Below are 55767 nucleotides of genomic sequence, written 5' to 3' on the forward strand. Positions count from 1 at the left end.
GTGACCGAGCACACCGGGCCCGATGTCGTTAGCCCCCGTTAACCTGCCCTCATGACTGTGCATCTCGAAGTCGCCGAAGGTGTCGGCACGATCCGCCTCGACCGCCCGCCCATGAACGCGCTGGACGTGGCCACGCAGGACCGTCTCAAGGAGCTCGCCGAGGAGGCGACGCGCCGCGAGGACGTGCGCGCGGTGATCCTCTATGGCGGCGAGAAGGTGTTCGCGGCGGGCGCGGACATCAAGGAGATGCAGGCCATGGACCATACGGCGATGGTCGTACGCTCCCGGGCCCTGCAGGACTCCTTCACCGCCGTGACCCGCATCCCCAAGCCCGTCGTCGCCGCGATCACCGGCTACGCGCTGGGCGGGGGCTGCGAGTTGGCGCTGTGCGCCGACTTCCGGATCGCCGCGGACAACGCCAAGCTCGGGCAGCCGGAGATCCTGCTCGGGCTGATCCCGGGCGCGGGCGGCACTCAGCGCCTGTCCCGCCTCATCGGCCCCTCCAAGGCGAAGGACCTGATCTTCACCGGCCGGATGGTCAAGGCCGACGAGGCGCTGTCGCTCGGACTGGTGGACCGGGTCGTACCGGCCGACGAGGTGTACGCCGCCGCGCACACGTGGGCCGCGAAGCTCGCGCAGGGCCCGGCGCTCGCGCTGCGCGCGGCCAAGGAGTCGGTCGACGCGGGTCTTGAGACGGACATCGAGACCGGGCTCGCGATTGAACGCAACTGGTTCGCGGGGCTGTTCGCGACGGAGGACCGGGAGCGGGGGATGCGGAGCTTCGTGGAGGAGGGCCCCGGTAAGGCGAAGTTCCTCTGACGGTGCGCAAAAAATGCACCCTTCAACTTCCGCTGATCCACTTGCAGTTGACGCGATGTCTTACCCGCGTCCCCCGAAGGAGCGGTTTATCCGGACCTTAAGAAAACCTTAAGGCTACCTTGCTGGAGGGCGCGGGCTATTGCCCCCGCGAGACCTGTTCTCGCAGGTCAGGCGGGTTGTAGTAGGTCTTGAACTGCCTGTGGCATATGCCAGCCGAATCGCGCGGAATGGGAGGTTCCGGGGGGCGTATTCCTTCGGAACGCCCCCAGAGGGGCCCCTGGGCGGCCATGATGGGGGCATGGCGGGGCTGGAGGGTATCGAACAGCCGCGGCGGCACGGGAGTGCGACCGCGGCGCGCTGGTCGCCTGCGGTCGAGGACGAACACGCGCTCAAGGCGCTGGAGTTGTTCGGCAACCCGACGGAGGCGGAGGTGCCGCTTCCCTCTCGTCCCGAGTCGGCGGCCACCGCGCGTCGGCTCGCTCAGGTCGTGATCCTGCGCCACTGGGGGCTCTCGCCGAAGATGACCGAGGATGCCGTGTTACTGGTCTCGGAGCTCGTCGGCAACGCCGTGCGGCACACCGGGGCCCGTGTCTTCGGGCTCCGTATGCGCCGCCGTCGGGGCTGGATCCGGGTCGAGGTCCGCGACCCGTCGCGGGGGCTGCCCTGTCTGATGCCGGTTCAGGAGACGGATGTCAGTGGACGGGGGCTGTTCCTTGTGGACAAACTCTCCGACCGCTGGGGTGTCGACCTTCTGCCTCGCGGCAAGACCACGTGGTTCGAGATCCGGGTCGCGGATCGCTAGCGAAACGCTCCCGCCGGGAGTGCGGAAGGTGCGGGCCGGTCGTGGCTGGTCGCGCGGTTCCCCGCGCCCCTTGAAGGGGCGCTGTGGTCGCCCGGTGACCTGAAGGGGCGCTGCAACTGCCTGCCCGGTGACCTGAAGGGGCGTGCCCAACAACAGCAGGCCAGCCGCCCCCCAACCACCCCCCGACCACCCCCCAACCGACAGCCGGCGCAGCGACCCGCACCGACCGCCAATCGGCCCAATCGCCGCTTTTCCCCGCAAGCGCCCCTTAAATGGTGCGGGTGACCATGACCGACCGCCGCGCGGTCCTCCGGACGGCCACCGGCCTGGCCGCCGCGGGCGCGCTCGCCGGATGCTCAGCGATCGGCGCCGTCACGGGCCCGGCCGCCCGGCCCTCCAGCTCGCAGCAGGCGGACGCGCCCGCGTCCGCCCCCACTCCTCGCACCTTCCCGCATCACCCCACCCAGCTCACCCACGGCCCCCGCACCCACCCGCGCGTCGCACTCACCTTTCACGGCGGCGGCGACCCCGCCACCGCCCGCGCCATCCTCGGCGAGGTCGAGAAACACGGCTCCCACATCACCGTGCTCGCCGTGGGCAGCTGGCTCGACGCCCACCCGGACCTGCCTCGTCGCATCCTCGACGGTGGCCACGACCTCGGCAACCACACCCAGCGTCACCTGGACATCAACACGATGTCCCAGGCCGACGCCCGTGCGGAGATCGTCGGTTGCGCCGAGCGCCTGAGACGGCTCACCGGCTCGATCGGCACCTGGTTCAGACCCTCGCGCACCGCCCGCGCCTCCCCCCTCGTCGAACGCCTGGCCCACCGCGCGGGCTACCCCCACGTCCTCTCGTACGACATCGACTCCCTCGACTTCACCTCCCCCGGCGCCCCGGCCGTCACCCGCGAGGTCACCTCCGAGATCCGTAACGGGTCTGTGGTGAGCCTGCACTTCGGGTACGCGGACACGGTCGCCGCACTCCCCGCCCTCCTGCACGAACTCGACCGCCGCGGCCTGCGCGCGGTGACCACCACGGAGCTGCTGAGCTGATGCACGACACGACACACCGGGACAACATCCACGGGAACGACACCCCCCGGAACGACACCCCCCGGAACAACGCCCGCCGAACCCTCACCAAGCGCGCCCTGAGCGTGGGTGCCGTACTCGTCGCCGTGGCCCTCGCCGGCTGCGGCACCGAGTCGAAGGACCAGCCGGACAAGACGCTCGGCGCGGTCAAACCAGCGAAACCGGCCAGACCCGCCCAGCCCGCCGAGCCCGAGAAACCCCTGGTTCGGGGCCTTCCCGGCATGCCTCCCGTCCTCGACAAGACCGACGTCTACGCCGCCGACCGCCCGGGCAGGCTCTCCCCGGTGGTCAAGGACTTCCCGTCCCGCGTCTACGTCCCCAACACCGAGTCCGACACGGTCACGGTCATCGACCCGAAGACGTACCAGGTCATCGAGACGATCCCGGTCGGCGTACAGCCCCAACACGTCGTCCCCTCCTGGGACCTGAAGACGCTCTGGGTCAACAACAACCGCGGCCACACCCTCACCCCCATCGACCCGAAGACGAGCAAGGCGGGCAAGCCGGTGGAGGTCCACGACCCGTACAACCTCTACTTCACCCCGAACGGCAAGCACGCCGTCGTCATGGCGTCTCTCGACCGTGAGCTGGTCTTCCGCGACCCGCACACCATGAAGCGCCTCAAGACCGAGCCCGTCAGCTGCTATGGCGTCAACCACGCCGACTTCTCGCTCGACGGCCGGTACTTCATCGTCTCCTGCGAGTTCAGTGGCGAACTGCTGAAGGTCGACACGGAGAAGATGAAGGTCGTCGGCCAGCAGAAGCTGCCCTTCGACGGCGCGATGCCGCAGGACGTGAAGATCTCTCCGGACGGCAAGAAGTTCTACATCGCCGACATGATGGCCCACGGCATGTGGGTCCTGGACGGCGACAAGTTCGACAAGCCCAAGCTCCTGCCCACCGGCAAGGGCTGCCACGGCCTCTACGTGAGCCGCGACTCCCGCGAGATGTACGTCTCCAACCGCGGCGAGGGCACCGTCTCCGTCTTCGACTTCACCCAGGACAGGCTGACCAAGAAGTGGCGCCTGCCGGACGGCGGCAGCCCCGACATGGGCGGTGTCTCGGCCGACGGCAAGGTCCTCTGGCTGTCCGGCCGTTACGACTCCGAGGTGTACGCCATCGACACCCGCACCGGCGTCCAGCTCGCCCGTATCCCGGTCGGCAACGGACCGCACGGTCTCGCGGTCTACCCCCAGCCGGGCCGCTACTCGCTCGGCCACACGGGCATCTTCCGCTGAGACAACGGCTGTTGACACGCTGACGTGTTGACGCCCGTCCGGTGACACGCCGCCGTACGAGTGAAGATCCCCGGCCCGCCGCCGCAGAACCGAGATGGTGCTCTCATGATCACAACTCGCCTGCGGCGGCGGGCCGCTGCCGTCGTCCTGTCCCTCGCGGCCGTCTTCGCGACGTCCGCCGCGACGGTCCCTGCCGCGACACCGGTGAAGGCGTCCGCGCCATTCGTCTCGAAGGCCGCCGCACCCGCCTGTCCCCGGTTCGCCGACCCCGTCCACGCCGCCGCCGACCGCCGCGTGGACGTCGACCGCATCACGCCCGAGCCGGTCTGGCGCAAGACCTGCGGCACGCTCTACCGCAGCGACGGCCGCGGCCCGTCGGTCGTCTTCGAGCAGGGCTTCCTCCCGAAGGACGTCCTCACCGGCCAGTACGACATCGAGCAGTACGTCCTCGTCAACCAGCCCTCGCCGTACGTCTCCACGTCCTACGACCACGACCTCTACAAGACGTGGTGGAAGAGCGGCTACAACTACTACATCGACGCCCCCGGCGGCGTGGACGTCAACAAGACCATCGGCGACACCCACCGGTGGGCCGACCAGGTCGAGGTCGCCTTCCCCGGCGGTATCGCGCGGCAGTACATCATCGGCGTCTGCCCGGTCGACAAGAAGACCAGGACCGAGATCATGAGCGACTGCGAGAGCAACCCGCACTACAAGCCCTGGCACTGATGCCGACCGCCCGCCTCGGCGGGCGATGACTTCAGTGGGCTCACCGTGGGCCCACCGTGGGCTCACTGGGCGATGAGCAGCGACTCCGCCCCGACCGGACGGAACCCGGCCGCCTGGAACACCCGTACGCTGCGGGCGTTCCCGGCGGCCTGTTGCGCCCAGACCGGTTCGCCCGCACTGAGATGCCGCGCCGCCGAGGCCAGCACTCGCCCCAGCCCCCGTTGCCGTACTCCTTCGTCCACCTCGATCGCTGTCTCCAGCCGCCCGGCGACCCCGCGCCCCATGACGAGTACGCCCCCGTCCGCGGCCCACACCCGCACGTCGTCCCGCCGCTTGCGGGCCCGGGCGACGCGGGGGTGGTCGGGATCGTCGAGTTCCGCCAGGTCGACCGGAGGCGGACCGGCCAGAGGACCGGCCACCGTCAGCAGATCGATCGTGTCCGTCGTACGCCCCGTACGCTCCATGAACGCCGCCAGGAACCGCGGGTTCATGGTCGCCGCGAGAGGATCGCAGTCGATCCGGCCCAGCGTCTCGCGCACCCACCCCTCGTCCTCGTCCGTGAACACGACGGAGTGCGCGGTGAAGGCGATGACCCCCGCGTCACGATGCCCGTGCTGCGGTACGACGGTGGTGCCACCATCCGGCGGCGGGAAGACCCCGCGAGCCGCCGCATCGAGAATGTCCCCCAGAGCCCTATGCGTCCTCGGCATGCACGTGTCCCCTCCCGCCTCGCCCCGACCGCTTGAGTCTCCACCCACTGGAAGGCCCACACTCACAAACATGATCGATGACGGCACCGGGCTGCTCACCATCGGGCAGCTCTCCCGGAGCACCGGCCTGCCGGTGCGCACCATCCGCTACTGGTCGGACGCGGGCGCCCTGCCGCCCGTGACCCGCTCCGAGGGCGGCTACCGGCTGTACGACGCCGCGTCCGTGGCCCGCCTCGAACTCATCCGTACGCTGCGGGAGTTGGGCCTCGGCTTGGAACACGTACGCAGGGTGGTGGCGGGCGAGACGACGGTCGCGGAGGTGGCGGCCACGCACGTGGCGGCGCTGGACGCGCAGATCCGGGCCCTGAAGGTGACCCGGGCGGTGCTGTCGACCGTGGCGCGACGCGGTTCGACCGCGGAGGAGATGACGCTGATGAACAAACTGGCGCGGCTGTCGGCCGCCGAGCGGAGACGGATCATCGAGGACTTCGTGGACGAGGTGTTCGCCGGCCTCGACGCCGCGGACCCCGCGTTCCGCAACCGGATGTGGCACAACGCCGTCGACCTGCCCGACGACCCGACCTCCGAGCAGGTCGACGCGTGGGTCGAGCTGGCCGAGCTGATGCGGGACCCGGAGTTCCGGGCACGGATGCGGAAGGCGATCGAGTTCAACGTCCGCGGCCGGGGACCGGACACCCCGGAGGGCGACTCGCGCTGGTTCGCCAAGCGCCTGGTCGAGCTGGTGGGCCGGGCCCGCGAACAGGGCATCGACCCCGACGCCCCCGAGGCCGCCGCCGTCCTGGACGAGCTCCTCGGCGACCAGGACAGGACCGAGGTCCTGGAACGCCTGGAGGTGGCCTCCTGGACGGAGGCCGTCCGCTACCGGGAGCTGGCCGCGATCATCAGGGGCCAGGGACCGAGGCCGGCGCACACCGAGGAGTTCGGCTGGGTGGTCGCCGCACTCCGCGCCCAACCGGGCGGTTAACCTGACCCCAGTCAGTACTGCACTTCAGAAGGGGCGGACCCGGTGGCGGACATCGAGGAAGCACGCAAGGCGTTCGAGCGGATCGACGTGGACGGCGACGGGTTCATCACCCCCGCCGAGTTCAAGACCGCTCTCGCCCAGGGCGGGGACTGGAACGTCACCGAGGCGGTGGCCGAGGCCGTCATCGCCGCCCAGGACACCGACAACGACAAGCTCCTCTCGTTCGACGAGTTCTGGGCGCACCTGAACAAGTGAGCCGGGCGGAAGGGGTGTCCGGGTGTGCCGGACACCCCTTCGGCATGTTCAGGACGCCTGCCTCCGGTACTGCCCCGGCGCCACCCCGTACTCCCTCTTGAAGGCCTTGGCGAAGGCGAACTCCGAGGTGTAGCCCGCGTGCTGGGCGATCAGGCGCGCGACGGCGGGTTCCGGCCGGTGACAGGCGAGGTCTTCGAGGGCCTGGACCGCATCCGGGACGCCCACTACCTGATGGAGAGCAACGGCCACGGCGGTGACTGCGTGCGAGGTCTCGTCTGCAACAACTGCAATCCGCATGGCCTTGCGTGGTACGAAGCCCTCCCGCCCGAGCTTCGTACCTTGGAGCTGTTGAACAACTACCTCACCGATCCGCCTGCGATGCGGCTCCGGGCAGAACTCGTCTCGCCGGTGCAGTAGGACGCGTCAGGCCCCCTCGGCCCAATCGCGCAGCGCTTCCTTGCTGGAGAAATCGGCTACGTTCTTGTCCAGCGGGTCGTCGGTGTATTGATGGAAGCGCCATTTCGCCTGGATTCGAGGCTTGCCGGCCGTGACGTAGTCGGCGATCCAGAGGCCGTCGCCCGCGTATGAGGTGTCGTCGACGTTCAGCCAGTAGTTCCTGTTCGCATACAAGATCACCCGATGGTTCGGCCGCAGTTCCTTCACCTTGCGGATGAAGCGGTCCTTCTCGGCGTTACTGGCGTGAGTGCCCTCGCTGGTCGTCTCCCAGTCGACGGCCAGGATGTCGCCCGCCTTCTCCGGGGCCTTGCTGACGAAGTACTCGGCCTGGGCCGTGAGATTGCCGGGCCAGAGGAAGTGGTAGAAGCCGACCACGCAGCCGGCGTCACGGGCACGCTTCGTCTGCGCGCTCAGCTTCGGGTTGACGTAACTGCGGCCTTCCGTGGCCTTGACGAAGACGAAGGACAGTCCGTCGGTGTTGTACGAGGACGACTGGTAGCCGCTTACGTCGATGCCGCGCAGCATGGGAGGTTCCTCCGTGCGGTGAGAGTGGGGGGACGGTGCATCGGTGCCGCACCGGTGTGCAGGTGGGCATCAACTACCTTTGATCTTCCCCCACTTCACCCGTCCCACCCTCGCGCGAGAGCCCAGAGGGCTCAGCACTCGATGATGTTCACCGCCAGCCCGCCGCGAGCCGTCTCCTTGTACTTCACACTCATGTCCGCCCCCGTCTCCTTCATCGTCTTGATGACCTTGTCGAGGGACACCTTGTGGGAGCCGTCGCCGCGCATCGCCATCCGGGCCGCCGTGACGGCCTTGACCGCGGCCATGCCGTTGCGTTCGATGCAGGGGATCTGGACGAGGCCGCCGACCGGGTCGCAGGTGAGGCCGAGGTTGTGTTCCATGCCGATCTCGGCGGCGTTCTCGACCTGTTCGGGGCTGCCGCCGAGGACCTCGGCCAGGGCGCCGGCGGCCATGGAGCAGGCCGAGCCGACCTCGCCCTGGCAGCCGACCTCCGCGCCGGAGATGGAGGCGTTCTCCTTGAAGAGCATGCCGATGGCTCCGGCGGCCAGCATGAAGCGGACCACGCCGTCCTCGTCCGCGCCCGGCACGAAGTTGATGTAGTAGTGCAGGACCGCCGGGATGATGCCCGCCGCGCCGTTCGTCGGGGCGGTCACGACGCGGCCGCCCGCCGCGTTCTCCTCGTTCACCGCCATCGCGTACAGCGTGATCCACTCCATGGCGTGGGCCAACGGGTCGCCCTCGGCGCGCAGTTGGCGGGCCGAGACGGCGGCGCGGCGGCGGACCTTGAGGCCGCCCGGCAGGATGCCCTCGCGGGCCATGCCGCGCGACACGCACGCCTGCATGACGCGCCAGATGGCGAGGAGCCCCTCGCGGATCTCCTCCTCGGTGCGCCAGGCCCGCTCGTTCTCCAGCATCAGGGCGGAGATGGACAGGCCCGTCTCGCGGGTCAGCCGCAGCAGCTCGTCGCCCGTGCGGAAGGGGTACTTGAGGACCGCGTCGTCCAGTTTGATGCGGTCCGCGCCCACCGCGTCCTCGTCGACCACGAAGCCGCCGCCGACCGAGTAGTAGGTCTTCGACAGCAGTTCGGCCCCTGAGGCGTCGTACGCCCACAGCGTCATGCCGTTCGCGTGGTAGGGCAGCGTCTTGCGGCGGTGCAGGATCAGGTCGTCGGAGAAGGAGAAGTCGATCTCGTGCTCGCCCAGCAGGCCTATGCGGCCCGACGACTTGATCCGCTCGACCCGGTCGTCGGCCCCCTCCACATCCACCGTCCGCGGCGAGGCGCCCTCCAGACCCAGCAGCACCGCCTTGGGTGTCCCGTGCCCGTGCCCGGTCGCGCCCAGTGAGCCGTACAGCTCGGCACGTATCGAGGTCACCGAGGCCAGTACGTCCTCGTTGCGCAGTCGGCGTGCGAACAGCCGCGCCGCACGCATGGGGCCGACCGTGTGGGAGCTTGACGGGCCGATGCCGATCGAGAACAGGTCGAAGACCGAGATGGCCACGGGGACTCCTCAATACGGGGTGGAGCAAGGTGAAGCATGGGGCAGGGCCGCGCACACCTTCAGTGTGCGCGGCGCCTCGAGGATCCGTACATTCCGTACGAACTACTTCAGGATGTACGAACCACTTCAGGATGTACGAACCACTTCAGGCCGTGCGAACTACTGCAGGTCGGGGTAGAGCGGGTGTTTGTCGGCCAGAGCGGACACGCGGGCCTTCAGGGACTCCGTGTCGTAGGACGGCTTCAGGGCCTCGGCGATGATGTCCGCGACCTCGGTGAAGTCCTCCGTCCGGAAGCCGCGGGTGGCGAGGGCGGGCGTGCCGATGCGCAGGCCGGAGGTCACCATCGGGGGGCGCGGGTCGTTCGGGATGGCGTTGCGGTTGACCGTGATGCCGACCTCGTGGAGGCGGTCCTCGGCCTCCTGGCCGTTCAGCTCGGAGTTGCGCAGGTCGACCAGGACCAGGTGCACGTCCGTGCCGCCGGACAGGACGTCCACGCCGACGGCCTTCACGTCGTCCTGGACCAGGCGCTCGGCCAGGATCCTGGCGCCGTCCAGCGTGCGCTGCTGGCGCTCGCGGAAGTCCTCGGACGCGGCGACCTTGAAGGAGACCGCCTTGGCCGCGATCACGTGCTCCAGCGGACCGCCCTGCTGACCGGGGAAGACCGCCGAGTTGATCTTCTTCGCCAGTTCGGCCGTGGAAAGGATCACGCCACCCCGCGGGCCGCCCAGCGTCTTGTGTGTCGTGGTCGTGACCACGTGCGCGTGCGGGACCGGGTTCGGGTGCAGGCCCGCCGCCACCAGGCCGGCGAAGTGCGCCATGTCGACCATCAGATACGCGCCGACCTCGTCCGCGATCCGACGGAAGGCCGCGAAGTCCAGCTGACGCGGGTACGCCGACCAGCCGGCGACGATCAGCTTCGGCTGCGCCTCCTTGGCGAGCTTCTCGACCTCGGCCATGTCGACCTGGCCGGTCTCGTCGTCCACGTGGTAGGGGACGACGTTGTAGAGCTTGCCGGAGAAGTTGATCTTCATGCCGTGGGTCAGGTGCCCGCCGTGCGCGAGGTTCAGGCCCATGATCGTGTCGCCGGGCTTGAGCAGCGCGAACATCGCGGCCGCGTTGGCCTGGGCGCCCGAGTGGGGCTGCACGTTCGCGTGCTCGGCGCCGAAGAGGGCCTTCACGCGGTCGATGGCGATCTGCTCGACCACGTCGACGTGCTCGCAGCCGCCGTAGTAGCGGCGGCCCGGGTAGCCCTCGGCGTACTTGTTGGTGAGGACCGAGCCCTGGGCCTCCATGACCGCGACCGGAGCGAAGTTCTCCGAGGCGATCATCTCGAGGGTGGACTGCTGACGGTCGAGCTCGGCGTCGACGGCGGCGGCGACGTCCGGGTCGAGCTCGTGCAGGGACTGGTTCAGAAGCGACATCGGTCAGGAGTCCTTAGCTGCCGGAGAATTCGGTGTACTCGTCCGCGGAGAGCAGGTCCTTCGGCTCCTCCGAGACCCGCACCTTGAACAGCCAGCCGCCCTCGAACGGGGCGGTGTTCACCAGTGCCGGGTCGTCCACGACGTCCTGGTTGATCTCGGTGATCTCGCCCGTGACGGGCGCGTACAGGTCGCTCACCGACTTGGTCGACTCCAGCTCGCCGCAGGTCTCGCCCGCGGTCACCGTGTCACCGACCTCGGGGAGCTGGACGTACACGACGTCGCCGAGGGCGTTGGCCGCGTGCTCGGTGATGCCGACCGTCGAGACGCCGTCCTCGGCGGCCGACAGCCACTCGTGCTCCTTGCTGTAGCGCAGCTGCTGGGGGTTGCTCATGGCCTGAATTCTCCTGTACGCGGGGGAGTGCTGATGACAGTGCTTATGACGCGGGCGTGGTGGTGAGCTGGGCGGATGTGCCCTGTGTCACTTCTGACGCTTGTAGAACGGCAGCGCCACGACCTCGTACGGCTCGTGGCTGCCCCGGATGTCCACACCGACGCCGGCCGTGCCGGGCGCGGAGTGCGCGGCGTCGACGTACGCCATCGCGATCGGCTTGCCGAGGGTGGGGGAGGGGGCGCCGGAGGTGACCTCGCCGATGACCTTGCCCTCGGCGACGACCGGGTATCCGGCACGCGGGACGCGGCGGCCCTCGGCGATCAGGCCGACGAGGACGCGCGGGGGCTCGGCCTCGGCACGGGCGGCGGCCTCGGTGAGGGCCTCCCGCCCCACGAAGTCGCCCTCCTTCTCGAACTTGACGACCCGGCCGAGACCGGCGTCGAAGGGCGTGAGCGAGGTGCTCAGCTCATGCCCGTACAACGGCATGCCCGCCTCCAGGCGCAGGGTGTCCCGGCAGGACAGCCCGCAGGGCACGAGCCCGACCGGGGCTCCCGCCTCGGTCAGCGCCTGCCACAGCTTCTCGGCGTCGGCCGGGGCCACGAACAGCTCGAAGCCGTCCTCGCCGGTGTAGCCGGTGCGCGCGATCAGGGCCGGGACGCCGGCGACCGTGCCGGGCAGGCCCGCGTAGTACTTGAGGCCGTCGAGGTCGGCGTCGGTGAGCGACTTCAGGATGCCGGGGGACTCGGGGCCCTGGACGGCGATGAGGGCGTACGCGTCGCGGTCGTCGCGGACCTCGGCGTCGAAGCCCTCGGCACGCTCCACGAGCGCGTCGAGAACCACCTGGGCGTTGGAGGCGTTGGCCACCACCATGTACTCGGTCTCCGTGAGCCGGTACACGATCAGGTCGTCGAGGATGCCGCCGTCCTCGCGGCAGATCATCGTGTAGCGGGCGCGGCCGGCCTTCACGCTCCCGATGTTGCCGACCAGCGCGAAGTCGAGCAGCGCGGCCGCCTGCGGCCCGGTCACCGTGATCTCGCCCATGTGGGAAAGGTCGAAGAGGCCGGCCCGGGTGCGTACCGCGAGGTGTTCGTCGCGCTCGGAGCCGTATCGCAGGGGCATGTCCCAGCCGGCGAAGTCGGTCATCGTCGCGCCGAGCGAGCGATGCAGGGCATCGAGGGCGGTGCGGCGCGGTTCAACGGGCGTGTTGCTGCTCATCGGTGGGGCTCCCAAGGCATGACGGCGAGGTCGTTCCTCCCCATCTGTCATCGGAACCTGAGAGGTTCACCATGACCGGAAGGGTCGATGGTTTGCACCTTGGGTGGAGCCACAGGTCAGCGGCTCGCTTTTCAGATGTGCCTCGCCCGCGCGGTAATGGGGCCTGAGAGATTCAAGGGAGGGACTTGCTCCTTCGGCGCCCGGGCACTCGTACACGTGCGTGTACAGGTACCCGGAACTCTCCCGCGCGGATTCAAGCGGCCGGTATGCAGTTGGCGCGCACATCATTGCACGCATCCGGGCCGCGCGGCAGGGGAGTCCTCCGCACAGCTTCCGCACAGGGGCCACGGGCATCCACAGTGATCTGTAACGGGCCTGTGGCAGGACAAGAACAGAAACGAGGGGTGCCGCGCATTACCTTCTCTTTACACTCGACGGGGATGGGTCTTCCGACCCCATGGGGAGGACGAACAGGGTGAACAGGACCACGGCGTACGCGACCGGCGCGACCAGTGCGGCCCTCGCGCTGCCCAAGCAACCCGCTGCCCCGACCAAGGAGGCGTGCGGCCCGCTTCCGGCGCCCGTCGTCCGCGATCTGCGGGAGCGCGCGGGACACAGCCCGCACGGCCTCCTCTTCGGCGCGGCCGACCTGGTCGTGGTCACGGGCCTGCCGGGCAGCGGCAAGTCGACCCTGATGCGCCGCGCCGTGACGGGAAGGCGCATCGACTCCCAGGACACCCGCGACCGCTGGGACGGCCGCCTGTCCCGCTTTCTGCCGTACGCGGTCTACCGCCCCCTCGTCCGCGTAGCGCACTACGCGGGCCTGCGCCGTGCCCTGCGCTCCGGCGAGGGCGTCGTCGTGCACGACTGCGGTACACAGGCCTGGGTGCGCAGCTGGCTGGCGCGGGACGCCCGGCGCCGCGGCGGCACCCTGCACCTGCTGCTGCTCGACGTCGACCCCGGCACGGCCCTGGACGGCCAGCGTGAGCGCGGCCGCGGCGTCTCGCGGTACGCGTTCGCGCGGCACCGCGGCGCGGTCGCCCGGCTGCTGCGTTCCGTGGAGAAGGGGGACCTCCCGGACGGCTGCGGTTCGGCGGTCCTCATCGACCGGGCCGCGGCGGACGTGCTGCGGCGGATCGACTTCGGCGACTGAGGCCATCCGGGCCGGCTACCTATGCCGTCCATCGACGCCGACCACCGAGGCCGGCCGCGGAGGCTGAGGGTCCACTTCGGCGACCGGGGATCGACTTCTGCGGCCGAGGGCGCGTACGCGTAATCTCGTCAGCCGCAGAAGGCGGTTCGAGCAGGCGGTAGGCAGATGGACATCCCGGCACAGGGCATCCCGGAACAGGGCTTCACGGCACAGGCGCACCCTCACCCCCATGCGGGCTGGCCCGGCAACGAGCTGGAGGCGGTGCTCGCCGCTTCCCTGGGCGTCGCCTCGGCGGGCGCCCGGATCGTCGAGGTCCTCGCCCGCAGCTTCCTCTGGGTGCCGCTGCCCAACGGCGGCGGACCCCACAGCGGCCCGCTCGACCTGCCGACGATGGAGCTCGACGGGCAGGCGTACGTGCCGGTCTTCAGCTCGGAGCAGCAGTTCCGCCAGGTCGTCGGCGACCACATGGCGTACACGGTCGCGCCCGCCGTCGAGTTCGCGCGCGGGCTGCCGCCCCAGGCGGGCATCGCGATCAACCCGGACGGCACGGTCGGCGTGCCGCTGCCGCCGCTCGCCGTCGCCGAGCTCTGCCGAGCCGGGAAAACCGAACTGGACGGTCCCGCGAGCGGCGGCCGGGTGCGGCTGTTCCAGCCCGACTGGCAGCACGACCCGGTGGACTTCCTGGCCGCGGCCTCGGCGGAGTTCGCGGCGACCGGGGTGGTACTCGCCGCCCGCCGTTGCCTGGCGAGCATCGAGGGCGGAGACCCCGTGATGTTCATCGGCGTCGAGCTGGTCCGCTGGGACGAGGGCGCTCGGGCGCTTCCACTGGAGGCCCTGGGCAGGGCGCTCGGCCGGATCCCCGTGCAACACGCCGTGAACCTCGTATTCCTGGACGTCGCCCAGGACCCAGTAGGCGACTGGCTGCGCGAGAGGGTGCGCCCCTTCTATGTGCAGGCTCACTAGAGCGCCCCGTAAGGGGCGCGGGGCTGTGACATCGTGCGGCTCCGCCTCGGGGCGCGATCAACCCCCAACCACCCGCAGTCCGCGACTACAGAAAGCCCCGAGCTCTCCCCGGCTTTCCCGGCGGAGCGCAACGGTGCTGTCAGGATCGACGCTTAAGCTGGTTTCATGGCCCGGCAGGGCGGCGCCGCGTTCAAGTGCGCGCTGCTTCCCGGGATATTGGACCCGTTTGTCAGGGATGTCGCGAAGGGGCGGTAAAAGGTGAGCGCGAGCGGCACCGCCGCGGCCGGGCAGGTCGAGCACATGCTGCGCCAAGTGACGCCCGGGCGTTACGACGCCTACGAGGCGCTCCTGCGCGCCCTCGCGACCCCGTCGTCCGGCCAGGTCTGGATGCTGCTCTGGCACGGCCAGGCCGGCTCGCCCGACGCCCAGTACGGGAACATGGAGGTGGACGGCTTCGGCTACGCGCCCTGCGTGACCTCCGCCCAGGAGCTCTCGGCCAGCGGCTGGAACCGTTCGTACGAGGTGGTCGACGGCCTCGATGTCGCCCGCACCCTGTACCCCGACCACTTCGGCCTCTGGCTGAATCCGCACGCGCCGGGCGGCGGCGTCGGCATCCCGTGGCTGGATCTGCGCCGTATCGCCACCGGCCTCGAGCGGCAGCCGGCGGGACCGCTCCGATTGTCCGAACCGGGCATCGAGATCCCGCAGTTCTACGCCCTCCTCACGCAGAACGCGCACCGGACCGCCGCCGTGCGCTCCCTGCGCCGCGCTTGGGTGCAGCCCGCGCTCGGTGCGCCCTATCTGGCCATCGGGCTCGATGTGTACGACACCAGCCCGCCCGCCGTGGACTCGGTGCGGGCGATGATGCAGCAGTCCATCGGCGCGGTGCCGGACGGCCTGCCGGTGTCGACCGTCGCGATGTCCGACGAGTACGACCCGGTGGCTCTGTGGATGCGGGCCAACGCGCGGCCGTTCTACGACCGCGAGGCGCACGCCGCACCCGCCGCGGCTCCGGTCGCCGGCGGGTACGGCTATCCGGGTACGTACTGAAGTCCACTGCCCCGGCCATCCGTTCATGCTCTGCTGCCCTCGGGCTGAAATGTCCATATCTACGCGGGTAAATGGGATGCGGAACCCCTTCACCCCCAACTGTCCCGCGTCCGACACCCGTTACCCGGCGTTCGGATAACGGAACCCCCCAGACAGCATCACGTTTACGCATCCATTCACCGTCAAGTCTGGCAACAGATCGGCGAAGCGTTGAAGACTCCCGCATCAGGGGGTTTCCGCCCCTGTGTACGACGGACGATCAGGCCGCTACAGCGGCAAGTGCGGGCCGGTCACCGCCGGTTTGAGAGGGGTCCCTGCCAGATGACGGCGCCATTGCACGACACGACCGCGGAAGCGGCCCCGACCGCACCACCCGATCCGGCGACTACGGGATCGAAGGTCGAGGGCCGGTCCCTGAAGCGGATCGCCTGGAATCGTCTCAAGCAGGACAAGGTCGCGCTCGCCGGCGGCATCACCGTGGTCGTCCTGGTCCTGGTCGCCCTCTTCGCCCCACTGATCGTCAGCCTGCTCGGCCACCCGCCGAACGAGTTCCACCAGGACAAGCTGGACCCGCTGACCAACCTGCCGCAGGGCGCGTGGGGCGGAGTGAGCGGTGACTACCTGTTCGGAGTCGAACCCAACAAGGGCCGTGACGTCTTCAGTCGGATCGTCTACGGCGCCCGGATCTCGCTCCTCGTGGCGTTCCTCGCCGCCGTGGTCGCGGTGGCCCTCGGCACGCTCTTCGGCATCATCGCCGGTTACTTCGGAGGCTGGATCGACGCGCTGATCAGCCGCGTGATGGACGTGCTGCTCTCCTTCCCGCAGCTGCTCTTCATCATCTCCCTGGTCTCGGTGCTGCCGGACGACCTGCTGGGTCTCACCGGTTCTTCCGTACGGGTAGCGGTACTTGTGCTCGTCATCGGCTTCTTCGGCTGGCCGTACGTCGGCCGTATCGTCCGCGGCCAGACCCTGAGCCTGCGGGAGCGCGAGTACATCGAGGCCGCGCGCAGCCTCGGCGGCGGCAGGCGGCACATCCTCTTCAAGGAGCTGCTGCCCAACCTGGTGGCGCCGATCCTCGTCTACGCGACCCTGATGATCCCCACCAACATCCTCACGGAGGCGGCACTCAGCTTCCTCGGTGCGGGTGTCCGGCCGCCGACGGCCTCCTGGGGCGGCATGCTGCGCGACGCGCTGGAGACCTACGAGCACGATCCGATGTTCATGGTCTTCCCCGGCGCGACGATCTTCATCACCGTCCTCGCCTTCAACCTCTTCGGGGACGGACTGCGCGACGCACTCGACCCCAAGGGGACCCGCTAGTACCAGTCCCCCCACGAACCGCCCCTGCCGCACCGTCAGGTGGCACTTCACATGGTTCTCCGGCACAGGACCGGGACCGCGAATCTCGGAGGTTACGAGAAAATGCCCACAGGTTTCCCGAAGCGGCGGCTCGCTGCTGGCGCAGCCCTCGTTGTCGCGGCGCTGGTGACCACCACGGCGTGCGGCGGCGGTGACAGTGACAGCGACAGCGATTCGAAGGGCGCCGGTTACAACGCGGCGCTGGACAAGGTTGTCAACGCGTCCACCAAGACGGGTGGGACGCTGAAGTTCGTCGGCAAGCAGGACTTCGACTCCCTGGACCCGCAGCGCACGTACTACGGCATGACGTGGGACTTCATGCGGTTCTTCACCCGCACCCTGGTCACGTACGACACCAAGCCGGGCGAGGCGTCCAACAAGCTCGTCGGCGACCTGGCCACCGGCCCCGGCGAGGTCTCGCCCGACGGCAAGACCTACACGTACAAGCTGCGTGACGGTCTCACCTGGGAGGACGGCTCCGCACTGACCTCCAAGGACATCAAGTACGGCATCGAGCGCATCTGGGCGACCGACGTCATCACCGGCGGTCCGGCGTACATCAAGCAGACGCTCGACCCCAAGGGCGAGTACAAGGGCCCGTACAAGGACAAGTCCGCTGACAAGCTGGGCCTGAAGGCGATCGAGACGCCCGACGACAAGACCATCGTCTTCAAACTGCCCAAGCCCAACGGTGACTTCGAGCAGTTCCTGGCGATGCCCACCGGTGCTCCGGTGAAGCAGAGCGCGGACACGGGCGCCAAGTACACGCAGAAGCCGTTCTCCTCCGGTCCGTACAAGGTCCAGTCGTACAAGGCGAACAAGGGCCTGACCCTGGTCCGCAACGACAAGTGGAAGAAGTCGTCGGACCCGCTCCGCCCGGCCCTTCCGGACAAGATCACCGTGACGATCTCCGCCAACCTGGAGGAGAACGACAAGCGGCTGATGGAAGGCGACTACGACCTCGACGTCAACGGCACGGGCATGACCCAGTCCGGCCGCGTCACCGCCGTCCAGGACCACCGGGGCGACGTCGACAACATCCAGACGTCGTTCGTTCGCTACGTGGCCCTCGTCCACACGGCCAAGCCGCTGGACGACGTCAACTGCCGCAAGGCCGTCTTCTACGCCACGGACTTCGCGGGCCTGCAGCAGACCCGAGGCGGTGAGCTCGCCGGTGGTGAGATCGCCAACTCGACCTTCCCGAAGGCGATCCCGGGCTACAGCGACTACGACCCGTACGGCGTCCTCGCCCGCAAGGGCAAGCCGGACGTGGCCAAGGCCAAGGCGGCGCTGAAGGAGTGCGGCCAGCCCAACGGCTTCTCCACCAAGATCAGCGCCCGTAACAACAACCCGGGCGAGGTCGACACCGCCGAGGCGCTGCAGGAGCAGCTCGCCAAGGTCGGCATCAAGCTCCAGGTCGACCCGATCGACGGCGCCGAGTCCTCCAGCATCACCGGCTCGCCGAAGGTCGTGAAGGAGCGCGGCTACGGTATGACGATGAGCGGCTGGGGCCCGGACTTCCCGACCGGCCAGGGCTACGCGCAGCCGCTGTTCGACAGCCGCTTCCTCTTCGAGAGCGGTAACTACAACGAGTCGCAGATCAAGGACCCGGCGATCGACAAGATCTTCGACGATGCGATCGCCTCGACCGACCCGGCCAAGGCCGAGGAGCTGTACAAGCAGCTCGACAAGCGACTCCTCGACCAGGCCGACTGGATGCCCTTCATCTACGAGAAGAACATCTCGTGGCGCAGCCCGAAGCTGACGAACGTCTACTCGTCCGCCGCGTACAACGGCCGGTACGACTACGTCTCGCTCGGTGTCGTGAAGTAGCAGCCGCACAACCGTAGTTGACCGTTCTCACGCCGCCGAATCCCGCCAGTCCGAAGGGCAGGTGATGGCCCCGGGCGGTGGCCGGGACCTCTCACAAGGGGGTCCCGGCCACGGCCGGGCCGCACACAGTGCTTGCTTATCTCATCCGGCGCCTGGTCGCCGTAGTCATCATGGTGCTGGTCGTACTGCTCGCGACCTTCACCGTCTTCTACATGCTGCCCAAGTGGGCGGGACAGGACATCGCCGTCCTCTTCGCCGGCAAGAGTTCGGGGGCCGAGCAGGTCGAGGGCATTCGTACGAAGCTCGGACTCTCGGACCCGTTGCTCGTCCAGTTCTGGGACTTCGTCAAGGGCATCCCGATGGGGCGTGACTACGCCAACGGCACTGACGTCACGCACTGCCCGGCACCCTGCTTCGGCTACTCCTTCCGTACGGAGGAGCCGGTGTGGACCACGCTCAAGGACGCGCTGCCGGTCACCGGTGCCCTCGCCGCCGGCGCCTGCGTCCTGTGGCTCGGCGCGGGTGTCGCGACCGGTGTGCTCTCCGCCCTCAAGCGGGGCTCCGTCTGGGACCGTGTCGCCATGATCGGCGCGCTCGGCGGCGTCTCCCTGCCGATCTTCTTCACCGGCATGGTCGCGATGGGCATCTTCGTGCACAGCCTCGGACTCGTGAACATGGCGGACAGCCTGGGTACGGACGACCCCATCGGGGTCTGGTTCGAGACACTGATCCTGCCGTGGATCGTGCTGGCCCTCCTCAATGCCGCGATGTACGCGCGCCTCACCCGCGCCACCATGCTGGAGGTGCTCGGCGAGGACTACATCCGCACCGCCCGCGCCAAGGGCCTCGGTGAACGCGCGGTCATCACCCGACACGCTCTTCGCTCGGCGATGACGCCGATCCTGACCGTCTTCGGCCTCGACCTGGGTGTGCTGCTCGGCGGCGCGGTCCTGACCGAGTCGACCTTCAACCTGCCCGGGCTCGGCCTCGCCGCCGTCCAGGCCATCAGCAGCAAGGACCTACCGGTGATCCTCGGTGTGACGCTGGTCGCGGCCCTCGCGATCGCCGTCGCCAACCTCGTCGTGGACCTTCTGTACGTTGTCATCGACCCCCGGGTGAGGATGGGATGACCGAACTCAGCAAGAGCGGAGCCGCAGTGGGGGAGCCCGTCAAGGACTCGTCCGCGCCCTCCGCCTTCCTCGAAGTCCGCGACCTGAAGGTGCACTTCCCGACCGACGACGGTCTGGTCAAGTCCGTCGACGGGCTCAGCTTCTCGCTGGAGAAGGGCAAGACCCTCGGCATCGTGGGCGAGTCCGGCTCCGGCAAGTCGGTGACCTCGCTCGGCATCATGGGCCTGCACACCGCCGGCCAGTACGGCAGGCGCAAGGCGCAGATCTCCGGCGAGATCTGGCTCGACGGCACGGAACTGCTCTCCGCCGACCCCGACTACGTACGCAAGCTGCGCGGCCGCGAGATGGCGATGATCTTCCAGGATCCGCTGTCCTCGCTGCACCCGTACTACTCGATCGGCCAGCAGATCGTGGAGGCGTACCGGATCCACCACAAGGTCGACAAGAAGGTGGCCCGAAAACGCGCCATCGAGATGCTCGACCGGGTGGGCATCCCCCAGCCGGACAAGCGGATCGACAGCTATCCGCACGAGTTCTCCGGCGGTATGCGCCAGCGCGCGATGATCGCGATGTCGCTGGTCAACAACCCCGAACTGCTGATCGCGGACGAGCCGACGACCGCCCTCGACGTGACCGTCCAGGCGCAGATCCTCGACCTCATCCGGGACCTGCAGAAGGAGTTCGGCTCCGCGGTCATCATCATCACCCACGACCTGGGCGTCGTCGCCGAGCTCTCCGACGACATCCTGGTGATGTACGGCGGCCGTTGCATCGAGCGGGGCCCGGCCGAGAAGGTCTTCTACGAGCCCCGGCACCCCTACACCTGGGGCCTGCTCGGCTCCATGCCGCGCCTGGACCGCGACCAGACCGACCGGCTGATCCCGGTCAAGGGCTCCCCGCCGTCGCTGATCAACATCCCGTCGGGCTGCGCCTTCAACCCGCGCTGCCCGTACGCGGACGTCCCCAAGGACAACGTCACCCGCACGGTCCGCCCCGAGCTGTCCGAGGTCGGCAGCCGGCACTGGGCCGCCTGCCACATGACGGAGGCGCAGCGGGAGCGGATCTGGACCGAAGAGATTGCGCCCAAGCTGTGAGTGAGAACGCAGAGGACAAGGCAGTGAGCATCCCTGCACAGAGCGACGGCGCGGTCCAGGGCGCGACCCTCACCAAGGACCCCGCCCCCGGCGAGGCCCTGCTGAAGGTGACCGGGCTGCAGAAACACTTCCCGATCCGCAAGGGCCTGTTCCAGCGGCAGGTCGGCGCGGTGCGGGCGGTCGACGGACTCGACTTCGAGGTGCGCTCGGGCGAGACCCTGGGCGTCGTGGGCGAGTCGGGCTGCGGCAAGTCGACGATGGGCCGGCTGATCACCCGGCTGCTCGAACCGACCGCGGGCACCGTGGAGTTCGAGGGCAGGGACATCACGCACCTCGGGGTCAGCGACATGCGCCCGATGCGCCGTGACGTCCAGATGATCTTCCAGGACCCGTACTCGTCGCTGAACCCGCGCCACACCATCGGCACCATCGTCGGCGCCCCCTTCAAGCTCCAGCGCGTCACGCCCGAGGGCGGCGTCAGGAAAGAGGTCCAGCGGCTGCTGTCGGTGGTCGGTCTCAACCCCGAGCACTACAACCGCTATCCGCACGAGTTCTCCGGCGGTCAGCGCCAGCGCATCGGTATCGCCCGCGCGCTCGCGCTCAACCCGAAGCTGGTCGTGGCGGACGAGCCGGTGTCGGCCCTGGACGTGTCCATCCAGGCGCAGGTGGTGAACCTGCTGGACGACCTCCAGCAGGAGCTGGGCCTGACGTACGTGATCATCGCGCACGACCTGTCCGTCGTACGGCACGTCTCGGACCGTATCGCCGTGATGTACCTCGGCAAGATCGTCGAGCTCGCCGACCGCGACTCGCTGTACAAGGCGCCGATGCACCCGTACACCAAGGCGCTGATGTCGGCCGTGCCGATCCCGGACCCCAGGCGTCGGTCGGCCAAGAGCGAGCGCATCCTGCTCAAGGGCGACGTGCCCTCGCCGATCTCGCCGCCGAGCGGATGCCGCTTCCACACGCGGTGCTGGAAGGCCACGGAGGTCTGCAAGACCGTCGAGCCGCCGCTCGTGGAGCTGAAGCCCGGTCAGCAGGTGGCCTGCCACCACCCGGAGAACTTCGAGGACCAGCAGCCGCAGGACACGGTTCTGCTGACGGCCGCGCGCGACGCGGTCGATCTGGTGGCGGTGGGTTCCGCGGCGGAGCTGATAGAGGCGGAGGAGTCGGCCGCCGCTTCTGATTCGGCTTCAGCCCCGACTTCTTCTTCGACTTCTTCTTCGGCTTCTGATTCAGCTTCGGTTTCGGCGGACGAGGCCGCGCCGGTTGCCAAGTCCGCGGAGGAGCCGGTGGGCAAGGTCTCCGACGAGGCTCCCCCGACTTCCGAGGAGCCGTCCGTCGAGCCGTCCGAGGCGGGCACGGACCGGCCGGAGTCGACCGACAAGTAGGCCCGAACCGGGGCAGTACGCGAGCGGTACCCCAGCAAGCCGCACCCGAGCGGGAGAGCGCAGGTCATGCGCTCTCCCGCTCGGCGCGTGTCCGGCGGGCGGGGGTGAGAATGTGCCGGTGCTCGAACAACTCTTCAGCCCGTCCGTCCAGCATGTGCTCGACCTGATCGGGATCTTCGTCTTCGCGATCTCCGGAGCCCTGCTGGCCGTCCGCAAGAACTTCGACGTCTTCGGCATCGCCGTCCTCGCCGAGGTGACCGCGCTGGGCGGCGGACTGCTGCGCGACCTGGTCATCGGGGCCGTACCACCGGCCGCGTTCACGGATCTCGGATACTTCCTCACCCCGCTGTTGGCCGCGCTCCTGGTCTTCTTCCTCCACCCGGAGATGGAGCGCATCCAGACCGGCGTGAACGTCTTCGACGCCGCCGGGCTCGGCCTGTTCTGCGTCGCGGGCACGACGAAGGCGTACGAGTACGGTCTCGGCCTCACCTCGTCGGCGGCCCTGGGCCTGGCGACGGCCGTCGGCGGCGGCGTGCTGCGCGACGTGCTCGCCAACGAGGTCCCGTCGCTGCTGCGCTGGGACCGTGACCTGTACGCGGTACCCGCGATCGTCGGCTCCACCATGGTCGCCCTGTGCATCCGCTACGACATGCTCTCCACCCTCACGACCGCGTTCGCCGTCGTGACGGCCTTCACACTGCGGCTGCTCGCGATGCGGTACCACTGGCGCGCGCCACGGGCGTGGAACCGGCGCTCGACGGCGGTCGAGGTGCGGGAGTGAGGCCGCCACGGCGTCGTTTCACGTGATCGAAACACCAAAAGCTACTGCTTAGTAATTTCCTGTTGTACCGTTCAGGCATGTCTGAAGCAGCTTCTCTGCAGGCGGTGCAGGCCAGGATCGGCGACAGCGAGTTCGACCGCGACACCGCGGTCACCCGCCGCGAGCCCGGTGTCTACGACATCGACCTCTCCGCCGGCTGGGCCATCATCAGCGCGGTCAACGGCGGCTATCTCCTGGCCATCCTCGGCCGCGCGCTCGCGGATGCCCTGCCGCACCCCGACCCGTTCTCGATCTCCGCGCACTATCTGACCGCGTCCCAGCCGGGCCCGGCGGTCGTCCGCACGGACGTCGTACGCACCGGTCGCTCCCTCTCCACCGGCCAGGCCTCCCTGTTCCAGTACGACGACGAGGGCCGCGAGGTCGAGCGGATCCGCGTGCTCGCCTCGTACGGAGACCTCGCCGCCCTGCCCGACGACGTCCGTACGAGCGCCGAGCCGCCCGCGATCCCGCCGCTGGACCAGTGCTTCGGACCCGAGGACGGACCCGCTCCCGTCTCCGGCAGTTCCGCTCTCACCGAGCGGCTGATGCTCAAGCTCGACCCCTCCACTCTGGGCTGGGCCCTCGGATCGCCGTCCGGCAAGGGCGAGATGCGGTCCTGGTTCGGTCTCGCGGACGGCCGGGACCATGACCCCTTCTCGCTGCTCCTCGCGGTGGACGCGCTGCCGCCGACCGCGTTCGAACTGGGCCTGTCCGGCTGGGTACCGACCGTCGAGCTGACCGTGCATGTGCGCTGCCGTCCGGCGCCGGGGCCCCTCCGGGTCTCCATCACCACCCGCAACCTCGCCGGCGGCTTCCTGGAGGAGGACGCCGAGGTGTGGGACAGCGCGGACCGGCTGGTCGCGCAGTCACGCCAGCTGGCACGCGTGCGGCTCGGCTGATCCGTACGGCTTCGCGCGTCTTCGTACGCTGAGGTTGTGAAGTCCGACCGACTGCTCTCCATCCTCCTGCTGCTCCAGACCCGCGGCCGCGTGCCCGCGCACGAGCTCGCCGAGCGGCTCGAGGTGTCGGTGCGCACCATCTACCGGGACGTCGAGGCACTGTCGGCCTCCGGCGTCCCGGTATACGCCGAACGCGGGCGGCACGGCGGGATCGAGCTGCTCGCCGGGTTCCGCACGGACGTCACGGGGCTGACCGCCGACGAGTCGCGGGCGCTGTTCATCCTGGCCGCCCAGGGAGCGCACGCCGCCCTCGGTCTGGACGCGGCGCTCGGCTCGGCGCTGCGCAAGGTGATGGCCGCGCTGCCGGAGCCGTACCGGCCCGCCGCCGAAGTGACCAGCCGACGCGTCCTCGTCGACGCCACGCGCTGGAAGGGCGGCCCCCGGGCCGCGGTCGACCTCGCCACCCTCCAGGACGCCGTGTTCGCCGACCGACGGCTGCGGCTGAGCTACCGGCACAGCGGCGACACGGAGCCGCGTACCTACACCGTGGATCCGTACGGGCTCGTCGCAAAGGCGGGCGTCTGGTACCTCGTCGCCGACCGGCGTGGCAGGCCGCGGCTCTTCCGGGCGGACCGGGTGAGGTCGGCCCACCTGGTGGACGCACCGGTGAGGCGCCGTCCCGGGGTCGAACTCGCCGACGCCTGGGAGGTGTTGCGGCGCCAGGTCGAGGAGCGGCCGGGCGGGATCGCCGTGACGGTGCGGGTGCGGCGCGACCGCTTCGACCTGTTCCTGCGCCTGCACGGCGGCGCCCTCAGCGAGTTGCCCGAGGACGACGGGGCGAGCCCGTGGGTCACCGCACGGCTCGCCTACGAATTCGTGGGAGAGGCACGGCTGTTACTCGCCTTCGGGGACCGTCTCGAGGTGCTCTCGCCACCCGAGGTGCGAGAGGAACTGGCACGGGCGGCGGTATCCATTACGGAGCTGTATAAGCGGGGGAGTTGAGCCACGGCCGGGGCTGTACCGGCATGGCGGTACAGCCCCGAAGGGGCGCGGGGCTGTGACATTTGCGGCTCCGCCGCGGGGCGCGCCCAGCCACAGCCGACCCGCAGAATCAATACCGCACTTCCCGCGCGGCGCTGCGTGTCAGCCCAGCCAGTGGCGGCGCCCGATGCTGATCAGCCGCATCCGGCGCGTCGCCACGCGGGCCACCTGATCCCGCTCCTCGGGGGCGGCCTCCAGGAAGTTGCTGGCCGTCACCAGCATCTGGTCGACGTACAGGCCCGCCAGCATCAGCAGGTCGTCGTCGCTCCAGCCGGCCGACTCCGGGTCCTCGGCCAACGCGGCCTTCACCTCGTCGGTGAACCGGGCCAGTTGCTCGGCGATCGCGGCCCGGACCTTCTGGACTCCGCCATTCCGCTCACGGGCGATGAAACGGATGTGCGCGGGGTACTCGTGCACATGACGCGCGATCAGGGAGACGGCGCGCTCTATGCGTTCATCGCTGTCGCCGTCCGCGGCCACCGCGCCGGCGATCATCGGGTGCAGGCTGCCCAGCGCCTCCTCGACCAGGGCCACACCGAGATCCGCGGTCGAGTGGAAATGCCGATAGAAGGCGGTCGGGGCGACGCCGACCGCCCGGGTGACCTCGCGCAGGCCCAGACTGCTGAGGCTCTGCTCCTCCAGCAGGCCCAGCGCGGCGTCCAGGAACGCTTGTCGGGTCTTCCGTTTCTGGGCCTGCCGGATGCCGAGGGTGTGACTCATGCCATGCAGTTAACAACTGTTCTCTGGAATTGGAAAGCAGTCGGACGCGCTAGACTCAAGAGTCAGTGAACAACTGTAACCACAAGCGTTCACCGAGTCGTCGACTCCCTGAAACATTCGGCGCCGAGTGTCTTTCGGGAACGGTGACTCGCTGGATCACCAGGAGAGACATCTCATGCTGTTCCTCGTCGCAGCGCTCCTGCTGCTGGGCGTCACGCTGGGCACCGTCGCCCACGCGCCGCTTTCCTTCACCCTCGTCGCCGCCGCAGTCATCGGCGTCTGGCTGGCCGTCTTCACGGTCCGCGAGCGCCACGGCCGCCGACGCGGGACCAGCGGCTGACCGCGCCCCGAACCGAAACATCGAACCGAAACACCGACCGACCGAACCGACCGACCGAACCGACCGAACCGACCGAACCGACCGAACCGACCGAACCGACCGACCGAACCGACCGACCGAACCGACCGACCACGTACGACTGCCTGTTGGGAGCAGAATCATGGAACTCACGACCGTCGCCCCGCGGCGCCGGAGCACCGCCCGTGACGCCGACGGCATGGCCGTCGCGTCCTTCATCCTCGGCCTCGTCGGCCTCCTGGCCTTCAACATCTTCCTCGGCCCCGTCGCCATCGCACTGGCCGCAGTGGCCCTCCACCGCGGCACCACCCGCCGCGGCCGCGCCTTCCTCGGCCTCGGCCTCGGCGTCGCCGACCTGCTGGTTCTCATGGCCTTCGTGTCGGCCGACAACACGCTGTCGTGGAACTTCTGAGGCCGATGCCGAGCCCCGATCCGGGGGAGGCGCGAACCGCACCGAACTCCGGCTCCGGCGCGGTACGCACCGCGCCGCACGCTGCGGCTCCGTACCGCCGGGCCCACCGGCCGAGGTCGAGGACGGTGGGCCCGTAGAATCGGGCGCACCATGGCTTACCTCGACCACGCCGCGACCACCCCCATGCTGCCGGAGGCGGTCGAGGCAATGACCGCCCAGTTCGCCGTCACCGGCAACGCCTCCTCTCTGCACGCCGCCGGCCGCCGCGCCCGCCGGACGGTCGAGGAAGCCCGCGAGACCCTGGCGGACTCCCTCGGCGCCCGCCCCAGCGAGGTGGTCTTCACCTCCGGCGGTACCGAGGCCGACAACCTCGCCGTGAAGGGCCTGTACTGGTCCCGCCGCGACGCCGACCCGGCCCGCACCCGGGTCCTCGCCAGCCCGGTGGAACACCACGCCGTTCTGGACGCGGTCCACTGGCTCGGCGAGCACGAGGGCGCCACGGTCGAGTACCTCCCGGTCGACCCCTACGGTCGCGTGCACCCGGATGTTCTGCGTGAGGCCATCGCCCGCAACCCCGACGACGTCGCCCTCGCCACGGTCATGTGGGCGAACAACGAGATCGGCACGGTCATGCCGGTCCGTGAACTGGCCGATGTGGCAGGGGAGTTCGGCATCCCGCTGCACGCCGACGCCGTCCAGGCCTTCGGGCAGGTCCCCGTGGACTTCGGGACCTCCGGTCTCGCCGCGATGACGGTGTCCGGCCACAAGATCGGCGGCCCGTACGGCATCGGCGCACTGCTGCTGGGCCGTGAGTACAGCCCCGTGCCCGTCCTGCACGGTGGCGGTCAGGAGCGCCACGTGCGTTCCGGCACGCTCGACGTGCCCGCCGTCGCCGCGTTCGCCGTGGCCGGCCGGATCGCCGCCGATCAGCGCGAGTGGTTCGCCCGCGAGGTCGGCGGACTGCGCGACGATCTGGTCGACGCCGTACGCAAGGCGGTGCCGGACGCGATCCTCGGCGGCGACCCGTCGAGCGAGGGACGCCTCCCGGCCAACGCCCACTTCACGTTCCCCGGCTGCGAGGGCGACTCGCTGCTCCTGCTCCTCGACGCCCAGGACATCGAGTGCTCCACGGGCTCCGCGTGCACGGCGGGCGTGGCACAGCCCAGCCACGTCCTCCTCGCCACCGGCACCGACCCTGACCTGGCTCGCGGTACCCTCCGCTTCTCCCTCGGCCACAACTCGACGGAGACGGACATCGAGGCGGTGGCCCAGGCGATCGGCCCGGCGGTGGAACGGGCCCGGACGGCGGGGCTCAGCTAGCCGAGCCTGGGAGTGTCTCCGGCCGGCTGAGCCCGGGATTCCCTTCGGTCGGCTGAGCCGGGGGAATCTCTCCGACCGAGGTGCCGGAGAGCGGTGACCGGGAGCGGTGATCAGGAGCGGTGATCAGGAGCGCTGACCGGGAGTGGTGATCGGGAGTGGCGCGAGGGCGGGACCGCCCGGCTATGCGCTGCCCGTGGACGAGTCGGCCGCCGGTTCGGCCGCCGCCTTCCGCACCAGCGGTATGTAGCGGTCCCAGTCCCAGTGCGGCCCCGGGTCCGTGTGGTCCGTGCCCGGCACTTCCACGTGGCCGATGATGTGCTCGCGGTCGACGGGGATGTCGTACCGGGCACAGATCCGTGCCGTCAGACGGGCCGACGCCTCATACATCGCGTCCGTGAAGTCCTGCGGCCGGTCCACGAAGCCCTCGTGCTCGATGCCGACACTGCGTTCGTTGAAGTCGCGGTTGCCCGCGTGGAAGGCCACGTCCAGCTCGCGGATCATCTGGGTGATGTGACCGTCCTTGCGGACGATGTAGTGGGCGGCGGCGCCGTGGCCGGGGTCCTGGAAGACCTTCACGGCGCTTTTGAAGCTGCCCTGTGTGACGTGAATGATCACGCGGTCTATCCCGTAGTCCTCGGGCCGGTCCGCCATCCGCCAGTTCGCCGAGGACGCCGCGATCCAGCGCGCGCCCCGGAAGTCGACCGCGCCCTCCTCGCGCGGCTTGTTCACACTGGGCAGCCGCCACCACATGCGCCCCAGCTCGTCGCGGGCCAGCACGGCCGTGCCCACGGCGGCCGCCACCCCGCCGATGAGCAGCGCCCGGCGCCCGACGCGCCGGTCCGAGTCGCTGCGACGGTCCGAGTCGCGGCTGCGCCGGCCCGAGTCGCCATTGCGGCGCACGGAGTCGCCGGTGTGCCGGTCCGGGTCGTTCGTCGTCTCCCCCGCCTGATCGTGCATGTAGTCCTGAACGGATACTCGAAGGCTCCGGTTCCCGAGGACCCGTACCCTGGAGGGGCTATGACTGAGACCACGCAGCGCCCCCGCCCCCTTCGTGTACTCGCCGCCATGTCCGGCGGCGTGGATTCCGCCGTTGCCGCGGCCCGAGCCGCGGAAGCCGGGCACGACGTGACCGGTGTCCACCTCGCCCTCTCGGCGAACCCTCAATCGTTCCGCACGGGCGCGCGTGGCTGTTGCACCATCGAGGACTCGCGCGACGCCCGCCGCGCCGCGGACGTCATCGGCATCCCCTTCTACGTGTGGGACCTCGCCGAGCGCTTCCGCGAGGACGTCGTCGAGGACTTCGTCGCCGAGTACGAGGCCGGGCGCACCCCGAACCCCTGCCTGCGCTGCAACGAGAAGATCAAGTTCGCCGCCCTGCTCGACAAGGCCCTCGCCCTCGGCTTCGACGCGGTCTGCACCGGCCACTACGCCAAGGTGATCGTGAACGAGGACGGCTCCCGCGAGCTGCACCGCGCCTCCGACATGGCCAAGGACCAGTCGTACGTCCTCGGAGTGCTGAACGACCGCCAGCTCGCGCACGCCCTCTTCCCCCTCGGAGACACGGTCACCACCAAGGACGAGATCCGCGCGGAGGCCGAGCGCCGGGGCCTGGCCGTAGCCAAGAAGCCGGACTCGCACGACATCTGCTTCATCGCGGACGGCGACACCCAGGGCTTCCTGGCGAACAGGCTGGGCAAGGCGGAGGGCGACATCGTCGACGAGTCCGGGGCGGTCCTCGGCTCCCACGAGGGGGCGTACGGCTTCACGATCGGCCAGCGCAAGGGGCTGCGCATCGGCACGCCGGCCGCGGACGGCAAGCCGCGGTACGTCCTCGACATCTCGCCGGTCGACAACACGGTGACGGTGGGCCCGGCCGCCGCGCTCGACGTGAACGCGCTCACGGCCGTCAAGCCCCGCTGGTGCGGCGCCGCCCCGACCGGCCCGGGTACGTACACGGCCCAGCTCCGCGCCCACGGCGGCGAGACGACCGTGACGGCCGAACTCGTCGACGGCGAGCTCCGGGTGCGGTTCACCGAGCCCGTCCGAGGCGTCGCCCCCGGCCAGGCGATCGTGCTGTACGACGACACGCGCGTGGTCGGCTCGGCGACGATCGCGACGACCACGCGGGCGGCGGCCACCGCGGCGGTCTGAGGCTGCTCCCCGGTCGGGTGTGCACCGGTTGCCGGGCCGACCGCAGTACTGCTGGGTGGCCCGGCTACGTCGAAGGTGCTTGCCACGCGCGCGTGGTGGGCCGGGACGCTCAACAGCCGTTGCCCCGCGCGCGTGCGATACGTCGCGAAGAACTCCGCCAGCGTCGGCGCCAGTGCCTCCGGATCCACCATGTGACCCTGACCGTCGAGCACGCGGTACGTCCCGTCCGGCACCGCCTCCGCCGTGGCCCGGGCGGCCTCGCGCATCCACTCGGGGCTCGCGCCGCCCGCCAGGGCCAGCACCGGCACCGTGAGGGAGGCCAGCCGCTCCCGCGGCACCAGCCCGTCGCCCATGACCGCGTTGTCGTACGCGAGGGTCGGGGCGACCGCCTCCATGCCCGGCCACATGGGGGAGTGCCGCATGCTCCTGATCACCTCGGGGGGTGCGCCGGTCAGCGCGATGAACAACTCCACCGCGTCCCCGCGCCGCCCCTGGGCCAGTAGCTCGGTGAGGCGTTCGGTGTATTCCGCGCGCTGTTTTTCGCCCCCTTCGTAGACGGCGAACGGCGGTTCGTATACGGCGACCGCGCTGACCGGCAGCCCGCTCGCCGCCGCCTCCAGGACCAGGGCGGCACCCGACGACATGCCGTACAGCGCCGCGCTGCCGCCCACGGCCTCGATGAGCGCCGCGAGGTCCTCGACCTCCCGGGCCACCGCGAACGGCGCCGTGTCGCCACTGTCGCCACGGCCCCTGCGGTCGTACGTGACCGCGCTGAAGCGGTCCGCGAGGAGCGCGGCCACAGGCGCGTCGGAGGCGCCCGTGGCCATGGCTCCGGTCACGAGGATGACCGCCAGGCCCTCACCGCTGACTTCGTACGCGATGGGTGTGCCGTCGCGCGAGATCGTTTTCTTGTCCATGACTGTGAGGACTGTCCGACGGCCCGGAACTCATCGTTGGCGTACTGACGTACTCACTCGGATGCGCTCACTACGCCCTCGCTTCTTCGCCTTTTGAAGCTTTTGAACTCAGACGGCTTCTACTTCGTAGAAGCAGACATGGTCCTTGATCTCGGCGACCTCCGGCTTCGGGTCGGGGTACGTCCAGACGAGGTCTGGGGCGTCCGGCAGCGACCAGTAGGACGCGTCGCCCTTGAACGGGCAGTGGGTGTGGGTGTCCGACGGTGTCAGCAGATCCATGCGTACGTCCTCCATAGGGAGGTAGTAGCGCACGGGCAGGCCCGTCTCGTGCAGCAGCAGCGGGCGCGTGCTCTCCGCGAGCACCTGTCCGCCGTGCACGACCCGTACATGCTCGGTGCCCTGCTCGATGGTGATGCGGTGGCCTTGGGTCACGGCTTTTCGGCCTCCTCGGGTAGCGGTCTTGACGGGTACAGCGCACGCTGCTGTCGTGTTCTTCCCTCTCTTCCTGTCGTCTCTTTCGTCCTCTTCCCTTTCCCTGGCTTCTTCCCGGCGGAGGTCCTCATGGGAGCCCCGAGACTGACCCGAAACCGCAAAGCCCTCGCCCACCAGGTGCGCTACGCACTGCGGCACCCCCGGAGGGTGCCCGCGCACGCGCGTCGTGCCGCGCGCGACGCCTGGCTGCGACTCAGATACGGCCGTGATCACATCGCGTACTACAGGGCGGTGATGGCCTCCGACGCCGCGCGCTGTCCCGAAGCGGCCGTGGGCCACAACCCGTCCCGCGACCGGTGGACGCAGATCGGCCGGATGCAGTTCGACTACCTGGTACGGCACGGCCTGAAGCCGGAGCACAGGATGCTGGAGATCGGCTGCGGGAACCTGCGTGCCGGGCGGCTGTTCATCGACTACCTGGAGAGCGGCCACTACTACGGGATCGACATCTCGCCGGACATCCTGATCGCCGCCCAGGACACCCTCGTACGCGAAGGCCTTCAGGATCGGCTGCCCCACCTGACGCTCACCGACGACCTGACGTTCGCCTTCCTGCCCGACGCGCACTTCGACGTGGTGCACGCGCACAGTGTGTTCTCGCACTCGCCGCCGCACGTCATCGAAGAGTGCTTCGCCCATGTCGGCCGTGTCCTCGCGCCCGGCGGGTTCTTCGACTTCACCTACGACCGGACCGAGGGCAGGGAACACCAGGTCCTGCACGAAGACTTCTACTACCGCACGGAGACACTCGTCGAACTCGCCGCGAAACACGGCCTGTCGGCGCGCTTCATGGACGACTGGGAGGCCCTGCCGCACCGTCAGTCGAAGATGCGCGTGACCGCGATGCCGGAGCCTGCCCTTGATGTCAGATCCGGTTCGTGATGTCAGTGTCGGCCCGTAGCGTGGAGCCATGAAAATCTGTGTCTTCCTCTCCGCCGCCGACCTCGACGAGCGCTACACGCGCCCCGCCCGCGAGTTCGCCGAGCTGCTCGGCAAGGGCGGGCACACACTGGTGTGGGGCGGTTCCGACGTCGGGCTCATGAAGGTGGTCGCCGACGGGGTGCAGGAGGCGGGCGGGTATCTGCTGGGCGTCTCCGTGGAGTTCCTGGCGGCCAAGGCACGGGCGGGCGCCGACGAGATGGTCATCGCGCGGGACCTGGCCGAGCGCAAGGCGCTGCTCCTGGAGAAGGCCGACGCCGTGGTGATCATGGTCGGCGGTACGGGGACGCTGGACGAGGCGACCGAGATTCTGGAGCTGAAGAAGCACGGGCACACCGACAAGCCGGTCGTCCTGCTCAACACGGCGGGCTTCTACGACGGCCTGAAGGAGCAGTTCCGCCGCATGGAGGACGAGGGCTTCCTGCCGCGGCCCCTCACGGACCTGGTCTTCTTCGCCGAGGAGCCGGTGGGGGCGCTGGCCTACCTGGAGGAGAGCCGGGGCACGCAGTGAGCTGGAGGGGCTGCAGCCCCGGAGACGAACCGGATATACGGGTGATGCGAGCATGGCGGACATGGCTACACATGTGATCACCGGAGCGGGTTCCGGCATCGGCGCGGCCGTCGCCCGTCGCCTCCACGCGCGCGGGGACGAACTCGTGCTGCACGCGCGCGACGCCGGCCGCGCGAAGGAGCTGGCCGGGGAGTTTCCCGGGGCCCGGACCCTGGTCGGCGACCTCGCGGACCCGGACCGGCTGTCCTGGGCGTTCTCCCACCAGACGCTTCCCGACCGGGTGGACTCCCTGATGCACATCGCCGGCGTCATCGACCTCGGCACGGTCGGCGATCTGACCCCCAAGACGTGGCGCCACCAGCTCAACGTGAACCTGATCGCCCCCGCCGAGCTGACCCGGCACTTCCTGCCCCAACTCCGGGTCACCCAGGGTCATGTGATCTTCGTCAACTCCGGTTCCGGTCTCAACGCCGGCCGTGAATGGTCCGCGTACGCCGCCTCCAAGCACGGCCTGAAGGCCCTCGCCGACTCCCTGCGCCACGAGGAGCACGCGAACGGCGTCCGCGTCACCTCCGTCTACCCCGGCCGCACCGCCAGCCCCATGCAGGCCAAGGTCCACCAGCAGGAGGGCAAGGAGTACGACGCGTCCAAGTGGATCGACCCCGAGTCCGTCGCCACGACGATCCTGATGGCCCTCGACCTGCCGCGGGACGCCGAGGTCAACGATGTGACGGTACGGCCGGGGCGATGACGGATTCGGCGAACGGCGACGGCATCGGCACCTGGCTCGACGAGGTCTGGGCCCGCACGGAGGCCGCTGTGATCCTCCAGGGCGGGGACGGTGGCGGGCCGCTCGTCGAACGTCGGATCCGGGGCTGAGGTGCTCGAGCCGGACGACCTGGCCCAGTTGCGTACGCTCACCACGACCGGCGAACTCCTCGGTGACTTCTGCCGCTGTCTGGGCAGCCTGACCTTCGCCCTGCTCGACGCCGACGGCGAGTTCGTCGGCAGCGGCAGCCTCCACGGAGAGACCGACATCGCCTGGGAGCGCGGTCGCTTCGGCAACAACCTGGAGATCGCCGACCCCGACGGCCTGCGGCGGTTCCTGGACCGGCACGGGGTGTACCGGGCCTTGAGCTGACCCCCGGAGAGTTACGTAGGCTTCCGGTGTGAGCGACACCATTTTCCCGGGGGACGCCCCCCGCACCCCCAGCCAACGCGAGTTCAGGCCCGGCCCGGCGACAGGGATCGGGTCGATGCCGGGCGAGGACGCCCGGGAAGCCGCCAAGACCGTGACCGGGACGTTCGAAGGTCCGGAGACAGGCATGCCTCATCTGGCGGAGCTGCCCGCCCGCGGCCCCGGCGCCGACATGATCGGGCGGACCGCCGGGATGCTGGTCGAGCTGTACGCGCGCGTGGAGCCCAGCGGGTGGCGGATCGGGGACCGGCCGGGGCGGGACACCAAGCGGGCCAGGTCGTGGCTCGGTGAAGACCTCGACGCCATCGAGGAGTTCACGCAGGGGTACGAGGGGACGCTGAAGGTGCAGGCCGTGGGGCCCTGGACGCTGGCCGCCGCCCTGGAGTTGAAGAACGGCGAGGTGGCGCTCTCCGACCCCGGCGCCTGCCGGGATCTCGCCGGGTCGCTCGCCGAGGGGCTGCGGACGCATCTCGACGAGGTGCGGCGGCGGGTGCCGGGAGCCGACGTCGTGCTGCAGCTCGATGAGCCCTCTCTCATCGCCGTCCTGCGCGGGCAGGTGAAGAGCGCGAGCGGTTACCGAACCCACCGGGCCATGGACCGGCAGGCGGTCGAGGCCGTGCTGCGGGACGTCATCGGGGTGAACAAGGGCGGCCCCGTGGTGGTGCACTCGTGCGCACCCGACGTGCCGTTCGCCCTGCTGCGCAGGGCGGGCGTGGCCGCGGTCTCCTTCGACTTCGCACTGCTCACCGAGCGTGACGGCGACACGATCGGGGAAGCGGTGGAAGGGGGCACGAAGCTCTTCGCCGGTGTCGTGCCGGGCACGGACGGCCCATTGTCAGACCCTGCCGGTAGCGTCATGGGTGTCAGGACGCTGTGGCGCAGGCTGGGGCTGAATCCGGGGCTTCTCACGGACGCGGTCACGGTCACCCCGGCGTGCGGACTCGCGGGCGCTTCCCCCGAGTACGCGCGCAGGGCGATGGGCCACTGCGTCCGGGCGGCGAGATCCCTCGCGGAGAACCCAGAGTAACGGGAGGACAACACGGTGGCCGGCGACAAGGACGCACAGACTGCCTCGTCTGCACAACCCCTGCCCGCCGAGGCACGGGAGAAGCACGCGCAGCTCGCGGAGCAGATCGAGGAGCACCGCTTCCGGTACTACGTGAAGGACGCGCCGGTGGTCAGCGACGCGGACTTCGACAAGCTTCTGCGCGCCCTGGAGGCCTTGGAGGACGAGTACCCGGAGCTGCGCACGCCCGACTCGCCGACCCAGAAGGTCTCGGGCGCGTACGAGACGGAGTTCACGGCCGTCCAGCACCGCGAGCGCATGCTCTCCCTCGACAACGCCTTCGACGACGAGGAGCTGGCCGGCTGGGCCGACCGCGTAGCCAAGGAGGTCGGCACCTCCGATCACCACTTCCTGTGCGAGCTGAAGGTCGACGGCCTCGCGGTCAACCTCACGTACGAGCACGGTCGCCTCACGCGCGCGGCGACCCGCGGCGACGGCCGCACGGGCGAGGACATCACGCCGAACGTCCGGACGATCGCGGAGATCCCCGACCGTCTCCGCAGTGGCGACCGCATCCCGGATCTCGTGGAGATCCGAGGCGAGGTCTACTTCCCGATGGAGAAGTTCGAGGAGCTCAACGCCCGCCTGGTGGAGGCGGGCGACAAGCCCTTCGCCAACCCGCGCAACGCGGCGGCGGGTTCACTCCGCCAGAAGGACCCCCGCATCACCGCGACCCGCCCGCTGCACATGGTCGTGCACGGCATCGGCGCCCTTCAGGGCTTCGACGGTATGAGCCGCCTCTCACAGGCCTTTGACCTGCTGCACGCGTGGGGCCTGCCGACAACCCCGTACAGCAAGGTGGTCGACGACCTCGACGGAGTGCGGGAGTTCATCGCCTACTACGGAGAGAACCGCCACTCCGTGCAGCACGAGATCGACGGAGTGGTCGTCAAGCTCGACGAGATCCCCCTCCAGGGCCGCCTCGGCTCGACCTCGCGCGCCCCGCGCTGGGCGATCGCGTGGAAGTACGCGCCGGAGGAGGTCAACACCAAGCTGGTCAACATCCGCGTGGGCGTGGGCCGCACGGGCCGCGTCACGCCGTACGCGCAGGTGGAGCCCGTCACCGTGGCCGGTTCCGAGGTCGAGTTCGCGACGCTGCACAACCAGGACGTCGTCAAGGCCAAGGGCGTCCTCATCGGGGACACGGTGGTGCTGCGCAAGGCCGGTGACGTCATCCCGGAGATCCTCGGCCCGGTCGTCGACCTGCGCGACGGCAGCGAGCGGGAGTTCGTGATGCCCGCCGAGTGCCCCGAGTGCGGCACACCGCTGGCGCCCGCCAAGGAAGGCGACATCGACCTGCGCTGCCCCAACGGCCGTACCTGCCCGGCCCAGTTGCGCGAGCGTCTCTTCTACCTCGGCGGGCGCAAGTCCCTGGACATCGAGAACTTCGGATACGTCGCCGCCGCGGCCCTCACCAAGCCGCTGGAGCCCGCCGAGCCGCCCCTCGGGGACGAGGGCGACCTCTTCGACCTCACCATCGAGCAGTTGCTGCCCATCAAGGCGTACGTCCTCGACCAGGACAGCGGACTGCCCAAGCGGGACCCGAAGACGGGCGAGGAGAAGATCGCCACGGTCTTCGCCAACCAGGAGGGCACTCCCAAGAAGAACGCGCTCGCGATGCTGAAGAACATCGAGGACGCCAAGGAGCGCCCGCTGGCCCGGATCATCACCGGGCTCTCGATCCGGCACGTGGGCCCGGTCGCGGCCGAGGCGCTGGCCCGCGAGTTCCGCTCGATCGACCGCATCGAGCAGGCCACCGAGGAGGAACTGGCCGCCGTCGAGGGCGTCGGGCCCACCATCGCCGCCTCGTTGAAGCAGTGGTTCACCGTGGACTGGCACCAGGAGATCCTCCGCAAATGGAAAGCCGCCGGAGTCCGTATGGAGGAGGAGAGCTCCGGAGAGGACGAGGGGCCTCGCCCGCTCGAAGGACTCACCCTCGTCGTCACCGGCACCCTCGAACATCACACGCGTGACGGAGCGAAGGAAGAACTGCAGAGCCGGGGAGCGAAAGTGACCGGTTCGGTTTCGAAGAAGACATCTTTCGTCGTTGTGGGTGACAATCCTGGATCGAAGTACGACAAGGCAATGCAGCTGAAAGTGCCGGTTCTGAACGAGGAGGGCTTCGCCGTCCTACTCGAACAGGGACCGGAGGCGGCGGCCGAAGTCGCGCTTCCGATCGAGGAGTAGGGGTTGAAGACCACCCGTTTGGCGCATACCAGATGCATACGGGTGGCCGGGTCGCATTCGGGCAACCGTCTACGACCGCTGCCCGTGGAAGCCTTCTGCGGCCTACTGTTGAGGTGTGCGCCTGCCGTGCCCAGCTGCGGTTGGGGCATCCCCTGCTCTTCAGGAGCTATGGGGAAGGGTTTTCAGACGCGGTGCCGTTGAAGGTTAGTCGGGCATCGGGCCGCGTGGCGTGGGCACCGCCGGCTGTGAGAGGGACGGGAATGGAACCGACCGAGAGCGCCGCCCCGGACTCACGGCTGCGCCCACGCTGGGTGACCGGCGTGCGGCGCTGGGGATACCCCTTGCTGGAGCGAAGCCGGGAACTCGGAGCGGGCCGCCGGACCGGGCGGTCGACAAAGCGACCGGATACGGAGGGGCTTGCCGCGGGGCAGCGCATCGTGGCGTACGGGCGCGGCCCGCGGAGCCTCACCCCCCTTCCCGGATCCCACTCCTCCGTGCCGGGCCAGGAATCCGAGCGACAGATGTCCTGGCCCACGCTGCCCACGGCGGTCGTCGCGGCGGCGGGGTTCGTGCTGAGCGCGGGCTTCTACGGGGCGTTCACCGGGCATCACGCGCTCTTTCCGTCCGGTTCGGTCGGCTGGGCGCTGGCCGTCCTGGTCGGCATCATCGTCGGCCACCTGGTCGCGCTGGGCCGTTCCCGCTGGTGGGGCGGCACGGGCTCCGGCGCGGCCCTCACCCTCGCCGTGCTGCTGCTGTACGGCTGGGTGCCTGCCGGAATGGTCAGCCTCACCGTCGTCGTCCTCGTCGGCATAGCCCGCCGTCACCGCTGGCGGCAGGGCGTGCTGCACGGCGCGGTGGACATTCTCGGCATCGGCGCCGGGGCGCTGGTGCTCGCCGTGTTCGGCCGGGTGCCGTCCGTCGAGACGCCCTGGAAACCGGAGACTTGGACCATCTACACCGCGCCCGAGGTGGTGTTGGTGGCCGTCGCGTATCTCGCGGTGACCCGTGCGCTCCTCTGGTACCTCCATGCGCCGCGTACGGGAAGGCTGCCGACGGTGGCCCGCACCGCCCTGGTCAGACAGGGGCTCGTCGCCGTCGCGCTGCTCGGCATCGCCCCGCTGATCTGTGTCGTCGCCGTCGCCCTCCCCGTGCTCCTGCCACTCTTCTCGGTCCCCCTCATCGCTCTCGACTCCACGCTCTGGATAGCGCGAGCCCGGGCCGAGGAGCAACTGCGTGATCCGCTCACCGGACTGCCGAACCGTCAGTGGTTGCTCGAACGGACCTGGCGGGCGCTGGACGATGCCGAGCGGATCGGTGCGCGTTCTGCTCTGATGCTGATCGATCTGGACCGCTTCCGGTCTGTGAATGACACGCTTGGGCATCTCGCGGGGGACCGACTGCTGTTGCAGATAGCGGACCGGCTGCGGGTCGCGCTGCCGCGCGGGGCGGAGGCCGCGCGGCTCGGCGGGGACGAGTTCGCCGTACTGCTGCCGATCGCCGACTCGACGACGTCCGCGACGCGGGTCGCGCGCAATCTCGTCGCCGCGCTCGGGTCGCCGCTCAACCTCGACGGGCTGACGCTCGTGCTCGAGGCCAGTGCCGGGCTCGCCGTCTTTCCCGACCACGCGCTCGACGCGGAGGGGTTGCTGCGGCGGGCGGACGTCGCGATGTACCAGGCCAAGCGGGACCGTACGGGGGTGGAGGTGTACGAGTCCAAGCGGGACTCCAACACCCCCGATCGTCTGGGGCTTCTGGGGGATCTGCGGCGGGCGCTCGACGCCGGAGACGTCGAGTTGCACTATCAGCCGAAGGTGCGGTTCGACGGGCAGGTGGCGGGGCTTGAGGCGCTCGTGCGGTGGGTGCATCCCGAGCGCGGGAAGGTGCCGCCGGACGAGTTCATAGCCATCGCGGAGTCGTCCGGGCTGATGCCGCATCTGACCGAGTACGTACTGGAGACGGCGCTCGCGCAGGTGGCGCGGTGGCGGGCTCAGGGGCTGTATGTCCCGGTTGCCGTCAATGTGTCGCCCCGGGATGTGCATACGCCCGGGTTCGCGGGGGCGGTGGCCGCGCGGCTCGCTCGGCACGGGGTCCCTCCGGGGGCGCTTCAGCTGGAGATAACCGAGCATGTGCTGCTGGAGGATCCGCAGCGGGCCGCGGACACCCTCGCCGGGCTGACCGGGCACGGCGTGAAGATGTCGCTCGACGACTTCGGGACCGGGTATTCGTCGCTGGTGCATCTGCGTCGGCTGCCCGTGAGCGAGCTGAAGATCGACCGGTCGTTCGTGGCGCGGCTCGCCTACGACAACGAGGATGCCGAGATCGTCCGGTGCACTGTCGATCTCGCTCACTCGCTCGGGCTGCTTGTCGTCGCCGAGGGGGTTGAGGACGACGAGACGTGGGAGCGGCTTCGGGATCTCGGGTGTGACGCGGTCCAGGGGTGGCTCGTCGCGGCGGCCATGCCTCCGGAGGAGACGACCGCGTGGCTTCGGGCTCGGGGGTCTCGGGGGTGGCAGCGGCCGGCTGCGGCATTGCCCGCGGCGGCGGCCGACGAGTAGCTCCGCCGGTCGGTGGGGGTGCACCCGGCCTCCGGCCGGTTTCGGGGTTCTCCGCCCGCACCACCGTGACGCTCGCCCGCACCACCGTGACGCTCGTCTGCCGGGTGCGGGTTCTCCCGTGGGTGACCCTCGCCGTCGGCCCTGCGAGTGGAGCGCCCCAATCCCCCACAGATCCCCGCAGCGAGTGGGTGCCGGGAAACCGATGTACGGCTACCCGGCCGCGCCCCATAGGATTGGGCCAAACCACACACACTCACCCCTGAGGATCGCTGCATGCCTGGCATCACGCGCGAGGAGGTCGCCCACCTCGCCCGGCTGGCGCGTCTGGAGCTGAAGGGCGAAGAGCTCGACCACTTCGCCGGCCAGCTCGACGACATCATCGGCGCGGTCGCCCGCGTCAGCGAGGTCGCCGACCAAGACGTACCGCCGACCTCCCACCCGCTGCCGCTGACGAATGTCATGCGCGCGGACGAGGTCCGTCCGTCGCTCACCCCCGCGCAGGCGCTTTCCGGCGCCCCGGCCCAGGAGCAGCAGCGTTTCAAGGTGCCGCAGATCCTGGGGGAGGACTAATCACCATGACGGACAACAGCAACGTCAACATCATCAGGCTCACCGCGGCCGAGATCGCGGGCAAGATCGCTTCCGGCGAGCTCACCGCTGTCGAGGTCACGGAGGCCCACCTCGCCCGTATCGAGGCCGTCGACGAGAAGGTGCACGCCTTCCTGCACGTCGACCGGGAGGGGGCGCTCGCCCAGGCCCGTGCCGTCGACGAGAAGCGGGAGCGGGGCGAGAAGCTCGGGCCCCTCGCCGGTGTGCCCCTCGCGCTCAAGGACATCTTCACCACCGAGGGGATTCCGACCACGGTCGGGTCCAAGATCCTCGAAGGGTGGATTCCGCCCTACGACGCCACCGTCACCAAGCGGCTGAAGGCCGCCGACGTCGTCATCCTCGGCAAGACCAACATGGACGAGTTCGCCATGGGGTCCAGCACCGAGAACAGCGCGTACGGGCCCACCGGCAACCCGTGGGACCTGACCAAGATCCCCGGCGGCTCCGGTGGCGGTTCGTCCGCCGCCCTCGCCTCCTTCCAGGCGCCCCTCGCCATCGGCACCGACACGGGCGGCTCCATCCGCCAGCCCGCGGCCGTCACCGGCACGGTCGGTGTGAAGCCGACGTACGGCGGGGTTTCCCGGTACGGCATGGTGGCGTTCTCGTCCTCCCTCGACCAGGGCGGGCCCTGCGCCCGTACGGTTCTGGACGCGGCCCTCCTCCACGAGGCCATCGCCGGTCACGACCCCCTCGACTCCACCTCCATCGACGCGCCCGTACCGGCCGTCGTCGAGGCCGCCCGCAACGGCAGCGTCGAAGGCATGCGCGTCGGCGTCGTCAAGCAGTTCCGCGGCGAGGGCTACCAGGCCGGTGTGCTCCAGCGCTTCGACGAGTCCGTCTCGCTCCTCAAGGAGCTGGGCGCCGAGATCGTAGAGCTGGACTGCCCGTCCTTCGACCTGGCCCTGTCCGCGTACTACCTGATCGCCCCGTCCGAGTGTTCGAGCAACCTCGCCCGCTTCGACGGCCTGCGCTACGGCCTGCGGGTCGGCGACGACGGCACGCACTCCGCCGAAGCGGTCACCGCCCTCACCCGTGAGGCGGGCTTCGGTGACGAGGTCAAGCGCCGCATCATGCTCGGCACGTACGCGCTCAGCTCCGGCTACTACGACGCGTACTACGGCAGCGCCCAGAAGGTCCGTACGCTCATCACGCGCGACTTCGAGAAGGCCTTCGAGCAGGTGGATGTGATCGTCTCGCCGACCACGCCCACCACCGCCTTCCCGATCGGCGAGCGTGCCGACGACCCGATGGCGATGTACCTCGCGGACCTGTGCACCATCCCGACGAACCTCGCGGGCAACGCGGCCATGTCGCTGCCCTGCGGCCTCGCCCCGGAGGACAACCTCCCGGTCGGCCTGCAGATCATCGCCCCCGCATTGCAGGACGACCGCCTTTACAAGGTGGGAGCCGCCGTCGAGGCCGCGTTCGTGGAACGCTGGGGTCACCCGCTGATCGAGGAGGCTCCGTCGCTGTGAGCAAGGCACTGTCGAAGGCCAAGGGCTTCAAGAAGTCGAAGTCCGGTACATACCTGTCCATCGCCACCACCGCGTTCGGTGCCGTCACTGTCGCGAAGCAGGCCAAGAAGGCCCGCCTCGAGAACGACACGCTCCGGCTGATCGACGCGGCCGTGTCCGCCGCCGCCATCGTCACCGGCCTCGCCATCCTCTACCGGGAGCTCAAGCGCCTGGGCGACGACGACGTCCTGCTGGGCTGAGAGGGAAAGTTTCACCGTGACTGTCACGACTGACCTGGTGTCGTACGAGGACGCGCTGGCGTCGTACGACCCCGTCATGGGCCTCGAGGTCCATGTCGAACTCGGCACCAAGACCAAGATGTTCTGCGGCTGCTCCACCGAACTCGGCCAGGACGCCAACACGCAGACCTGCCCGACCTGCCTCGGCATGCCCGGAGCGCTCCCGGCCGTCAACGCGACCGCCGTCGAGTCCGCGATCAAGATCGGTCTCGCGCTGCACTGCGAGATCGCCGAGTGGTGCCGCTTCGCCCGGAAGAACTACTTCTATCCGGACATGCCGAAGAACTTCCAGACCTCCCAGTACGACGAGCCGATCGCCTTCAACGGCTATCTGGACGTCCAGCTGGAGGACGGCGAGGTCTTCCGCGTGGAGATCGAGCGCGCCCACATGGAGGAGGACACGGGCAAGTCCACGCATGTGGGCGGCGCGACGGGCCGTATCCACGGCGCCTCGCACTCGCTCCTGGACTACAACCGCGCCGGCATCCCCCTCATCGAGATCGTCACCAAGCCGATCGAGGGAGCGGGGGAGCGCGCGCCCGAGGTCGCCAAGGCGTACGTCGCCGAGCTGCGCGAGCTCATCAAGGCACTCGGTGTGTCGGACGCCCGCATGGAGATGGGGCAGATGCGCTGCGACGTGAACCTGTCGCTGCGCCCGCACGGCCGGGAGAAGTTCGGCACGCGGAGTGAGACCAAGAACGTCAACTCCCTTCGCTCCGTGGAGCGTGCGGCCCGCTTCGAGATCCAGCGGCACGCCGCGGTCCTCGACGGCGGTGGCACGATCATCCAGGAGACCCGCCACTTCCACGAGGACACGGGCTCCACGACCTCGGGCCGCGTGAAGGAGGAGGCCGAGGACTACCGGTACTTCCCGGAGCCCGACCTCGTCCCGGTCGCCCCGACCCGCGAGTGGGTCGAGGAACTGCGCGCGGTCCTGCCCGAGCAGCCGCTGGCCCGTCGCAACCGGCTGCGCGCGGAGTGGGGCGTCAACGCCCACGACATGCAGTCGATGCTCAACGCCGGTGCCATCGACCCGATCGTCGCCACCATCGAGGCGGGCGCCGACGCGGCCTCCGCCCGCAAGTGGTGGATGGGCGAACTGGCGCGTACGGCCAACGAGTCGGGCGTGTCCCTGGACGCGCTGGCCATCACGCCCGAGCAGGTTGCCCGCGTGGCCGCCCTGGTGACCGCCGGTGAGCTGAACGACAAGCTGGCCCGCCAGGTCATCGAGGGCGTCGTCAAGGGCGAAGGCACCCCTGACGAGGTCGTCGAGAAGCGCGGTCTGAAGGTCGTCTCCGACGAGGGCGCCCTGACGGCCGCCGTCGAGGAGGCCATCGCCGGCAACCCGGGCGTCGCGGACAAGATCCGCGCCGGCAAGGTGGCGGCGGCCGGCGCCCTCGTGGGCGCGGTCATGAAAGCCACGCGCGGCCAGGCCGACGCGGCGCGCGTCAAGGAGCTGATCCTGGAGAAGCTGGGCGTCGAGGGCTAGTCGCTCCGCTTGGGGCGCGGCGAGGGGTGTACCTGGGATTCAGGTGCACCCCTCGCCGTGTGTACCGTCCTGGGGGCTGCCGCCCTCAGGCCCCCGCTTCGGCCTGAACGGCCTCGTCCTCAAACGCCGGACGGGCTGGAGGTGGGCGCTCGTCCTCAATGGCCGGACGGGCTGGAGGTGGGCTCGTGCGGGCTTGATCCGGACAACCGCGTGCCATCGGCAACGCCAGCGCCATCAGCCCCGCCCCGCCCCGCCCGCACAGCAGCGTCGTACGGAACCCGTCCGTGGCCGTCAGCAGCAGAGCGGTCAGCGCCGTGCCCGCGGACGCGGCCGCCTGGAGGATGATGTTCAACGCCGTGCTGGCGGCGGTGACTTCGGAGTCGGCGAGGCCCCGCGTGGCCGAGGCAATGACCGGCATGGTGGTCATGCCGACGCCGGTGCCCATGACTGCGAGGGAGGCGACCAGGCGTTAGTACGCGGTGTCGGAGCCGGCCTGCAGAGCGAAGGCGAGGAAGCCCGCCACGGCGACCAGGACGCCGGGCACGGCGACCAGAACGCCGGGCACGACGATCACGCGGGTCGCGACGCCGTCCGAGACGCGGCCGGGGAACTGCATCGAGATCTCCGACCGTACGGATCAGGGGGCGATCCGCATGCCCGACGAGGAGCGGGACGAGCTGATCGCCTCCGGGCTGCGGGCGTTCCTGCACGGCTTTCTGCCGCGCTGACGCTCCGCGGGAGGCGCGGTGTCAAACGGGAAGCGCGGTGTTGAAGCCGCGGGCCGTCCGTGGCTGGTCGCTCCCCCACTCTCGGCTTCTCCCCCACCGCGGCGAAGCCGCAAATGTCACAGCCCCGCGCACCTTCGGGGGCGCTGTGCCGCGCCGGACTTCGTCGGGTCCGGTGCTACAGAGTTCAGATGATTGTCCTGTGAATTGGCTCGCACTCCTGTGAGTAGACACACGAAAGCGGTAAACGATCACTTTCTGCTGCGAGAGTGTCTAGGCATTACTCATGCGTTCTTTGCGGGCTGTTCAGTTGTATAAGCGGCGGTTCCCGATCAAAGATCCACGAAACACCCCCAGGGAGCACGTCCGTGGCAGCTCTTGCGCGCTGGTGTGTCAGGCACCGTCTTGTGGTCGTACTGCTGTGGCTCCTCGCCCTCGGTGGCGTCAGCGCCGCCGCGGCCGTCACCGGATCCGCGTACTCGAACGACTACGAAGTGCCGGGCACCGAGTCGGGCAGCGCCACCCAGCTCCTTCAGGACGGCTTCCCCGGCTCCGGCGGCGACAGCGACACCGTCGTCTGGCACTCCGGCTCCGGCGGCACGGTGCGCGCCGCCGACGTCGAGCAGACCATGACCCGCACCCTCGACAAGATCGCCGCCCTGCCGGGCGTGGCCGCTGTCGTCAGCCCGTACGAGGGCCGGGGCGGGGACCAGATCAGCGACGACGGACGTACGGCCTACGCCACCGTCACCTTCGACGACTCGGCCGAGGACATCGACCAGGGCGAGGCCCAGGCGGTCGTGGCCGTCGCCAAGGCCGCCGAGACGGACGGGCTCCAGGTCGAGCTGGGCGGGAGCGCCATCGCCCTCACCGAGTCCTCGGGTGGGCACATCGCCGAGGTCGTCGGCGTGGTCGTCGCCGCAGTTGTCCTCTTCCTGGCCTTCGGCTCGCTCGCCGCATCGCTGCTGCCCATCGCCACCGCCCTGGTGAGCGTCGGCACGGCGTACGCGGGGATCGTGCTGCTCGGGCACGCCATGACCGTCGCCGACTTCGCGCCGATGCTCGGCATGCTGATCGGCCTCGGCGTCGGTATCGACTACGCGCTGTTCATCGTGACCAGACACCGCCGCGGCCTGAAACGCGGGCTGCCGGTCGAGGAGGCCGCCCGGAACGCGGTGGCCACCACCGGGCGCGCGGTCGTCTTCGCGGGCGCCACCGTGTGCATCGCCCTGCTCGGCATGCTCATACTGCGGCTCGGCTTCCTCAACGGCGTCGCGATCGCCGCTTCCCTCACCGTGGTCCTCACCGTCGCGGCCTCCGTGACGCTGCTGCCGGCGCTGCTCTCCTTCATCGGCATGCGCGCCCTCAGCCGCCGCGAACGCCGCCGACTGGACGAGCACGGGCCCGAACCGGAGATCCCCACCGGGTTCGCCGCCCGCTGGTCCGCCTTCGTCGAACGGCACCCCAAGCTCCTCGGCGCCCTCGCCCTGGCCGTCATGGCCCTGCTCGCGCTGCCGACCTTCTCCCTGCACCTGGGCACCTCGGACCAGGGAAACAATCCGGAATCGGCCACCACACGGCAGGCGTACGACCTCCTCGGGGACGGCTTCGGGCCCGGTCTGAACGGCCCCCTCACCCTCGTCACGCACGTCGGCGGGGCCCAGGACCGGCTCGCCCTCGACAACCTCGGCGGAACGCTCCGGGCTACCGAGGGCGTCCGGTCGGCGAGTCCGGTGACGTACAACAGCGGCGGCGACACCGCGTACCTCAGTGTCGTGCCGGAGTCCTCACCGCAGTCCGAGAAGACCAGCGAACTCGTCGACCGGCTGCGCACCGAAGTGCTGCCGCGCGCCGAGACCGACACCACGCTCGATCTGCAGGTCGGCGGCATGACCGCCGGGTACGACGACTTCGCCGACGTCATCATCGGCAAACTGCCCCTCTTCGTGGGCGTCGTCATCGGCCTCGGCTGCGTCCTGCTGCTGCTCGCCTTCCGCTCCATCGGCATCCCCCTGAAGGCCGCCGTGATGAACGTCGCCGCCGTCGCCGCCGCCTTCGGAGTGGTCGTCGCGATCTTCCAGTGGGGCTGGGGCAGCGAGCTGCTGGGTCTGGGCCGGGCCGGGCCGATCGAACCCTTCCTCCCGGTGATCATGGTCTCGGTCCTCTTCGGGCTGTCCATGGACTACCAGGTGTTCCTGGTCAGCCGGATGTACGAGGAGTGGCTGGAAACCGGCGACAACCGGCGGGCCGTCCGCGTGGGCCTCGCCGAGACCAGCAGGGTGATCAACTCCGCCGCCGTGATCATGATCTCGGTCTTCCTGGCCTTCGTGCTCAGCGGCGACCGCGTCATCGCGATGTTCGGCATAGCGCTCGCCGCCGCCGTCGCCCTCGACGCCTTCATCCTGCGTACGCTCCTGGTGCCCGCCCTCATGCACCTGCTGGGCGGCGCCAACTGGTGGCTGCCCCGCTGGCTCGACCGGCGCCTGCCGCGCATCAGCATCGAGCCGCCCGACTGCCGCCCCGCCCACGAGGCGTCCGAGGCCTCCGATGCCGCCTCCCGTGCGACGATTCCCGAGGCGCGCGACGGCGCGCTCCTGGAGGCACTCGTGAAGGAGCAACAGCCGGATGTACGCGATATCCCTGGGTGACGACGGTGCCGAACTGAGACCCCTGGAGCCGTGGCACGCCGAGGAGTTCCTCGCTCACCTCGACCGAGGGCGCCAATTCGTACAGCAGTACATCTCCTTCGGTGCGACTGCCACGGATGCCGCCTCCGCGCGGGAGATCCTCCAGTCGTACGCCGACAAGAAGGCCGCCGACACCGGCAGCCTGCACGGGGTGTGGCTGGACGGGAAGCTCGTCGGCGGACTGCTCTTCCGGATCTTCGACGCCGAGCGTGGCAACTGCGAGCTCGGCTGCTGGCTGGAGCCCGCCGCGGCGGGCCGAGGCCTGGTCACGCGCGGGGCACGCGTCCTCATCGACTGGGCGGTCGACGAGCGCGGGATGCATCGCGTGGAGTGGTACGCCGCCTCAGTCAACGAGCCGAGTGTGAACGTGGCCCGACGGCTCGGGATGACCCGTGAGGGCGTCCTGCGGGAGCGCTATCCGTACCGGGGTGTACGGCAGGACACGGAGGTCTGGGCCGTGCTCGCGGAGGAGTGGCGGGCCGCACGCGCGCGTGCGGATCGATAACGATAAAGGGGCACCCCGCGAGGATCTTCGGATCTTTAAGAAATTCTCAGACAGCGTCCGTACCGTGCGGTGCATGGGAACCAAGACAGAAGACGAGGCCGGAGTCAAGACCGGCACCGAGGCAAAGCGCGACGAGGAGGCCGTGGAGCTCACCAAGGGCGACGAGACGGCCGCGACGGAGGAGAACGGGGCGGCTGAGGAGGCCGAGGACCAGGCCGACGCCGAGGTCCTGGGCGACGCCCTGGACGAGGACGAGGACGACCAGGTCGCGGGCGCGGCTGAGGGTGGTTCCGGCGTGGGCCTGGGCGCTGCCGCCGTCGTCTCCGCGGGGCTCGGCATCGTCTCGCTGACCGGCAGCTGGGTCGGTGCCGTCGCGCAGGAGCGCAACGGGATCTACGGCCAGCTGGAGGCCGTGCAGGGCGCCGGCGTGGCCGATCAGATCCAGCAGGTGTACGCCGATTCCTGGAACGCCAACGCGCTGGTCGCCGGGTTCTTCGCGCTGGCCGCGCTGATCGTCGGCGTCGTGGTGCTGGTCCGGCCCGCGTTCGGGAACCCCGACCTGGTCCGGCCCCAGGCTCCGTGGGTCAAGTCGGTCGCCTGGGCGGGTGTCTCGCTCGGTGTCATCGGCCTGCTGCTGGCTGTCCTCAAGTACTCCGACGTCCTCCTCGGCATGCCGTCCACGAGCTGACGTACCGCGCCGGCTGAGTACCGCACGAGCTGAAGTACGCACAAGAACCGCACGTTCTGAGGGGCCTTAGTCCCGCCGTAGGCGACTTACGGCGGGACTAAGGCCCTTCGCGCGTGGAAGATGCGGCACTCTCCCGATGTGGCGTACCCCCCTTGGAGACGAAGGTTGAGGCATCGCAACGAGCGAAGCCGGAAACCGACTCTTCACGAGGGGTACGAGATGTTCGAGTACGAGCTCCAGCAGATGCGTTCCGCCGAACTGATCCGCGAGGCCGACAACTACCGCCTGGTCCGTGAGGTCGTCCGCAGCCGCCGCGCCGCCAAGCGCGAGGCCGCGCGGTCCGGCCACGATGACAGCGACGGGCGGGTGCATACCAACCGTTTCCGCCGGCACCGGTTCACATCCGCCGCGTGAGCGCCGGGCCACCCCAGGACGGCCGCAGAGGGGGCAGCCGTCCTGGGGTGGACGACGGGGCGGGACGAAGCGGGCCTCAAGGGGGTGGGGGCCCAGTCACCACCCTCCCGGTCGTGGGCAGGACCGCGACAACCAGTGCCGCCGTGATAACCAGTGCCCCCGCGATAACCAGTGCCGCCGCGTCGGACCCCTGTGCGATGCTCGGCGCTGTGGAGACCCGGTCCGTCAGTCCGGTCTTCGTCGGCCGGGCCGACGAACTGGACGTGCTGAACGACGCGCTCGCCCGCGCTGCCGTGGGCGAGCCGCAGGCGCTGCTGCTCGGCGGTGAGGCCGGTGTCGGCAAGACCCGGCTCATCGAGGAGTTCGCGACCGCGGCCTGCCGCGAGGGCGCCGTCGTGGCGCTCGGCGGCTGCGTCGAGATCGGCGCCGACGGACTGCCGTTCGCGCCCTTCTCCACCGCCCTGCGTGCCCTGCGCCGCCACCTCCCCGACGAGTTGGCCGCCGCGGCCGCCGGACAGGAGGAGGAACTGGCCCGGCTGCTGCCCGAGTTGGGCGACACATCACGGGGGCGGCACGACGAGGAGGGCATGGCCCGCCTCTTCGAACTCACCGTGCGCCTCCTGGAGCGTGTGGCCGCCGACCGCACGGTCGTCGTCCTCCTGGAGGACCTGCACTGGGCGGACGCCTCGACCCGCCACCTCCTCGCCTACCTCTTCCGCACGCTGCGCAGCGGCCGCCTCCTCGTCCTCGCCACCTACCGCGCCGACGACGTCCACCGCCGCCACCCGCTGCGCCCGCTGCTCGCCGAACTCGACCGGCTGCGCACGGTCCGCCGCATTGAACTCGGCCGCTTCAGCCGCGCCGAAGTCGGCCGCCAGATCGCCGGAATCCTCGCCTCCGAGCCCGAACAGGCCCAGGTGGACGAGATTTTCGAGCGCTCCGACGGAAACGCGTTCTTCGTCGAGGAGCTCGCCGTGGCCGCGCACGAGGGCTGCCGCACCGGCCTCACCGACTCCCTGCGTGACCTGCTCCTCGTCCGCGTCGAGAGCCTCCCCGAAGGATCCCAGCGGGTGGCCCGGATCGTCGCCGAGGGCGGCTCCACCGTCGAGTACCGGCTGCTCGCCGCCGTGGCGCGGCTCACCGAGGACGACCTCATCGAGGCGCTGCGGGCCGCCGTGGGCGCCAACATCCTGCTCGCGACGCCCGACGCGGACGGCTTCCGCTTCCGCCACTCCCTGGTGCGCGAGGCCGTCGCCGACGACCTGCTGCCCGGCGAGCGCTCCCGCCTCAACCGCCGGTACGCGGAAGCGCTGGAGGCCGACCCGACGCTCGTCCCCGTCGACGAGCGCGCCGCCCGGCTGGCCAGCCACTGGTACCACGCGCATGACGCCGCCAAGGCCCTGCCCGCCGTCCTCGACGCCTCCGTGGCGGCCCGCCGCCGACACGCCTACTCGGAGCAACTGCGGCTCCTGGAGCGGGCGATGGAGCTGTGGGACACGGCCCCCGAGACCGTACGCGCCGAACTGCGGCCCGTCGACTACACCGAGGTCTACCCTCCCTGGGGCTGCGACCCGGACACCACCCCGCTGCGCTATCTCGACCTGATGGCCGAGGCCGCCGTCGCGGGCCGGTTCTGCGGCGAACGCGAGCGCGCTCTGAAGATCACCAAGCGGGCCCTGCACGTCCTGGAGGACGAGGGCGATCCGCTGCGCGCCGCCTGGTTCTGGATCCAGCGCTCCCGCCTCGTGGAGGCGCAGGCCCGCGGAGACGGGTGGCAGGAACTCGCCACAGCCCAGGAGCTGGTCCGGGGGCTGCCGCCGTCCAAGGTGCACGCCGAGGTCCTCGCCAATGTCGCCCACTGGTCGATGGTCCACAGGCCGGGCCCAGCGGCGCTCCTGGCCGCCGAGCGCGCCGTGGAGTACGCCCGCATGGTGGGCGTCCGCGACATCGAGCTGAACGCACGGCTCACCCTGGGCGGACTCCTGGTCGAATCCGGCGACATCGAGGAAGGGCTCGCCGAGGTTCACGAGGTGAAGGAGCGGGCCGGGGAACTCGGCGCCGCCTCTGTGCTGGGCCGCGCCCACGTGAACCTGCCGCACTACCTGGAGGGCATCGGCCGTTCCCAGGAGGCCGTCGTGATCCTTCAGGAAGGGGTCGAACTCGTCAGGAAACTGGGCCTTTTGGACACCGAGGCCTGGGTGTGGGGCAACCTCGCCGAGTCCCTCCACTCCCTGGGCCGCTGGGACGAGGCCGCCGAGGCCGGGATCAACTCGGACCGGATCGGCCAGAGCGCCAAGCCCCGCGGCTTCCGCAGTACGCTGCACGCCCATCTGGCGCTCGCCCGCGGCGACCTGGCCGAGGCCGACCGCCAACTCACGGCTGCTCGTGCACACTTCGGCACCCACGACATCGTCCCCCAGCACTCACTGCCACTCGCGTTCCTCTCGATCGGCATCGCCGCCGACGAGGGGCGCCTCGTCGACGTCCGCGCGGAACTGGACCAGGCCCTGACCGCCGGCTTCCCACCGGGCACCCAGCGCTACGGCTGGCCCCTGCTGCTCGCCGCCGCCACCGCGGAGGCCGACGCCCGCGGACTCCCCGGCGTCGAACAGGGCCGCGCCGAAATCATCGAGCGCCTCCGCAAGGCCGCCAAGTCACTCACCACGAACGTGCCCGTCTGGGGGGCATACGAGCGCTGGGTGCGCGCCGAGCTGCTGCGTGCCGAGGGCCGGGACACCCCGGACGACTGGTCCGAGGCGGTCATCGCCTTCGAGTCGCTGGAGCGCCCCTACGACCTCGCCCGCGTCCGTCACCGGCTCGCCGAGGCCCTGCTGGCCTCCGCCGGCGGCGAGGAGGAGCGGGACCGGGCCACCGAGCTCCTGCGGCTGGCCAGGGCCGTGGCCGACCACCTCGGCGCGCGCCCGCTCGCCGACGCCGTCGACCTGCTCGCCCAGCGCGCCCGCCTCACGCTCGCCCTCGCCCCCGAGCGGTCCGCCCTCGCCCCCGCCGACCCCGCCGAGGCGCTCGGCCTGACCAGCCGCGAGCGCGACGTTCTCCGTCTGGTCGCCGTCGGCCGCAGCAACCGCCAGATAGCCGAGGAACTCTTCATCTCCCCGAAGACAGCCAGCGTCCACGTCTCCAACATCCTCGCCAAGCTGAACGTCTCGGGCCGAGGTGAGGCTGCGGCCGTGGCGCACCGGCTGCGGCTGTTCCCGCCGGAGACGGCCGCCGCCCGTACGGCCGGGTGAGATCCACAGGGTGAGGCCTACGCTGTAAGGGACCCCGGGCCGAGGGAGGCGCCGTGTTCAACATGATCGAGGAGCTCTTCGCACCAGGACGAAAGCACACCGAGGAGGAGCGCAAGCGGTTGGAGCTCACGCGCGTGGACCTCAACGATGGTGACCCCGGGCGGGGCCCCATAGACCTCGCCTCCGGCAAGGTCGTCGTACGCCTGCCCGCGCAGCCCGAAGCCGAGCCGGACCCAGAAGCCCCCGCGTAGGCGCCTGCCTCTACTTCACCTCCAGCTCCAGAATCTTGTCATCCCCGCTCCCCGGGGACCCCCGGCCGTCCGTCTCGCTCGTCACCAGCCACAGCTTGTTGCCGCCCGCGGAGACCACCGTGCGCAGGCGCCCGTAGTCGCCCTCCAGGAAGGCTTCCGGATCCGCCGAGGCCTCCGTGCCGCGCAGCGGGACGCGCCACAGGCGCTCGCCCCGCAGGCCCGCCATCCAGATCGAGCCCTCGGCGTAGGCGATGCCGCTCGGCGAGGCGTCGGCGACCCCCCACTGGGCTATCGGGTTGTGGTACTTGGAGTCGTCGGACTTGCCCTCCGCGTCCGGCCAGCCGTAGTTGTCGCCAGGCTTGATGTCGTTCAGCTCGTCCCAGGTGTTCTGGCCGAACTCCGAGGCGAACAGGCGCTGCTTGGAGTCCCAGGCGAGGCCCTGCACATTGCGGTGGCCGTAGGAGTAGATGGGTGAGTCGAGGGGGTTGCCCGGCGCGGGTTCGCCGTCCGGGGTCAGCCGGAGGATCTTGCCGCCCGTCGACTCCTTGTCCTGGGCCAGCTCGGTCTCGTACGTCTCGCCCGTGCCCACGTACAGCAGCTTGTCGGGGCCGAAGGCGATCCGTCCGCCGTTGTGGTTCGTGCCCTTCGGGATGCCCCTGAAGACCGTGTCGGGGGCGCCCAGTTGCTCACCGGCCGGTTTCTTCTCGTCGTAGAGCATGCGCACGATGCGGTTGTCCGACTCCGAGGTGAAATGCGCGTACACCATGTGGTCCGACGCGTACGACGGGGAGAGCGCCAGGCCCATCAGGCCGCCCTCACCGGCGGGGGCCACCCCCGGCACCGAGCCCAGCTCGGTCTTCTTGCCGGTCTCCTCGTCGACCCGGGTGATCGTCCCCTCGTCCCGTGAGGAGACCAGGAGGTCGCCCTCGGGGAGCGGTGCGAGGCCCCACGGGGTCTTGAGATCTTCGGTGACGGTCCGCACGACCTTCACGGAGCCCTTGTCGGGCGGCGCCTCCTCGGCCGCCTGTTCCGTGGCAGGAGCCGAGGCCCCCGGTTCGGTACTACTCGCGGACGCGCTCTGGCCGCCGTCCGACCCCTCCCCGTCACCGGAGGAGCACCCGGCCGTCAGCAGGAGCGTGGCTGCGGCCAACACGGCCGTCACAGCTCGACGTTGCACGATCAGGATCCCTTCGACGCGGCAGGTTCTACTGTTCATACACCGCTCGCGCCTCACGGGTTCCCGATCACCGGACACCGAATCGCCGGATCACCCGCCAACCGCTCGGCTTCAGTCCCAGGATCCCTGCGCCGCGGGCAGCTCCGCCACCTCCGCGAGGTCTTCGGCCGTCAGACGCAATCCGGCCGCCCTCGCGTTCTGCGTGGCCCAGCACTCCCGCTTGGCACCCGGCACCGGCACCACGTGCCGCCCCTGCGTGAGCACCCACGCGAGCGCCACCTGCGCGGGCGTGACCTCAGCTTCTCCTGTCCCTGCTGCCTCTACTGCCTTTCTGCCTTCCACTCCCTCTGCCGAGTGCCGGCGCGCGATGCGTCGCAGACCGGCGACGATCGGCTGGTTCGCGGCCATCATCTCGGCGGTGAAGCGGGGATGCCGGGCGCGGACATCGTCGGGTTCGAAGCCCTGGCCGGGGGTGAGCGTCCCGGTCAGAAAGCCGTTGCCGAGCGGCATCGCAGCCAGGAAGCCGACGCCGCGCGCCTCGCACCACGGCAGCAGCCCCTCCAGGGCCTCCGGCGACCACACCGACAGCTCGGCCTCCACCGCGCTCACCGGGAAGACCTGCTGCACCCGCTCCAGCTGCCGGATCGTTCCGTCATGCAGACGGGCACCCGACCGTCGGCCGGAACGCGCGCCCACCGCGCACAGCCCCAGCGAGCGCACCTTTCCGGCCGAGACGAGCTCCGCCATCGCGCCCCACGTCTCCTCGACCGGCACCTCGGGGTCCGCTCGATGCAGCTGGTAGAGGTCGATGACGTCCGTCTGCAGGCGTCGCAGCGAGGCGTCGCAGGCCCGCTTCACATAACCGGGGCGTCCGTTGGCCACGACGTGCTGCTCGCCCACCAGCAGGCCGACCTTGGTCGACACGAACGCCTCGGAGCGCCGCTCCTTCAGCACCCGCCCCACCAGCAGCTCATTGGTGAACGGCCCGTACATGTCGGCGGTGTCGAGGAGCGTCGCACCCTGGTCGAGGGCCGCGTGCACGGTCCGCAGCGACTCGTCGCCCCGCTGCCGTGAGCCCGAGTACGCCCAGCTCATCGGCATGCATCCGAGTCCGACAGCACCCACCTCGAGCGCCGCCGCCCCGATCGTCCTGCGCTCCACCTGGCCGTACCCTCCCTCTCCTGGCATCCCAAACTAACCTCTGCGCCTCCAGGGGCTTCGCATAGCCTCCTGACCATGACTTACGAAGTGTGGCTGCCGTTTCACTCGGACGACCTCGAGGGCCTTCCCGAAGGCCTCAACTACCGTTTCTGGAACGGTGAGCAGGAGTTTCCCGCCGATCCCGCCGACTGCGCGTTCTACGTCGTGCCCTACATGAAGCCCAGCGAGATCTCGGTGCGGCCCATGGCCGAGATGACGTCCGTGCAGGTCGTGCAGACGCTCTCGGCCGGCATCGACCACGTCCAGCCGGGCCTCGGACTGCTGCCCAAGGGCGTGCGGTTGTGCAACGCCCGTGGGGTGCACGACGCCAGCACGGCCGAGCTGACGCTCACTCTGATCCTCGCCTCGCTGCGCGGCATCCCCGACTTCGTCCGCGGGCAGGACCGGGAGGAGTGGAGGTCCGGGTTCCGCCCGGCGCTCGCCGACAAGACCGTTCTGATCGTCGGCTACGGGGCGGTGGGTTCCGCCATCGAGGACCGGCTCGCGCCTTTCGAGGTCGCGCGGGTGGCGCGCGTCGCGCGCTCCGCACGCGAGACGGCGCGCGGTCCCGTGCATCCGATCACCGCACTGCCCGAACTCCTTCCGGAAGCCGACGTGGTGGTGCTGATCACGCCCCTCACGGAGCAGACGAAAGGCCTGGCCGGGGCCGATTTCCTGGCGCGGATGAAGGACGGGGCGCTGCTCGTGAACGTCGCCCGCGGCGGCGTCGTGGACACCAAGGCGCTCCTCGCCGAGCTGGAGAGCGGCCGGATCCGGGCGGCCCTGGACGTCACCGATCCCGAACCGCTGCCGACCGGGCACCCCTTGTGGCATGCGCCGGGCGTACTCATCAGCCCTCACGTGGGCGGACCGACCTCGGCGTTCTACCCGCGCGCCAAAAGGCTGCTGGTGGGCCAGTTGAACCGTTTCGTGAACCGGGAGCCGCTGCGGAACGTGGTCCTTACGACGGGCGCGTAGTCCGCTTTCAGCACCCTCCGCAGTCTCCCGAATGCGGGCCGTGCCCACATCTCCGCTGGTCGTCACGGAGCGTAGAGGAACTATGTCCCTGAGTGACGAGACTGGTGTATCGTCCCGACAGGGGCTGCGCCGCGCACTGTTCGGCGCCGGGGATTGAAAGACAGCAACAGCAAGGGGGGCGACGGGCGATGCACGGCCTATGGACCAACGATCCGACGCGGCGGAGCCGCCGACGGCGACCCTGGTGCGCATCGACGCACAGATGCGGCCACAGTGCCCAGCACCACCGAAGGCCCAGCGGCCGCAGGAAGCACGCCCACACAGCGCACCGGGACCAGAGGGAC

Annotated in this window: 56 protein-coding genes, 2 pseudogenes and 2 riboswitches (1 of these 60 only partly in view); of the genes and pseudogenes, 43 read left to right on the forward strand and 15 right to left on the reverse strand. The window is 69.9% G+C overall.

The window, feature by feature from the left end; translation table 11 throughout:
• The first annotated feature begins 51 nt into the window (after positions 1-51).
• From ACTWQR_RS13080 to ACTWQR_RS13100, 5 genes are all read left to right on the forward strand, one after another.
• Positions 52-819 carry an enoyl-CoA hydratase/isomerase family protein gene (locus tag ACTWQR_RS13080; RefSeq protein ID WP_443227189.1) on the forward strand — a complete coding sequence of 256 codons (768 nt, stop codon included), beginning with the start codon at positions 52-54 and terminating at the stop codon, positions 817-819.
• A gap of 193 nt (positions 820-1012) precedes the next feature.
• On the forward strand, positions 1013-1621 hold the full coding sequence (locus ACTWQR_RS13085) for an ATP-binding protein (protein ID WP_443227325.1): 609 nt from the start codon (positions 1013-1015) through the stop codon (positions 1619-1621).
• 272 nt (positions 1622-1893) lie between these two features.
• Positions 1894-2676 (forward strand): polysaccharide deacetylase family protein, encoded by a 783-nt coding sequence (locus ACTWQR_RS13090; RefSeq protein ID WP_443227190.1) that lies wholly within the window; start codon positions 1894-1896, stop codon positions 2674-2676.
• Positions 2676-3953, forward strand: a complete 1278-nt coding sequence (locus ACTWQR_RS13095) for a YVTN family beta-propeller repeat protein (protein WP_443227191.1) — start codon at positions 2676-2678, stop codon at positions 3951-3953. The genes ACTWQR_RS13090 and ACTWQR_RS13095 overlap by 1 nt, the downstream gene beginning before the upstream one ends.
• A gap of 105 nt (positions 3954-4058) precedes the next feature.
• Positions 4059-4682 (forward strand): ADP-ribosyltransferase, encoded by a 624-nt coding sequence (locus tag ACTWQR_RS13100; RefSeq protein ID WP_443227192.1) that lies wholly within the window; start codon positions 4059-4061, stop codon positions 4680-4682.
• Positions 4683-4744: 62 nt separating this feature from the next.
• Here ACTWQR_RS13100 and ACTWQR_RS13105 read toward each other — a convergent pair whose 3' ends face one another.
• On the reverse strand, positions 4745-5392 hold the full coding sequence (locus ACTWQR_RS13105) for a GNAT family N-acetyltransferase (protein ID WP_443227193.1): 648 nt from the start codon (positions 5390-5392) through the stop codon (positions 4745-4747).
• Between the two features lie 70 nt (positions 5393-5462).
• Here ACTWQR_RS13105 and ACTWQR_RS13110 point away from each other — a divergent pair, with 70 nt between their 5' ends.
• Positions 5463-6377 (forward strand): helix-turn-helix domain-containing protein, encoded by a 915-nt coding sequence (locus ACTWQR_RS13110; protein ID WP_443227194.1) that lies wholly within the window; start codon positions 5463-5465, stop codon positions 6375-6377.
• 42 nt (positions 6378-6419) lie between these two features.
• A complete protein-coding gene (locus ACTWQR_RS13115; RefSeq protein ID WP_443227195.1) occupies positions 6420-6632 on the forward strand; it encodes an EF-hand domain-containing protein in 213 nt (70 codons plus the stop codon).
• Between the two features lie 48 nt (positions 6633-6680).
• Here the strand turns inward: ACTWQR_RS13115 and ACTWQR_RS13120 are convergent.
• Positions 6681-6788, reverse strand: a pseudogene (locus tag ACTWQR_RS13120) (AraC family transcriptional regulator); the annotation flags it as partial.
• Here ACTWQR_RS13120 and ACTWQR_RS13125 point away from each other — a divergent pair.
• Positions 6771-7049: a hypothetical protein gene (locus tag ACTWQR_RS13125; RefSeq protein WP_443227335.1), complete on the forward strand. Its 279-nt coding sequence runs from the start codon at positions 6771-6773 to the stop codon at positions 7047-7049. The pseudogene ACTWQR_RS13120 and the gene ACTWQR_RS13125 sit on opposite strands and share 18 nt — an antisense overlap.
• A 6-nt stretch (positions 7050-7055) precedes the next feature.
• On the opposite strand, the gene ACTWQR_RS13130 is transcribed toward ACTWQR_RS13125, so the two are convergent.
• From ACTWQR_RS13130 to gcvT, 5 genes are all read right to left on the reverse strand, one after another.
• Entirely contained in the window at positions 7056-7613 is a 558-nt protein-coding gene (locus ACTWQR_RS13130; RefSeq protein ID WP_443227196.1) for a glycoside hydrolase family 25 protein, read from the reverse strand.
• A gap of 131 nt (positions 7614-7744) precedes the next feature.
• Positions 7745-9112, reverse strand: coding sequence for an L-serine ammonia-lyase (locus ACTWQR_RS13135; RefSeq protein ID WP_443227197.1), 1368 nt, complete (start codon positions 9110-9112; stop codon positions 7745-7747).
• Positions 9113-9271: 159 nt separating this feature from the next.
• The gene (glyA, locus tag ACTWQR_RS13140) at positions 9272-10534 is read right to left on the reverse strand and encodes a serine hydroxymethyltransferase (RefSeq protein ID WP_443227198.1); all 1263 of its coding nucleotides are present in this window, start codon (positions 10532-10534) and stop codon (positions 9272-9274) included.
• A gap of 13 nt (positions 10535-10547) precedes the next feature.
• The gene (gene gcvH / locus ACTWQR_RS13145; RefSeq protein ID WP_443227199.1) at positions 10548-10925 is read right to left on the reverse strand and encodes a glycine cleavage system protein GcvH; all 378 of its coding nucleotides are present in this window, start codon (positions 10923-10925) and stop codon (positions 10548-10550) included.
• Positions 10926-11012: 87 nt separating this feature from the next.
• Positions 11013-12140 carry a glycine cleavage system aminomethyltransferase GcvT gene (gene gcvT, locus ACTWQR_RS13150; RefSeq protein ID WP_443227200.1) on the reverse strand — a complete coding sequence of 376 codons (1128 nt, stop codon included), beginning with the start codon at positions 12138-12140 and terminating at the stop codon, positions 11013-11015.
• Between the two features lie 34 nt (positions 12141-12174).
• Positions 12175-12281: riboswitch (glycine riboswitch) on the reverse strand.
• Positions 12282-12396: riboswitch (glycine riboswitch) on the reverse strand.
• 201 nt (positions 12397-12597) lie between these two features.
• Here gcvT and ACTWQR_RS13155 point away from each other — a divergent pair.
• The 11 genes from ACTWQR_RS13155 (at position 12598) to ACTWQR_RS13205 (ending at position 24834) form a co-directional block, all read left to right on the forward strand.
• Complete coding sequence (locus tag ACTWQR_RS13155) at positions 12598-13293, forward strand: AAA family ATPase (protein ID WP_443227201.1); 696 nt, start codon at positions 12598-12600, stop codon at positions 13291-13293.
• Positions 13294-13458: 165 nt separating this feature from the next.
• Positions 13459-14256, forward strand: a complete 798-nt coding sequence (locus tag ACTWQR_RS13160; RefSeq protein WP_443227202.1) for an enhanced serine sensitivity protein SseB — start codon at positions 13459-13461, stop codon at positions 14254-14256.
• Between the two features lie 258 nt (positions 14257-14514).
• Complete coding sequence (locus ACTWQR_RS13165) at positions 14515-15306, forward strand: enhanced serine sensitivity protein SseB C-terminal domain-containing protein (RefSeq protein WP_443227203.1); 792 nt, start codon at positions 14515-14517, stop codon at positions 15304-15306.
• 321 nt (positions 15307-15627) lie between these two features.
• A complete protein-coding gene (locus ACTWQR_RS13170) occupies positions 15628-16626 on the forward strand; it encodes an ABC transporter permease (protein WP_443227204.1) in 999 nt (332 codons plus the stop codon).
• A 102-nt stretch (positions 16627-16728) separates the two neighbouring features.
• The gene (locus tag ACTWQR_RS13175; RefSeq protein ID WP_443227205.1) at positions 16729-18498 is read left to right on the forward strand and encodes an ABC transporter substrate-binding protein; all 1770 of its coding nucleotides are present in this window, start codon (positions 16729-16731) and stop codon (positions 18496-18498) included.
• A gap of 128 nt (positions 18499-18626) precedes the next feature.
• Complete coding sequence (locus ACTWQR_RS13180; protein WP_443227326.1) at positions 18627-19628, forward strand: ABC transporter permease; 1002 nt, start codon at positions 18627-18629, stop codon at positions 19626-19628.
• Complete coding sequence (locus ACTWQR_RS13185) at positions 19625-20722, forward strand: ABC transporter ATP-binding protein (RefSeq protein ID WP_443227206.1); 1098 nt, start codon at positions 19625-19627, stop codon at positions 20720-20722. Before ACTWQR_RS13180 ends, ACTWQR_RS13185 begins: the two co-directional genes overlap by 4 nt.
• Before the next feature lie 23 nt (positions 20723-20745).
• A complete protein-coding gene (locus ACTWQR_RS13190; RefSeq protein WP_443227207.1) occupies positions 20746-22113 on the forward strand; it encodes an ABC transporter ATP-binding protein in 1368 nt (455 codons plus the stop codon).
• 118 nt (positions 22114-22231) lie between these two features.
• A complete protein-coding gene (locus ACTWQR_RS13195) occupies positions 22232-22894 on the forward strand; it encodes a trimeric intracellular cation channel family protein (RefSeq protein WP_443227208.1) in 663 nt (220 codons plus the stop codon).
• A 77-nt stretch (positions 22895-22971) separates the two neighbouring features.
• Complete coding sequence (locus ACTWQR_RS13200) at positions 22972-23832, forward strand: thioesterase family protein (RefSeq protein ID WP_443227209.1); 861 nt, start codon at positions 22972-22974, stop codon at positions 23830-23832.
• Between the two features lie 36 nt (positions 23833-23868).
• Positions 23869-24834 carry a helix-turn-helix transcriptional regulator gene (locus tag ACTWQR_RS13205; RefSeq protein ID WP_443227210.1) on the forward strand — a complete coding sequence of 322 codons (966 nt, stop codon included), beginning with the start codon at positions 23869-23871 and terminating at the stop codon, positions 24832-24834.
• A 141-nt stretch (positions 24835-24975) separates the two neighbouring features.
• On the opposite strand, the gene ACTWQR_RS13210 is transcribed toward ACTWQR_RS13205, so the two are convergent.
• Positions 24976-25593 (reverse strand): TetR family transcriptional regulator, encoded by a 618-nt coding sequence (locus tag ACTWQR_RS13210; RefSeq protein WP_443227211.1) that lies wholly within the window; start codon positions 25591-25593, stop codon positions 24976-24978.
• A gap of 175 nt (positions 25594-25768) precedes the next feature.
• Between ACTWQR_RS13210 and ACTWQR_RS13215 the strand changes: the two genes are divergently transcribed.
• The 3 genes from ACTWQR_RS13215 to ACTWQR_RS13225 all read left to right on the forward strand — a co-directional run bounded on the left by ACTWQR_RS13215 (position 25769) and on the right by ACTWQR_RS13225 (position 27683).
• Complete coding sequence (locus tag ACTWQR_RS13215) at positions 25769-25933, forward strand: hypothetical protein (RefSeq protein WP_443227212.1); 165 nt, start codon at positions 25769-25771, stop codon at positions 25931-25933.
• A 160-nt stretch (positions 25934-26093) separates the two neighbouring features.
• Positions 26094-26363, forward strand: a complete 270-nt coding sequence (locus tag ACTWQR_RS13220; RefSeq protein ID WP_443227213.1) for a DUF4190 domain-containing protein — start codon at positions 26094-26096, stop codon at positions 26361-26363.
• Positions 26364-26513: 150 nt separating this feature from the next.
• Entirely contained in the window at positions 26514-27683 is a 1170-nt protein-coding gene (locus ACTWQR_RS13225) for a cysteine desulfurase family protein (RefSeq protein ID WP_443227214.1), read from the forward strand.
• A gap of 180 nt (positions 27684-27863) precedes the next feature.
• Here ACTWQR_RS13225 and ACTWQR_RS13230 read toward each other — a convergent pair whose 3' ends face one another.
• Positions 27864-28640, reverse strand: a complete 777-nt coding sequence (locus tag ACTWQR_RS13230) for an N-acetylmuramoyl-L-alanine amidase (protein WP_443227215.1) — start codon at positions 28638-28640, stop codon at positions 27864-27866.
• Positions 28641-28700: 60 nt separating this feature from the next.
• On the opposite strand from ACTWQR_RS13230, the gene mnmA reads away from it, so the two are divergent.
• The gene (mnmA, locus tag ACTWQR_RS13235) at positions 28701-29834 is read left to right on the forward strand and encodes a tRNA 2-thiouridine(34) synthase MnmA (RefSeq protein ID WP_443227216.1); all 1134 of its coding nucleotides are present in this window, start codon (positions 28701-28703) and stop codon (positions 29832-29834) included.
• Positions 29835-29977: 143 nt separating this feature from the next.
• Here mnmA and ACTWQR_RS13240 read toward each other — a convergent pair.
• Positions 29978-30751, reverse strand: a pseudogene (locus ACTWQR_RS13240) (alpha/beta fold hydrolase); the annotation flags it as partial.
• Positions 30752-30859: 108 nt separating this feature from the next.
• The gene (locus ACTWQR_RS13245) at positions 30860-31183 is read right to left on the reverse strand and encodes a DUF427 domain-containing protein (RefSeq protein WP_443227217.1); all 324 of its coding nucleotides are present in this window, start codon (positions 31181-31183) and stop codon (positions 30860-30862) included.
• Positions 31184-31312: 129 nt separating this feature from the next.
• Here ACTWQR_RS13245 and ACTWQR_RS13250 point away from each other — a divergent pair, with 129 nt between their 5' ends.
• The 12 genes from ACTWQR_RS13250 (at position 31313) to gatB (ending at position 43550) form a co-directional block, all read left to right on the forward strand.
• Positions 31313-32125: a class I SAM-dependent DNA methyltransferase gene (locus ACTWQR_RS13250; RefSeq protein ID WP_443227218.1), complete on the forward strand. Its 813-nt coding sequence runs from the start codon at positions 31313-31315 to the stop codon at positions 32123-32125.
• A gap of 28 nt (positions 32126-32153) precedes the next feature.
• Positions 32154-32693 (forward strand): TIGR00730 family Rossman fold protein, encoded by a 540-nt coding sequence (locus ACTWQR_RS13255; RefSeq protein WP_443227219.1) that lies wholly within the window; start codon positions 32154-32156, stop codon positions 32691-32693.
• A gap of 52 nt (positions 32694-32745) precedes the next feature.
• Positions 32746-33444, forward strand: coding sequence for an SDR family oxidoreductase (locus ACTWQR_RS13260; RefSeq protein WP_443227220.1), 699 nt, complete (start codon positions 32746-32748; stop codon positions 33442-33444).
• Complete coding sequence (locus ACTWQR_RS13265) at positions 33441-33572, forward strand: hypothetical protein (protein WP_443227221.1); 132 nt, start codon at positions 33441-33443, stop codon at positions 33570-33572. The genes ACTWQR_RS13260 and ACTWQR_RS13265 overlap by 4 nt, the downstream gene beginning before the upstream one ends.
• Before the next feature lies 1 nt (position 33573).
• Positions 33574-33834: a hypothetical protein gene (locus ACTWQR_RS13270; protein WP_443227222.1), complete on the forward strand. Its 261-nt coding sequence runs from the start codon at positions 33574-33576 to the stop codon at positions 33832-33834.
• Positions 33835-33874: 40 nt separating this feature from the next.
• Positions 33875-34918 (forward strand): methionine synthase, encoded by a 1044-nt coding sequence (locus tag ACTWQR_RS13275; protein ID WP_443227327.1) that lies wholly within the window; start codon positions 33875-33877, stop codon positions 34916-34918.
• 15 nt (positions 34919-34933) lie between these two features.
• Entirely contained in the window at positions 34934-37144 is a 2211-nt protein-coding gene (gene ligA, locus ACTWQR_RS13280) for an NAD-dependent DNA ligase LigA (RefSeq protein ID WP_443227223.1), read from the forward strand.
• Between the two features lie 260 nt (positions 37145-37404).
• Complete coding sequence (locus ACTWQR_RS13285) at positions 37405-39699, forward strand: putative bifunctional diguanylate cyclase/phosphodiesterase (RefSeq protein ID WP_443227224.1); 2295 nt, start codon at positions 37405-37407, stop codon at positions 39697-39699.
• 273 nt (positions 39700-39972) lie between these two features.
• A complete protein-coding gene (gene gatC / locus ACTWQR_RS13290) occupies positions 39973-40269 on the forward strand; it encodes an Asp-tRNA(Asn)/Glu-tRNA(Gln) amidotransferase subunit GatC (protein WP_003966094.1) in 297 nt (98 codons plus the stop codon).
• A gap of 5 nt (positions 40270-40274) precedes the next feature.
• The gene (gene gatA / locus ACTWQR_RS13295; protein ID WP_443227225.1) at positions 40275-41783 is read left to right on the forward strand and encodes an Asp-tRNA(Asn)/Glu-tRNA(Gln) amidotransferase subunit GatA; all 1509 of its coding nucleotides are present in this window, start codon (positions 40275-40277) and stop codon (positions 41781-41783) included.
• Positions 41780-42022 (forward strand): hypothetical protein, encoded by a 243-nt coding sequence (locus tag ACTWQR_RS13300; protein WP_443227226.1) that lies wholly within the window; start codon positions 41780-41782, stop codon positions 42020-42022. The genes gatA and ACTWQR_RS13300 overlap by 4 nt, the downstream gene beginning before the upstream one ends.
• Positions 42023-42038: 16 nt before the next feature.
• Positions 42039-43550, forward strand: coding sequence for an Asp-tRNA(Asn)/Glu-tRNA(Gln) amidotransferase subunit GatB (gatB, locus tag ACTWQR_RS13305; protein WP_443227227.1), 1512 nt, complete (start codon positions 42039-42041; stop codon positions 43548-43550).
• Between the two features lie 85 nt (positions 43551-43635).
• Here the strand turns inward: gatB and ACTWQR_RS13310 are convergent, their stop codons facing one another.
• Together ACTWQR_RS13310 and ACTWQR_RS13315 are read right to left on the reverse strand one after the other, a co-directional pair.
• A complete protein-coding gene (locus ACTWQR_RS13310; RefSeq protein ID WP_443227228.1) occupies positions 43636-43995 on the reverse strand; it encodes a hypothetical protein in 360 nt (119 codons plus the stop codon).
• A gap of 24 nt (positions 43996-44019) precedes the next feature.
• Positions 44020-44166, reverse strand: coding sequence for a hypothetical protein (locus ACTWQR_RS13315; RefSeq protein ID WP_443227229.1), 147 nt, complete (start codon positions 44164-44166; stop codon positions 44020-44022).
• Positions 44167-44643: 477 nt separating this feature from the next.
• On the opposite strand from ACTWQR_RS13315, the gene ACTWQR_RS13320 reads away from it, so the two are divergent.
• The 6 genes from ACTWQR_RS13320 to ACTWQR_RS13345 all read left to right on the forward strand — a co-directional run bounded on the left by ACTWQR_RS13320 (position 44644) and on the right by ACTWQR_RS13345 (position 52068).
• The gene (locus tag ACTWQR_RS13320) at positions 44644-46923 is read left to right on the forward strand and encodes an MMPL family transporter (RefSeq protein ID WP_443227230.1); all 2280 of its coding nucleotides are present in this window, start codon (positions 44644-44646) and stop codon (positions 46921-46923) included.
• The gene (locus ACTWQR_RS13325) at positions 46901-47467 is read left to right on the forward strand and encodes a GNAT family N-acetyltransferase (protein ID WP_443227231.1); all 567 of its coding nucleotides are present in this window, start codon (positions 46901-46903) and stop codon (positions 47465-47467) included. The genes ACTWQR_RS13320 and ACTWQR_RS13325 overlap by 23 nt, the downstream gene beginning before the upstream one ends.
• A 73-nt stretch (positions 47468-47540) precedes the next feature.
• Positions 47541-48155 carry a hypothetical protein gene (locus ACTWQR_RS13330; protein WP_443227232.1) on the forward strand — a complete coding sequence of 205 codons (615 nt, stop codon included), beginning with the start codon at positions 47541-47543 and terminating at the stop codon, positions 48153-48155.
• A gap of 219 nt (positions 48156-48374) precedes the next feature.
• A complete protein-coding gene (locus ACTWQR_RS13335; RefSeq protein ID WP_443227233.1) occupies positions 48375-48569 on the forward strand; it encodes a hypothetical protein in 195 nt (64 codons plus the stop codon).
• A 197-nt stretch (positions 48570-48766) separates the two neighbouring features.
• On the forward strand, positions 48767-51817 hold the full coding sequence (locus ACTWQR_RS13340) for a helix-turn-helix transcriptional regulator (RefSeq protein ID WP_443227234.1): 3051 nt from the start codon (positions 48767-48769) through the stop codon (positions 51815-51817).
• A gap of 53 nt (positions 51818-51870) precedes the next feature.
• Entirely contained in the window at positions 51871-52068 is a 198-nt protein-coding gene (locus tag ACTWQR_RS13345; protein WP_443227235.1) for a DUF6191 domain-containing protein, read from the forward strand.
• 10 nt (positions 52069-52078) lie between these two features.
• On the opposite strand, the gene ACTWQR_RS13350 is transcribed toward ACTWQR_RS13345, so the two are convergent.
• A complete protein-coding gene (locus tag ACTWQR_RS13350; RefSeq protein WP_443227236.1) occupies positions 52079-53284 on the reverse strand; it encodes a PQQ-dependent sugar dehydrogenase in 1206 nt (401 codons plus the stop codon).
• Between the two features lie 72 nt (positions 53285-53356).
• Positions 53357-54406 carry an aldo/keto reductase gene (locus ACTWQR_RS13355; RefSeq protein ID WP_443227328.1) on the reverse strand — a complete coding sequence of 350 codons (1050 nt, stop codon included), beginning with the start codon at positions 54404-54406 and terminating at the stop codon, positions 53357-53359.
• Positions 54407-54481: 75 nt separating this feature from the next.
• Here ACTWQR_RS13355 and ACTWQR_RS13360 point away from each other — a divergent pair, with 75 nt between their 5' ends.
• Complete coding sequence (locus tag ACTWQR_RS13360; protein WP_443227237.1) at positions 54482-55423, forward strand: 2-hydroxyacid dehydrogenase; 942 nt, start codon at positions 54482-54484, stop codon at positions 55421-55423.
• 199 nt (positions 55424-55622) lie between these two features.
• On the forward strand, positions 55623-55767 hold the 5' end (the start) of the coding sequence (locus tag ACTWQR_RS13365) for a putative bifunctional diguanylate cyclase/phosphodiesterase (RefSeq protein WP_443227238.1). It continues 2987 nt past the right edge of the window; only the first 145 of its 3132 coding nucleotides appear in the window; the start codon lies at positions 55623-55625; the stop codon falls past the right edge of the window.

This window comes from Streptomyces sp. 2A115 (assembly GCF_052245575.1).
Taxonomy (GTDB): Bacteria; Actinomycetota; Actinomycetes; order Streptomycetales; family Streptomycetaceae; genus Streptomyces.

Excerpts from the sequence above, each read along its gene's own strand:
- ACTWQR_RS13330 (WP_443227232.1), top strand. The coding sequence starts at position 47,541 with ATGGGAACCAAGACAGAAGACGAGGCCGGAGTCAAGACCGGCACCGAG.
- ACTWQR_RS13360 (WP_443227237.1), top strand. The coding sequence starts at position 54,482 with ATGACTTACGAAGTGTGGCTGCCGTTTCACTCGGACGACCTCGAGGGC.
- ACTWQR_RS13185 (WP_443227206.1), top strand. The coding sequence starts at position 19,625 with ATGACCGAACTCAGCAAGAGCGGAGCCGCAGTGGGGGAGCCCGTCAAG.
- ACTWQR_RS13255 (WP_443227219.1), top strand. The coding sequence starts at position 32,154 with ATGAAAATCTGTGTCTTCCTCTCCGCCGCCGACCTCGACGAGCGCTAC.
- ACTWQR_RS13210 (WP_443227211.1), bottom strand. The coding sequence starts at position 25,593 with ATGAGTCACACCCTCGGCATCCGGCAGGCCCAGAAACGGAAGACCCGA.
- ACTWQR_RS13230 (WP_443227215.1), bottom strand. The coding sequence starts at position 28,640 with ATGCACGATCAGGCGGGGGAGACGACGAACGACCCGGACCGGCACACC.
- ACTWQR_RS13100 (WP_443227192.1), top strand. The coding sequence starts at position 4,059 with ATGATCACAACTCGCCTGCGGCGGCGGGCCGCTGCCGTCGTCCTGTCC.
- ACTWQR_RS13335 (WP_443227233.1), top strand. The coding sequence starts at position 48,375 with ATGTTCGAGTACGAGCTCCAGCAGATGCGTTCCGCCGAACTGATCCGC.
- ACTWQR_RS13090 (WP_443227190.1), top strand. The coding sequence starts at position 1,894 with ATGGTGCGGGTGACCATGACCGACCGCCGCGCGGTCCTCCGGACGGCC.
- gcvH (WP_443227199.1), bottom strand. The coding sequence starts at position 10,925 with ATGAGCAACCCCCAGCAGCTGCGCTACAGCAAGGAGCACGAGTGGCTG.
- ACTWQR_RS13220 (WP_443227213.1), top strand. The coding sequence starts at position 26,094 with ATGGAACTCACGACCGTCGCCCCGCGGCGCCGGAGCACCGCCCGTGAC.
- ACTWQR_RS13350 (WP_443227236.1), bottom strand. The coding sequence starts at position 53,284 with ATGAACAGTAGAACCTGCCGCGTCGAAGGGATCCTGATCGTGCAACGT.
- ACTWQR_RS13105 (WP_443227193.1), bottom strand. The coding sequence starts at position 5,392 with ATGCCGAGGACGCATAGGGCTCTGGGGGACATTCTCGATGCGGCGGCT.
- ACTWQR_RS13130 (WP_443227196.1), bottom strand. The coding sequence starts at position 7,613 with ATGCTGCGCGGCATCGACGTAAGCGGCTACCAGTCGTCCTCGTACAAC.
- ACTWQR_RS13170 (WP_443227204.1), top strand. The coding sequence starts at position 15,628 with ATGACGGCGCCATTGCACGACACGACCGCGGAAGCGGCCCCGACCGCA.
- ACTWQR_RS13250 (WP_443227218.1), top strand. The coding sequence starts at position 31,313 with ATGGGAGCCCCGAGACTGACCCGAAACCGCAAAGCCCTCGCCCACCAG.
- ACTWQR_RS13260 (WP_443227220.1), top strand. The coding sequence starts at position 32,746 with ATGGCGGACATGGCTACACATGTGATCACCGGAGCGGGTTCCGGCATC.
- ACTWQR_RS13325 (WP_443227231.1), top strand. The coding sequence starts at position 46,901 with ATGTACGCGATATCCCTGGGTGACGACGGTGCCGAACTGAGACCCCTG.
- ACTWQR_RS13155 (WP_443227201.1), top strand. The coding sequence starts at position 12,598 with ATGGGGAGGACGAACAGGGTGAACAGGACCACGGCGTACGCGACCGGC.
- ACTWQR_RS13225 (WP_443227214.1), top strand. The coding sequence starts at position 26,514 with ATGGCTTACCTCGACCACGCCGCGACCACCCCCATGCTGCCGGAGGCG.
- ACTWQR_RS13175 (WP_443227205.1), top strand. The coding sequence starts at position 16,729 with ATGCCCACAGGTTTCCCGAAGCGGCGGCTCGCTGCTGGCGCAGCCCTC.
- ACTWQR_RS13215 (WP_443227212.1), top strand. The coding sequence starts at position 25,769 with ATGCTGTTCCTCGTCGCAGCGCTCCTGCTGCTGGGCGTCACGCTGGGC.
- gatC (WP_003966094.1), top strand. The coding sequence starts at position 39,973 with ATGCCTGGCATCACGCGCGAGGAGGTCGCCCACCTCGCCCGGCTGGCG.
- ACTWQR_RS13160 (WP_443227202.1), top strand. The coding sequence starts at position 13,459 with ATGGACATCCCGGCACAGGGCATCCCGGAACAGGGCTTCACGGCACAG.
- ACTWQR_RS13340 (WP_443227234.1), top strand. The coding sequence starts at position 48,767 with ATGCTCGGCGCTGTGGAGACCCGGTCCGTCAGTCCGGTCTTCGTCGGC.
- ACTWQR_RS13095 (WP_443227191.1), top strand. The coding sequence starts at position 2,676 with ATGCACGACACGACACACCGGGACAACATCCACGGGAACGACACCCCC.
- ACTWQR_RS13315 (WP_443227229.1), bottom strand. The coding sequence starts at position 44,166 with ATGCAGTTCCCCGGCCGCGTCTCGGACGGCGTCGCGACCCGCGTGATC.
- gcvT (WP_443227200.1), bottom strand. The coding sequence starts at position 12,140 with ATGAGCAGCAACACGCCCGTTGAACCGCGCCGCACCGCCCTCGATGCC.
- gatA (WP_443227225.1), top strand. The coding sequence starts at position 40,275 with ATGACGGACAACAGCAACGTCAACATCATCAGGCTCACCGCGGCCGAG.
- ACTWQR_RS13285 (WP_443227224.1), top strand. The coding sequence starts at position 37,405 with ATGGAACCGACCGAGAGCGCCGCCCCGGACTCACGGCTGCGCCCACGC.
- glyA (WP_443227198.1), bottom strand. The coding sequence starts at position 10,534 with ATGTCGCTTCTGAACCAGTCCCTGCACGAGCTCGACCCGGACGTCGCC.
- ACTWQR_RS13310 (WP_443227228.1), bottom strand. The coding sequence starts at position 43,995 with ATGGGCACCGGCGTCGGCATGACCACCATGCCGGTCATTGCCTCGGCC.
- ACTWQR_RS13265 (WP_443227221.1), top strand. The coding sequence starts at position 33,441 with ATGACGGATTCGGCGAACGGCGACGGCATCGGCACCTGGCTCGACGAG.
- ACTWQR_RS13080 (WP_443227189.1), top strand. The coding sequence starts at position 52 with ATGACTGTGCATCTCGAAGTCGCCGAAGGTGTCGGCACGATCCGCCTC.
- mnmA (WP_443227216.1), top strand. The coding sequence starts at position 28,701 with ATGACTGAGACCACGCAGCGCCCCCGCCCCCTTCGTGTACTCGCCGCC.
- ACTWQR_RS13110 (WP_443227194.1), top strand. The coding sequence starts at position 5,463 with ATGATCGATGACGGCACCGGGCTGCTCACCATCGGGCAGCTCTCCCGG.
- ACTWQR_RS13200 (WP_443227209.1), top strand. The coding sequence starts at position 22,972 with ATGTCTGAAGCAGCTTCTCTGCAGGCGGTGCAGGCCAGGATCGGCGAC.